Origin of the sequence: Paenarthrobacter sp. NPDC090522, from assembly GCF_044769225.1 — a bacterium.
GTDB lineage: Bacteria > Actinomycetota > Actinomycetes > Actinomycetales > Micrococcaceae > Arthrobacter.
This window is the reverse complement of the sequence record NZ_JBIVXL010000011.1, coordinates 110,508-151,984: the sequence shown is the minus strand read 5'-3', so window position 1 is coordinate 151,984 and position 41,477 is coordinate 110,508. Positions and strand designations below refer to the sequence as shown.

General features: G+C 64.5%; 36 protein-coding genes and 1 pseudogene. 16 read left to right on the top strand and 21 right to left on the bottom strand.

The window, feature by feature from the left end:
- From ACIQT2_RS15770 to ACIQT2_RS15760, 3 genes are all read right to left on the bottom strand, one after another.
- The coding region (locus ACIQT2_RS15770) for a DUF222 domain-containing protein (protein ID WP_402948185.1) at nt 1-1,751 on the bottom strand (1,751 nt) is incomplete at its 3' end.
- Nucleotides 1,752-1,814: 63 nt separating this feature from the next.
- Complete coding sequence (locus tag ACIQT2_RS15765) at nt 1,815-2,681, bottom strand: class II glutamine amidotransferase (protein WP_402948183.1); 867 nt, start codon at nt 2,679-2,681, stop codon at nt 1,815-1,817.
- 42 nt (nt 2,682-2,723) lie between these two features.
- Nucleotides 2,724-4,124, bottom strand: a complete 1,401-nt coding sequence (locus tag ACIQT2_RS15760; protein ID WP_402948180.1) for a glutamate decarboxylase — start codon at nt 4,122-4,124, stop codon at nt 2,724-2,726.
- A 144-nt stretch (nt 4,125-4,268) separates the two neighbouring features.
- Between ACIQT2_RS15760 and ACIQT2_RS15755 the strand changes: the two genes are divergently transcribed.
- Complete coding sequence (locus ACIQT2_RS15755; protein WP_402948177.1) at nt 4,269-4,475, top strand: hypothetical protein; 207 nt, start codon at nt 4,269-4,271, stop codon at nt 4,473-4,475.
- Between the two features lie 267 nt (nt 4,476-4,742).
- Here the strand turns inward: ACIQT2_RS15755 and ACIQT2_RS15750 are convergent, their stop codons facing one another.
- Nucleotides 4,743-6,617 carry a glycoside hydrolase family 15 protein gene (locus ACIQT2_RS15750; RefSeq protein ID WP_402948175.1) on the bottom strand — a complete coding sequence of 625 codons (1,875 nt, stop codon included), beginning with the start codon at nt 6,615-6,617 and terminating at the stop codon, nt 4,743-4,745.
- A 132-nt stretch (nt 6,618-6,749) separates the two neighbouring features.
- On the opposite strand from ACIQT2_RS15750, the gene ACIQT2_RS15745 reads away from it, so the two are divergent.
- The 3 genes from ACIQT2_RS15745 (at nt 6,750) to ACIQT2_RS15735 (ending at nt 8,745) form a co-directional block, all read left to right on the top strand.
- Nucleotides 6,750-7,703, top strand: a complete 954-nt coding sequence (locus ACIQT2_RS15745; RefSeq protein WP_402948172.1) for an SDR family oxidoreductase — start codon at nt 6,750-6,752, stop codon at nt 7,701-7,703.
- Between the two features lie 358 nt (nt 7,704-8,061).
- On the top strand, nt 8,062-8,292 hold the full coding sequence (locus ACIQT2_RS15740) for a DUF6458 family protein (protein ID WP_400333138.1): 231 nt from the start codon (nt 8,062-8,064) through the stop codon (nt 8,290-8,292).
- Nucleotides 8,293-8,460: 168 nt separating this feature from the next.
- Nucleotides 8,461-8,745 (top strand): hypothetical protein, encoded by a 285-nt coding sequence (locus ACIQT2_RS15735; protein ID WP_402948169.1) that lies wholly within the window; start codon nt 8,461-8,463, stop codon nt 8,743-8,745.
- 18 nt (nt 8,746-8,763) lie between these two features.
- Here ACIQT2_RS15735 and ACIQT2_RS15730 read toward each other — a convergent pair whose 3' ends face one another.
- Entirely contained in the window at nt 8,764-9,357 is a 594-nt protein-coding gene (locus ACIQT2_RS15730) for a histidine phosphatase family protein (protein ID WP_400333143.1), read from the bottom strand.
- Nucleotides 9,358-9,523: 166 nt separating this feature from the next.
- Between ACIQT2_RS15730 and ACIQT2_RS15725 the strand changes: the two genes are divergently transcribed.
- Nucleotides 9,524-10,258, top strand: coding sequence for a GAF and ANTAR domain-containing protein (locus ACIQT2_RS15725; protein WP_402948166.1), 735 nt, complete (start codon nt 9,524-9,526; stop codon nt 10,256-10,258).
- A gap of 427 nt (nt 10,259-10,685) precedes the next feature.
- Complete coding sequence (locus ACIQT2_RS15720; RefSeq protein WP_402948164.1) at nt 10,686-12,023, top strand: protein kinase; 1,338 nt, start codon at nt 10,686-10,688, stop codon at nt 12,021-12,023.
- Nucleotides 12,024-12,308: 285 nt separating this feature from the next.
- Here ACIQT2_RS15720 and ACIQT2_RS15715 read toward each other — a convergent pair whose 3' ends face one another.
- Entirely contained in the window at nt 12,309-13,538 is a 1,230-nt protein-coding gene (locus ACIQT2_RS15715; protein WP_402948161.1) for an ATP-binding protein, read from the bottom strand.
- Between the two features lie 173 nt (nt 13,539-13,711).
- Here ACIQT2_RS15715 and ACIQT2_RS15710 point away from each other — a divergent pair, with 173 nt between their 5' ends.
- From ACIQT2_RS15710 to ACIQT2_RS15700, 3 genes are all read left to right on the top strand, one after another.
- Nucleotides 13,712-14,173: a phage tail protein gene (locus ACIQT2_RS15710; protein WP_400333155.1), complete on the top strand. Its 462-nt coding sequence runs from the start codon at nt 13,712-13,714 to the stop codon at nt 14,171-14,173.
- A gap of 60 nt (nt 14,174-14,233) precedes the next feature.
- A complete protein-coding gene (locus tag ACIQT2_RS15705; protein WP_402948158.1) occupies nt 14,234-15,298 on the top strand; it encodes a substrate-binding domain-containing protein in 1,065 nt (354 codons plus the stop codon).
- Nucleotides 15,299-15,366: 68 nt separating this feature from the next.
- Complete coding sequence (locus tag ACIQT2_RS15700; RefSeq protein WP_402948155.1) at nt 15,367-17,202, top strand: acyltransferase; 1,836 nt, start codon at nt 15,367-15,369, stop codon at nt 17,200-17,202.
- On the opposite strand, the gene ACIQT2_RS15695 is transcribed toward ACIQT2_RS15700, so the two are convergent.
- From ACIQT2_RS15695 to ACIQT2_RS15665, 7 genes are all read right to left on the bottom strand, one after another.
- The gene (locus ACIQT2_RS15695) at nt 17,185-18,591 is read right to left on the bottom strand and encodes a right-handed parallel beta-helix repeat-containing protein (protein ID WP_402948152.1); all 1,407 of its coding nucleotides are present in this window, start codon (nt 18,589-18,591) and stop codon (nt 17,185-17,187) included. The two genes, ACIQT2_RS15700 and ACIQT2_RS15695, sit on opposite strands and share 18 nt — an antisense overlap.
- Before the next feature lie 40 nt (nt 18,592-18,631).
- Complete coding sequence (locus ACIQT2_RS15690) at nt 18,632-19,561, bottom strand: carbohydrate kinase (RefSeq protein ID WP_402948149.1); 930 nt, start codon at nt 19,559-19,561, stop codon at nt 18,632-18,634.
- Nucleotides 19,562-19,574: 13 nt separating this feature from the next.
- Nucleotides 19,575-21,140, bottom strand: coding sequence for a glycoside hydrolase family 32 protein (locus tag ACIQT2_RS15685; RefSeq protein WP_402948146.1), 1,566 nt, complete (start codon nt 21,138-21,140; stop codon nt 19,575-19,577).
- Nucleotides 21,141-21,182: 42 nt separating this feature from the next.
- Complete coding sequence (locus ACIQT2_RS15680) at nt 21,183-22,223, bottom strand: LacI family DNA-binding transcriptional regulator (RefSeq protein WP_402948143.1); 1,041 nt, start codon at nt 22,221-22,223, stop codon at nt 21,183-21,185.
- Nucleotides 22,224-22,307: 84 nt separating this feature from the next.
- Nucleotides 22,308-23,342 carry a carbohydrate ABC transporter permease gene (locus tag ACIQT2_RS15675; RefSeq protein ID WP_402948140.1) on the bottom strand — a complete coding sequence of 345 codons (1,035 nt, stop codon included), beginning with the start codon at nt 23,340-23,342 and terminating at the stop codon, nt 22,308-22,310.
- Nucleotides 23,342-24,229: a carbohydrate ABC transporter permease gene (locus ACIQT2_RS15670; RefSeq protein ID WP_400333163.1), complete on the bottom strand. Its 888-nt coding sequence runs from the start codon at nt 24,227-24,229 to the stop codon at nt 23,342-23,344. Before ACIQT2_RS15670 ends, ACIQT2_RS15675 begins: the two co-directional genes overlap by 1 nt.
- Nucleotides 24,230-24,317: 88 nt before the next feature.
- On the bottom strand, nt 24,318-25,604 hold the full coding sequence (locus ACIQT2_RS15665; RefSeq protein WP_402948137.1) for an ABC transporter substrate-binding protein: 1,287 nt from the start codon (nt 25,602-25,604) through the stop codon (nt 24,318-24,320).
- A 911-nt stretch (nt 25,605-26,515) separates the two neighbouring features.
- On the opposite strand from ACIQT2_RS15665, the gene ACIQT2_RS15660 reads away from it, so the two are divergent.
- The 4 genes and pseudogenes from ACIQT2_RS15660 to ACIQT2_RS15645 all read left to right on the top strand — a co-directional run bounded on the left by ACIQT2_RS15660 (nt 26,516) and on the right by ACIQT2_RS15645 (nt 30,618).
- Entirely contained in the window at nt 26,516-26,710 is a 195-nt protein-coding gene (locus tag ACIQT2_RS15660; protein WP_400333166.1) for a hypothetical protein, read from the top strand.
- A gap of 81 nt (nt 26,711-26,791) precedes the next feature.
- Complete coding sequence (locus ACIQT2_RS15655; RefSeq protein ID WP_402948134.1) at nt 26,792-27,997, top strand: NosD domain-containing protein; 1,206 nt, start codon at nt 26,792-26,794, stop codon at nt 27,995-27,997.
- A 27-nt stretch (nt 27,998-28,024) separates the two neighbouring features.
- Nucleotides 28,025-28,369: pseudogene (locus ACIQT2_RS15650) on the top strand (glycosyl hydrolase family 32); the annotation flags it as partial.
- 92 nt (nt 28,370-28,461) lie between these two features.
- The gene (locus tag ACIQT2_RS15645; protein ID WP_402948194.1) at nt 28,462-30,618 is read left to right on the top strand and encodes a GH32 C-terminal domain-containing protein; all 2,157 of its coding nucleotides are present in this window, start codon (nt 28,462-28,464) and stop codon (nt 30,616-30,618) included.
- 80 nt (nt 30,619-30,698) lie between these two features.
- Here ACIQT2_RS15645 and ACIQT2_RS15640 read toward each other — a convergent pair whose 3' ends face one another.
- The 5 genes from ACIQT2_RS15640 to ACIQT2_RS15620 all read right to left on the bottom strand — a co-directional run bounded on the left by ACIQT2_RS15640 (nt 30,699) and on the right by ACIQT2_RS15620 (nt 36,211).
- Nucleotides 30,699-31,703 carry a hydroxyacid dehydrogenase gene (locus ACIQT2_RS15640; protein ID WP_402948131.1) on the bottom strand — a complete coding sequence of 335 codons (1,005 nt, stop codon included), beginning with the start codon at nt 31,701-31,703 and terminating at the stop codon, nt 30,699-30,701.
- Nucleotides 31,700-32,614 carry a carbohydrate ABC transporter permease gene (locus ACIQT2_RS15635; RefSeq protein WP_402948128.1) on the bottom strand — a complete coding sequence of 305 codons (915 nt, stop codon included), beginning with the start codon at nt 32,612-32,614 and terminating at the stop codon, nt 31,700-31,702. Before ACIQT2_RS15635 ends, ACIQT2_RS15640 begins: the two co-directional genes overlap by 4 nt.
- Nucleotides 32,611-33,543 (bottom strand): carbohydrate ABC transporter permease, encoded by a 933-nt coding sequence (locus tag ACIQT2_RS15630; RefSeq protein WP_402948125.1) that lies wholly within the window; start codon nt 33,541-33,543, stop codon nt 32,611-32,613. Before ACIQT2_RS15630 ends, ACIQT2_RS15635 begins: the two co-directional genes overlap by 4 nt.
- 63 nt (nt 33,544-33,606) lie before the next feature.
- Nucleotides 33,607-34,914 carry an ABC transporter substrate-binding protein gene (locus tag ACIQT2_RS15625; RefSeq protein ID WP_402948122.1) on the bottom strand — a complete coding sequence of 436 codons (1,308 nt, stop codon included), beginning with the start codon at nt 34,912-34,914 and terminating at the stop codon, nt 33,607-33,609.
- 190 nt (nt 34,915-35,104) lie between these two features.
- Nucleotides 35,105-36,211: a substrate-binding domain-containing protein gene (locus tag ACIQT2_RS15620; protein ID WP_402948119.1), complete on the bottom strand. Its 1,107-nt coding sequence runs from the start codon at nt 36,209-36,211 to the stop codon at nt 35,105-35,107.
- Between the two features lie 177 nt (nt 36,212-36,388).
- Between ACIQT2_RS15620 and ACIQT2_RS15615 the strand changes: the two genes are divergently transcribed.
- The 3 genes from ACIQT2_RS15615 (at nt 36,389) to ACIQT2_RS15605 (ending at nt 39,481) form a co-directional block, all read left to right on the top strand.
- The gene (locus tag ACIQT2_RS15615) at nt 36,389-38,287 is read left to right on the top strand and encodes a DUF2264 domain-containing protein (protein ID WP_402948116.1); all 1,899 of its coding nucleotides are present in this window, start codon (nt 36,389-36,391) and stop codon (nt 38,285-38,287) included.
- A 100-nt stretch (nt 38,288-38,387) separates the two neighbouring features.
- On the top strand, nt 38,388-38,588 hold the full coding sequence (locus tag ACIQT2_RS15610; protein ID WP_402948114.1) for a hypothetical protein: 201 nt from the start codon (nt 38,388-38,390) through the stop codon (nt 38,586-38,588).
- A 59-nt stretch (nt 38,589-38,647) separates the two neighbouring features.
- On the top strand, nt 38,648-39,481 hold the full coding sequence (locus tag ACIQT2_RS15605) for a DUF1206 domain-containing protein (protein ID WP_402948111.1): 834 nt from the start codon (nt 38,648-38,650) through the stop codon (nt 39,479-39,481).
- 33 nt (nt 39,482-39,514) lie between these two features.
- Here the strand turns inward: ACIQT2_RS15605 and ACIQT2_RS15600 are convergent, their stop codons facing one another.
- From ACIQT2_RS15600 to ACIQT2_RS15590, 3 genes are all read right to left on the bottom strand, one after another.
- Nucleotides 39,515-40,483 (bottom strand): helix-turn-helix domain-containing protein, encoded by a 969-nt coding sequence (locus ACIQT2_RS15600; RefSeq protein WP_402948109.1) that lies wholly within the window; start codon nt 40,481-40,483, stop codon nt 39,515-39,517.
- A gap of 189 nt (nt 40,484-40,672) precedes the next feature.
- Nucleotides 40,673-40,930: a hypothetical protein gene (locus tag ACIQT2_RS15595; protein WP_402948106.1), complete on the bottom strand. Its 258-nt coding sequence runs from the start codon at nt 40,928-40,930 to the stop codon at nt 40,673-40,675.
- Entirely contained in the window at nt 40,923-41,192 is a 270-nt protein-coding gene (locus ACIQT2_RS15590; RefSeq protein ID WP_397324495.1) for a GlsB/YeaQ/YmgE family stress response membrane protein, read from the bottom strand. Before ACIQT2_RS15590 ends, ACIQT2_RS15595 begins: the two co-directional genes overlap by 8 nt.
- Nucleotides 41,193-41,477: the final 285 nt, after the last annotated feature.

Sequence of the window (41,477 nt, the reverse complement as noted above, 5' to 3'; positions counted from 1 at the left end):
TCGCTGCCGAGCAGGACGGGGAGGATGTCGGCGTCGCAGGCGATTTTGCGGAGGGTGCTGGGGTGGATCGGGCCGGCGAAGGTGGCTGATGCGCTACTGAGTGCCCTGCCGGTGGTGCCAGTGGTTCCGGGTGCGGTGACGGTGTTGCTGGTGGTGCCGGGTGCGGTGTGGTTGCTGGGGGCGCTGCCCGGGCCGGTGGTGCCTGGGTTGGTACGGGTGGTGCTGGTGGTGTCGGGTGCGGGGTTGGTGGGGTTGGTTTGGAGTTGGGGGAGGAGTTCGTGGGCGTTGATGTAGGCGGTGAGTTGGGGTTTGAGGCCGCCGTTGGCTGGGAGGCGGCCTGTTTTCAGGGCCAGTGCGCAGCCGCCGACGAGGCCGTCGAGGAGTTTCTGGGCTCGTGAGCGGCGGTCCAGTTCCAGGACCTGCCCGCCCTGCCCGCCCTGTCCGCCCTGCCCGGCCTGCCCGGCTTGGTGGGTGGTGTGGGTGGTTGTGGTGGTTGCGGGTGTTGTGGTGGTGGTTTCTTGGGGTGGGGCTGTGGTTGCTTGGGTGCTGTGATCCGTGGTGGTGGTGTTGGGGGTGAGGCGGGGGTTGGTGGCGGTGTTCATGAGGGTGGTGAGGGTTTCGTATTGTTCGGTGGTGGCGAAGATTTCGATGTGGTGGAGTCCGCGTCGGGGTTTGCGGATGAAGGCGCCTTGGAGGGTTCGGAGTTCTTCTTCGCTGGGTTCGGGGCCGTCTTGGTCGATCCGGTTGATCCAGCGGCGGGCGGTTTTGCTGACGAAGTCGGGGTCGGTTTCGATTCCGGTGCGGGTCAGGGCGTGTTCCATGGCGGTCAGGGTCTCGGGGTGGGCGATGAGTGCTGCCTGGTCCAGGGCGCCGGTGATGATGGTCGCGGTGCGGGAGGGGATGAGTGCCGTGGCCAGGGCTTGGGCGAGTTCGGTGTGTCGGGGTGGGAGGGGTTCGCCGGTGAGAGTGGTGGTGGGCAGGAGGGCCGCGGCTTGGGACAGGCGGCGTCGGGCTTCGCGGATCTCGATCCGCAACCTTGCGCGAAGGAACTCCGCGGCGTTCCGGTACCCGTCGTCAAGGATGGAGCCGCGGGCCGGAACCCCGGTCACGCTGGTACTGCCAACAGCACCAGCGCCAGAAACTGCACCAGTTACACCCGCGCCAGTTACAGCACCCGTGATGCTGGCACCACCAACAGCAGCACCAGCACCCGTGCCGCTGCTGTTGCTGTTGGTGGTGTGAGGTCCGTTGGTGTGGGGGCTTTGACCGGTGGGTGCGTCGTTCTCGGTCCAGCCGGTCCGCCAGCCGGTGCTGCCGTCGGTGGACGCGGATGCGGTGCGGGCGTGTTTGGCTTCTTCGCGGGTTCGTTCCACGGCTTGGGCGGCGACGATTTGCAGGTACTCGAGGGTGCGGGCGAGGTCCTCGACGCGGCCGGCGAAATCCGCTGCTTCGCCGACATCGAACATCCGTGCTGCCGGCAGGGCCGTATCCCGCAGGGTCTCGAGGGCCGCGGCCCCATCATCCAAAGCATCACTCAAAGGGTCATTCAGGGCACCACCCACGGCGTCCTGGACAGGCTCAGGGCAGGCCCGTGCGGAGGGTGCCGGTATTCCCGGCCGGTGCTGCTCCGGGTTACCCGGAATCTTTTCCGTCACACCCTTGGCATCAAGCAGCAGCCCGGTGACATCCGAGACGGCACCGGAACCCGGCTCCGCCACCTCTACCGCCTCAAACCCACCACCGATTCCCATAAACCAACCCTGACACCACCCCCACACCCACAGAACAACCCACAACGCCTATGTGGAAAACCCTCAGGGACGCTGCGACTCCGCGGCTGCAGGGTCGAGGTCTGCGAGCGTGAGCTGATGTGCCGGAGCATCCGGGAAGGGGAACGTGGATGCCACCGTGAGAGCGGGGCCAACATGCACCAGTTCGCCGGATTCCAGGGGCCGCCAGCCAGGGTTGTGATCCATGGGTTCTGTAGCGAAGATGACGTGCGGTGAGCCGGCGAGTTCCGTGCTCCTTGAGTGGATCCGTTTGCTTCGGGCGTCCAAGGGAGCGGCCGGAGCGGGCGCGACGGGATCCCTCCGAAGCATGTAAAGCCCGTGCGTCGCCGGGTATCGCAAAGCCCAGACGTCCGTCGCCGTGGTCAGGATGAAGTTGAGGCTGAACACCGGCAGTTCGGCCGCGATCCAGCTGACGGCCCGGGCTATCCCGGCCGTAACGTCGCCACCGTTGCACCGTACCTCAGCGGTGATGAGTGCGAAGAACCGTTCACTGTCCGTCTGGCCTTGCACCAGGTCCATGACCTCCAGCGAGCGCAGCCGACCGTCGAGCGCCGCCAAGCCGGAGAACGCGCCGTTGTGGGCAAACAGCCGCCCATCCTGTTCGAACGGGTGCGTGTTGGTCACCGTGAGCGCGCCGGTGCTGGCGTAGCGGACGTGGGCCAGGAAGGTGGTGCTCCGGAGGACCCGTGCATCCCGGGCAAACGCGTGGTCCTCCCACGCCGCGAGGGGTCGCTTGGTGACTTTTGGCGAACCATCAGGCGCAAACGTCCCAATTCCTGCTCCGTCGGGTTCACGCCGGCTCTGGACGGACAGGCTGTCCGGCGCGTCCAGGAGCCAAAAGGTGGCGCGCACGGGACGCGAACCTGCATGCAGGCCAAAGAGCCGGCACATCCTGTACCCCTCTCTCTGAAGACATCTGTGGTGAATTAGAGATCAGTGATGGAACGCCTGGGCAGCCCCGTCCGACGGCATCGGCGCGGTGAGCCGGTCAAGGTACTCCACTTCCTTGGTGAGGTCGGCGAGGAAGCTGGAGGCGAGGTCGCGGGTGAAGCCGTTACGGACAACGATCCTTTGGACGGTCACGTCACTGAGGCCGTCGGGCAGCGGATAGGCCGGAACCAGCCAGCCGTTCATCCGGAGGCGCTCGGACAGGTGGTGCAGGTTCCAGTTTTTGGTGTGGCCGTCAGCGAGTTGCCAGGCGAAAACAGGGATGTCGGACCCGTCGCTCCACAGCGTGAAAGCGTCCATGGCCCCGATTTCGCTGGAAAGGTACATAGCAACATCCCGCGATGTGGACTGGACCGACTTGTACCCCGCGAAACCCAAGCGGAGGAAGAGGTAGTACTGCAGCAACACCTGGGCGCCTGGGCGGGAGAAGTTCAGGGCGAAGGTGGGCATGTCGCCGCCAAGGTAACTGACGTGGAAGACCAGGTCCGCGGGCAGCGCCTCGGCGTCACGCCACACAACCCACCCCAGTCCGGGATAAACCAGCCCGTACTTGTGCCCGGAAGTGTTAATGGATGCCACCCTCGGCAGACGGAAATCCCAGACCGTCTCGGGTTGCAGGAACGGCGCCACCATGGCCCCCGATGCGCCGTCCACATGGATGGGCACGTCCAGCCCCCGCCGTTCCTGGATCTGGTCCAAGGCGGCCGAAATGGCATGCACGGGTTCGTACACGCCGGTATACGTGACACCCATAATGGCGACGACACCAATGGTGTTCTCGTCCACGTACTCGTCCAGGTCATGGCCGTCCAGCATCGGATGGTCCTTGGAGACGGGCACAAATCGCGGTTCCACATCCCAGTAGTTGCAGAACTTTTCCCAGCACACTTGGACGGCCGAGCTCAGCACCAGGTTCGGCTTGTCCACGGCCAGGCCGGCGGCCTTGCGCTGGTGCTGCCATCGCCGCTTCATGGCGAGGCCACCCAGCATGCACGCCTCAGACGATCCGATGGTGGACGTCCCCATGGCCTTCGCCGGATCGGGCGCGTTCCACAGCCCAGCGAGCATCCGCCAGCACCGCGTCTCGATTTGGGCTGTTTGCGGGTACTCGTCCTTGTCGATCATGTTCTTGTCCACGGTCTCCGCGTAGAGCCTGGACGCCTCGGGTTCCATCCACGTGCCCACGAACGTGGCAAGGTTCAGCCGGGAATTCCCGTCCAGCATCGCCTCGTCGTGGACCACCTGATAGGCCGTTCCGGGAAGGGATTCGCCGTCCGGCATGGCGAAACGGGGGAAGAGGGTGGACTCGCCCGGCCTGCTGAACAGGGGATTCAGCTCGACGGCGGCGTTTGACTCATCGCTGTACGTCCGGTGGGCTCTGCTCATTCGACTGCTCCTGGGGTTTCGCCGTGAAGCTGCAGGCAAGGTGGCTGGTGGAATCGCTCATCCAGGGCTCACGCTACCCGCCGATCCTGCGGCGCCCAAGAGCCGGGGGTGTTGCGTCGCCGCCATGAATGGGACGATTTTCCTATGGGCCAAGACCACATCGAGAAGCCCTCAGCCTCGGGGGACGACCGGCAATGGCAGGATGGCGACGCCGGCTCGCCCACCACCCAGCAAATGCGCACCGTCGGCCAGCGCCGGCGCGAGGCCGAGCGGAAACTGGACCAGCACCTGGAGGAGGCCAAGCAAAGAGCCGAGGCTCCGGATCCCGACGACCAGAAGACAGAAAGCTGACCGCGGCAAACGTACGACGGCGGGACCCGGCCCCGGGGGCAGCCGCACCACGGTGCCACTCGGGCCGGAGCGTAGACGCGCGACGGCGGGACCCGGCCCCGCGGGCAGCCGCACCACGGTGCCACTCGGCCTGGAGCGTAGACGCGCGACGGCGGGACCCGGCTCCGGGGCCAGCCGCACCACGGTGCCACTCGGCCCTGCGGGCAGGCGAACGACGCACGCGCTCACCTCACGCGTCCCGTATGCCGTACCCGACCCGGCGCCTGCTCAGCCCTGCGCCGTTTGCTTGCCCGGCGTCGGCGCTGCGTTCCTGGACATCTCCGCGTCGCCACCGTGGCCCCCGATAGGCGTGTCACTCCCGGGGGCCTGCCCGTGGTGGAGCTGCAACGCACAGTGGATCAGTGGGAAATGGCTGAAGGCCTGGGGCGTATTGCCGAGCTGCCGTTGCGTACGCGGGTCCCATTCCTCGCTGAGCAGTCCAACATCGTTCCGCAAAGACAAGAGCCGTTCGAACAAGGAAGTCGCCTCACTCCGTTTGCCGATGCCCAGCAACGCGTCCACCATCCAGAACGAGCACGCCAGGAACACCCCCTCGTCGCCGGGCAGGCCGTCGTGCCCGGACTCGGTCCGGTAGCGGAGGACCAGCCCGTCTTCCGTGAGCCGTTCCTGGACGGCTTCCACTGTGCCAACCACCCTGGAGTGGTGGTGCGGCAAGAAACCGACGCGGGGGATGAGGAGCAGGCTCGCATCCAGTTCCTTGCTTCCGTAGGACTGGACGAACGTGTTGAGGTCCTCGTTGAAACCCTTGGTCATGACCTCTGTATGGATGGTGGATCTCAGATCGGCCCAGCGGTCTCCAGGACCCGGCAGCCCGGACTTCCGTACGGCTTTGACCATCCGGTCCGCGGCCACCCAGGCCATGACCTTGGAATGCGTGAAATGCCTCCGTGGTCCGCGCATTTCCCAGAGCCCGTTATCGGGCTGGTCCCACGCACCTTCGAGGTATTCCATGAGGGCTACCTGGATGTCCCACGAACTGTCCACTGTCCCTGCCGGTGATGCCGCCCGTGTCAGGGAGAGGCCGTCCAGGACTTCGCCCCACACGTCCAACTGCAACTGCGGCGCGGCGGCGTTGCCAATACGTACCGGCGCTGAGCCTTCGTAACCACCCAACCAAGGCAGGTCCATTTCGGGAAGCCGCCTGGCGCCGTCGAGCCCGTACACAATCTGCAGGTCGGCAGGATCTCCGGCGATCGCTCGCAGCAGCCAGTCCCGCCACGCCGAGGCCTCTTCGGTGTATCCGGCGGCGAGCAACGACTGCAGTGTCAAGGTGGCATCCCGCAGCCAGCAGTAGCGGTAGTCCCAGTTCCTGGAGCCGCCGAGTTGCTCCGGCAAGGAGGTTGTTGCTGCCGCGACGATCCCTCCGGTGGGGGCGTAGGTCAGGGCCTTGAGCGTGATCAGTGACCGCTCCACCGGCTCCTTGTATGTTCCGGTGATTTCGCTGCGGTCGATCCACTCGCGCCAGAAGGTGGTGGTGTTGGCGAGCGCCCGCGCGGGGTCGATGCGCCGCGGTTCAGGCTCGGGGCTGGGCGCCCAGCGCAGCACGAACGGGACCCGCTGACCGGCCTTGACGGTGAATTCGCTGATGGTGCGGTTGTCGCGTCCTTCCAAGGGGGCGTGCGTGGTGATGTAAGCGGAGTCCGGCCCCGCCACGGCGCTGATCCCCTGCCCGTGTTTGCGTACCCAGGGCACCACCCGGCCGTAGTCGAACCGGAGCACCAGCTCCATCTTCATGTCTACTTCGCCGCTGATCCCTTCGACGATCCGGACCAGGTCCACGGCGTCGTCGCGCACGGGCATGAAGTCGATGACGCGGACGCTGCCGCCCTCCACGTCCCATTCCGTCTCCAGTACCAGAGTGTCCTCCCGGTACTGCCTTCGGGTGCAGTTGCCGCCGTTGGCGGGGTCGGGGTTGGCCGGGGCAACGAGCCACCGGCCCGCTTCCGGATCGGCGAGCAGCCCGGCAAAGCACGCGGGCGAATCGAACCGGGGGAGGCACATCCAGTCGATGGATCCGTTGCGGCCCACCAGGGCAGCGGTGTGGAGGTCGCCTATGAGTGCGTAGTCCTCGATTCTCGCCATTTCAGCTCCTTTGCGTTCGGACAGGCTGGACTAAGCCCGACGCTACCCGTAGTTTCTGTGCTTTGCGTACAAGGCGCCGCCGTACCTGTACACCACTCCCGTGTTCTGGAAGCATCGATTCCAGGAGGAGCCATGGCTGGAGAAAAACCCGTCCTCGTTGTTGGTGCCACAGGATACCTGGGTGGCCAGGTGGTGGATCAGTTGCTCACACACGGCAAGCCGGTCCGCGCGCTGGTGCGCGACGCGTCGGATCCGTCCAAGCTTCAGGCCAAGGGAGTCGAGATCGCCCGCGGCGACATGCTCGACGTCGGTTCGCTCATCCAGGCGATGACCGGCGTGGATGCCGTGATCTCGACGGCTGCCGGCTACACCCGGAATGACAAGAACGCCGAGGCGATCGACACTTTCGGCAACAACAACCTGGCCGTTGCAGCGAACCACGCCGGAGTCCGCCGGTTCGTCCTGATCAGCATCCTCACCAGCGATCAAACCCCGCAGGTTCCGCACTTCTGGCACAAGAAACTCGCCGAGGACAAGTTGGAGGAGCTGGGCGTCCCGTTTGTCGCGCTGCGGCCGGGGGCCTTCTTCGACCAGATCGTCGGAATGCGTGGCGATCCCTTCCAGAAGGGGCGCATCATGTGGTTCGGCCGGAAGGACGTTCCGCTGACCTTCGTCCTGACCAGCGACCTCGCGCAGTACCTCGCCGCGGCAGTCGACGCCGATACCGCCGACGGGGAGCGCATCAACATCGGGTGGACCAGGCCGGTAAGCATGCTTGAGGCAGCGAAGATGTTGTCCAGGCACACCGCAATGTCGCCGGACAATTCGGCGACGTCGCCGGACGGCACCGCCAAGGAGCCAGGCACCCGCGACATCAAAGTCGCGTCCATTCCGACGCCGATACTCCAGTTCGCGGGCAAGGTCACGTCCCGATTCGCGCCGCTGGTGGGAGATATGGCGAGCATGTCCGCATGGTTCGAGACCGGCCGCTACGTTGCCCAAACCGAACGCCAAGCCGAAGTCTTCGGAACCGTACCGACCCCCGAGGAAGCGATCGCCCGCTTCGCCGCGAAATACGGTCGCTGACGGATGCACCCGTTCCCGCCTCCCGCACCCGTCCGGGCTGGCGGCGCACCCGTTCCCGCCCTGCGCTCCTTGGGGTAGGTGTGCGATTGGCGTGAACCGGTGCGGTCCCGCCGGAGCGCAGGGCGCGTGCACCCGTTCCCGCCCGGCGCACCCGTTCCCGCTCAGCGCACCCTTCCCCGGCCTGCGACGCACCCGCTCCCGCCCTGCGCACCCTGGGGTAGGTGTGCGATTGGCGTGAACCGGTGCGGTCCCGCCGGAGCGCAAAGGCTGGCGTCATCACAAAGTGATAAGTAGGCTGATCATGTCCGGTCGGCCAGTGGTTCCCCCTTGGGCCGAACGCCACACAGAGGAGCACATCATGAGAATAGGTTCTTCCATAGCCCTGATAGCCATCGGAGCGATCCTGGCCTTTGCCCTGACGCCAGGGCTGATCCCCTTCATCGACCAAGTCCTGATCGGCTACATCCTGATGGCCGTTGGAGTCCTGGGCCTCATCATCTCCATCGTCATGTCCAGCAGGACCCGCCATACCGTGGTGGAGCGGCGCACCGCCCCGGACACCATCGTGGAACGGCGCCCCGAAGTCTGACGTCGTGCCAGCCGGTCAGCGGCGGCAGCCGCCGCGGAGATAGCGGTCATGCCGGGTGTTGCGGTCGGGGTGCGCCGTCACTTGGGGCCTGGCAGTGACTGACGAAAGCGATAAGCACGACGGCGGCAGCCCCGCCGTCGTGCTCTTTTGACCGCGTAGGCTGCTCCTATGGAGAAGTCTTTCGACATTGAACGTGTGAACCAGGACGAATACGCAGTGCGCTGGGCTGCCGAGGGGCAGTCGGGTGAATCCGTGGTGCGGGTCACCCCGGACTTCCTCGCCGAACTTGGCTTGGACGGCTTCGACCAGCAGGCCGTGGTGGAGGAAACCGCCAACTTCATGGCCGAGCACCAGCCCGTGATCGACTTCCCGCTGTCGGTGGATCTTGAGGAGATCGCTGCAGCCTACGAGGACTATGCCGATAAGCTCCGCAGCCGCCTGCAGGCAGGCTGAATCCCGGCCGAAGGACGCCTAGCCGGCAACCTCTGCGGTGAGGCGCTCGCCGTTGTAGAACTCAAGCTCCCAACCCTCCACAGGGTGGTGGTGTGCCAGGTTCAGCGCCGCGTTCTGGACGCTGTCCAGGGTGCGGCCGATGGCGCGGTTGAGGGTGAGCCGGATCAACGTCCCGTGGCTGACCACCAGCACGCGCTGGCCTGTGAACTCGCGGGCCAGCTCTTCGAGGGCCGCCGTACCGCGCGTTGCGGCGTCGTGGTCACTCTCGCCACCGCGGAAGCCTCCGGGGATGCGCAGTGCCTCCAGTTCAGGTCCGGCCTGGAGGCCTTCGGCGGGCCCGAAACTGCGCTCGATCAGCTCGGGAACGCGGCGTGCCACCGTCAAGCCGAGTCCTTCCGCGATCAGGTCGGCGGTCTCGGCTGCCCGGCTCAGCGGCGAGGAAACAATCGTGTCCCACTCGTAGCCGGACAGGACGTCGACGGCGTCGCGGGCCTGCTGCCGGCCGATCCCGTTGAGGGGAATGTCTGTGGCTCCCTGCAACCTGCGCTCGGCGTTCCAGTCGGTCTGGCCATGGCGGACGAGGGCAAAAGTTGTGAGGGTCATGCCTTCCATTTTGCCTTGCCTCCACGTCCGCCGCAGTTTCCTGCGCCACATGGAGCAAATTTCCCAGCGAACCCGTGCCGGGAAGTGGAGCACACGCTGAGCCAGGGTCCGTGTTTGGGGCTGCGGTGTGAGAAGACCCCTGCCGTTTCACGCGATTCCTCAATAGCATGAAGATGTGGAAACTGAAGAACAGAATGAAGATTTTCAGCGGCTCCACCAGCTCATCGCGGGGGCCGATGACATCAAGGGCTTCCTTGACGGCATGACCCGCTACGCAGCCGCCGCGCTGAGCAGAGCAAGCGGGGACCGTATTGAATGCGCCGTCACGCTCCGCCGCAAGAAGCGGGCCATCACCATCGCCGGAAGCAGTGACGATGCCATCATCCTTGACGGCGTTGAGCAGGCCTTGGGCGACGGCCCATGCGTAGAGGCCCTCAGTTCAAACCAGGTGATCCTCATAGAGGACGTCAAAAGCGACGGTCGCTGGCCGGAGTATGCCCAAAGCCTGACCGATGCCGGCGCCAAGGGCGTGCTGGGCGTCCCCTTGAATCTCGGCCCGGACGCCTCGGCGGCATTGAACTTCTTTGCCTCCAAAACCGGCCAATTGACGGACGACGTCATTGAGGAAGCCGGGATCTTCGGGGACATGGCCGGCCAGGCTTTGCGACTTACCTTGCGCATTGCCACCGCCGACCTCCTGGTCGCAGACCTGAGGGCCGCCATGGAACGGCGCACGGTGATCGACCTTGCGTGCGGGATCATCATGACCCAGAATTCGTGCAGCCAGACCGACGCCTTCGTCTTGCTCCTCAAGGCCTCCCAGCACCGCAACCAAAAGGTGCACGACGTCGCCGCGGGCATCGTCGAAGGCAGGACCGGTTCGGTGGCCACCACTTTTTTTGAGGACTGAGTCTCCCAACTACTGAGGCGACGAAACGCACGACGGCGGCCGCCCGCCGTCGTGCGGTGCCGGAACTCTGATGCGGGTCTCGACAGCGACGCCTTTACGCGGTTTGTTACGGATATTTCCGAATGGTCTCTGGGGGTATCCGATGGCAGCCTGCGCGCCGCGGTTGATCGCTGGCGAGTGGCCCTGTAGGTGCAGGAGCGTGTCCGGCAGGTTGCCCTCCTCCGGCATTAGTAAGTATCCTGATTACCAATCTGGAGAAACCGGATGATGCTGTTCTGACGCAGGATTTGCTCGAGCCGCACGGCGTTGACCACTGAAGGTTGGCCCGGACGGCTACCGTGAAAGTTTGATCGACGGCGTTGCCTGGTAGCGGTGGACAGTTGACAGGTCCAAGGCACCCAGGTGCGCCCGGAGAGCGTGGCAATTGGTGGGCACTAACGACGAAGCCGTGGTATCCGGCTCCGGTGAAGAATTACTGGGTGGGCGTTACCAGTTGGGCCAGGTCCTGGGCCGTGGTGCGATGTCCACCGTGTACCGGGCCCAGGACGTGCGGCTCGGGCGGGACGTCGCAGTCAAGCTGTTCCTGCCCGGTTCCGGTGACGAATCCTTCCGGACGCGCCAGCAGACGGAGATGAGGCTGCTCGCAGCCTTCGACCACCCGGGGCTGGTCCGCGCCGTCGACGCCGGAGTGGATGCCCGCAACAACGACGAGCGGGCCTACCTGGTCATGGAGCTCGCAGAAGGCCGGGACCTGCGCGCCACCTTGGCCGAAGGCGCCATGAAGGTCAGCGATGTGTGGGCCATTGGTTCGCGGCTGGCCGGTGCCTTGGCGCAGGTTCATCGGCAAGGCGTGATCCACCGCGACATCAAGCCGGCGAACATCCTGGTTTCGGAGGGCTCCGGCACCGCACGGTCCGTGAAACTGGCCGACTTCGGCGTAGCGCTGGTCATGTCGGAAAGCCGCCTGACCGGAACCGGATTCACCGTGGGAACAGCCCAATACCTCAGCCCCGAACAGGCCCAAGGCCTCCATCTGACTCCGGCGAGTGACATCTACTCGCTCGGATTGGTGTTGCTGGAATGCCTCACCGGCAAGGCGGAGTACCCCGGGACACCAGTGGAAAGCGCCGCCGCAAGGCTCCACCGTGCGCCGGAAGTTCCCCTGGGTGTTCCGGAGAAGCTCCGCACGCTCCTGCGCGCCATGACTGACATGGACCCCGGGCGGCGTCCCAAGGCAGCCGAGGTGGAGGCGGTCCTGACCAGTCCCCGGCGTAGGTTTGCAGCCGGCCGGACGGCCCTCCTTCCGCCGGTGCCCACCCATGCACCTCGTGCCCTTCCCGGGACAAAGACGCCCCGGAAGTCCAGGCGCAAACTCCTTGGCGGCGTGGCCGTAGCCGCCGCCGGGATCCCCGTAGCCCTGGCACTCTTCCTTCAGGGAGGTGCCGTCACCGGGACACCCGAGCCTTCACGGACAGCTGATCCGGGCATTTCCGTCACTGAGCGCCAGCCGAGCATTCCCGTGGGTCCGGTCAACACCGTCCCGGCAGAAGCGGTGCCTGCAGCCAACGTCGAGCCCGTGCAGGAACCCGTCCAGCTTGTCCACGCCAACCTGCCGGAGGAGCCAGCCCCGGCTCCGCGCACTACTTCCGGTCCGACGGGCGGAGCCAGCGGCAGGGACCTGGCAAGCGTCAAGAGTGACGGCAAGAGCGACAGCAAAGGCGACAAAAAGGCGCCCAAGGACAAGGGCAATGACAACCAGCGGTAAGCCCGCAGCAGCCCGGACCGCCAGTTTGTGAAGGCACGACGGCGGGAGGTCGCCGTCGTGGGTTGAGTCGCCGTGGTGCCGCCGCCCGCGGCGGAGTGTTGGCCCACCCTCGTGGGTTGAGTCGCCGCGGTGCCGCGCGCGGCGGAGTGTTGGCCCGGCGTCGTGGGTTGAGTCGCCGTGGTGCCGCGCGGCGGAGTGTTGGCCCGGCGTCGTGGATTGAGTCGCCGCGGTGCCGCGAGCTGGGGAGTTGACCCCGCCGTCGTGGGTTGACCCGCCGGTGTCCCGCTAGAGTCCAGCCGGGAAGCTGACCGCCACCGTGAGTCCGCCGCCGGGGGTTTCCGAGAGCGTGAGGTCCCCGCCATGGGCTTTGGCGATGCTGCTGCACGTGGCCAAGCCGAGTCCAGAGCCGGAACCGTCGCCCGGCCTCCGGAGCCGCACCAACGGTTCCAGGACTTTGGCGCGATCCTCGGGGGCAATGCCCTTGCCGTTGTCCGCCACGTAGACCGTGGCGCCGTGGTAATTGGCAACCCCGCCGATGCTGATGCTGAGATCGCGCTCCGGGCTGCGGTAGTTCATGGCGTTCGTCAGCAGGTTCTGGAGCAAGGTCCGGAGTTGTCCGCGATCGGCGTAAACGGCCAGGTCCTGGACGTCCAGAATGCCGTCGTCGTCGATTCCGAGGTCCCGCGAAACCTCACCGGCCACCTCCCTGAGCGAGGAGTATGACGGCTGGATGCCCCCGCCGACGCGGGAGTAGCTCAGCACGTCCTCCAGCATCGCGAGCATCCGGCGGCCGCTTGCGCCGATCTTGTCCAGGTACTTGGCCGTGCTGGTGCCGGTCTGGACATCGGGATCGTCCTCCACGAGTTCCACGTACCCCAGGATGGTGGTCAGCGGAATCCGGAGGTCGTGACTGACCCGGCCCGCGAAACCGGCGAGCTTGGCGTTGCTGTCGCGCAACTCGGCGTAGGTGCGGTCCAGTTGGGCGGTCCGGTGCTGGAGTTCGAGCAGTTCCACCACTTGGCGGGCCAGGACCTCGAGCATGCCCACTTGTTCAGGTCGAAGCTCCTGGGGCTTGTCGGAGAAGACACAGAGCGTGCCAGGGACGAAGCCTGAGTCGGTTTGGAGCGGAACGGACGCGTAGAAGCGGACGTTGCCGATCTCGCCTGTGACAAAGGGACTGTCCGCGAAGCGGGGGTCCAGGGTGGCATCCGGAACCACCGTTTTTTCGCGCGAGAGGAAGACCTTGGCGCACATGGAATCCTCGCGGGAGCAGACGCCCGGGTCCACGCCCCACGCACCCACCTGGTGCTGGTACTCGGCGCTGATGATGTTGACCACGCCGAATGGGGCGCCGCACAGTTCCGTGGCGAGCCGGACGAGGTTCTGCAGCGCGCTGAGTACGGCAGCGTTGGGAAGAAGGGGTGAATCCAAGGACGGGTCGAGGCCATATTCACGCAAGGTCAGGTCCCGGCTGACCTCGTCCGTGAATGCGAGCTGTCCCTGTCCATGCGCCATCTACGTCTGTCCCCCAAGCTTCTCTAGGATTCCTTGCTGATGATACCCGTCGGCGGGAGCGCCCTCCTGTCACGTCGTCGGGCGCAAAACCCGAGCAGGATTCAAGAAGCCCGCCCGTGGGCAGCGGACGTAGGGTGAAGCCAACACAGAAAATTCACAACCCAGGAGGACACATGCCGTACACCGTAGACTTCCAGGACGTTTCCACCGTCGGGCTGGAATCATCCCCCGTAGTAGACGCCTTGGCAGGACTGAGGGCAAACGAAGCACGGTACTTCAAGAACAAGTACGACCACGTCTTTACCGTGGTGCCTGCCGAGGAGTCGCCGGAGATCGTTGACTACGTGAACCGGGTGCTCAAGGAGCGGGACCTCGTGATCCAGTCTCGGCCGTTGGAAGTGACCTCGTTCGAGGTGGAGGGCACCCGCTGGACCTATGTGTTCTACGAATCCGGGCTGTCCATCAACGTACTCTACGGCCTCGAAGAAGGTTCCAAGCGGGCCGTCGGCTTCAAGCTCTCCCAGGGCATGGAGGTGCCGGAAGAACTGGCTGCCAACTTCAAGTTCGCACGGCAGAAGTCCAAGCTGGCCGGCGAAATCCGCGGCTCGTTCTTCGTGATCAAGGGCGAGTACTAGCCCCCCGCTTCCTAGCCCTCGCCATTCAAACGGTCAAATTCGATCAGTTATGATCGCCCCATGCTTGCTGCCGAACGCGACCAGCGCATCCTCACCCTCGCCCGGCGCGATGGCCGCGTGGTCACCACTGCCCTCGCCAGGGAGCTGGGCATCTCCGAGATCACGGCCAGGCGTGCCATCAACAACCTCGCCGCCGCCGGAGTGTTGGTCCGTGTCCACGGCGGGGCAACCTTGCCGGGCCGCTTGGCCACCCCGGCGGATGGTTCTATCACCGGGCTGGTGGTACCGACGTCGGACTATTACTACGCCAAGGTGATTGCCGGCGCGGAGAGCGTCGCAGCCCAACTGGGCACGCGGCTGGTGCTCGGCGTCACCCACTATGACCGGGAAACCGAGCACGAGCGGGTGCGGCGGCTGGTGGGCCTGGGCGTCCGCGGCGTCGTGGTGGCCACCAGCACCTACGAACCCACAGCCACGGACACCGGTGCGTGGCTGGACTCGCTGGAGGTTCCGGTGGTCCTCATGGAACGGTCCATCACCTACCCCCAGACGGCCCGTGAGTACGACACCGTCCGCACCGATCACGCCTACGGCGGCGTGGTGGCAGTCCGCCACCTCGCCGCCTTGGGTCACAGGTCCATCGGCCTCGCCCTCCGCAAGGAAACCCCGACGGCGGCCTTCCTCACGTCCGGATACCGGGACGCCGTGGTGGCGCTGGGGCTCGACGGCGATGCACCCTTCCGCGCGCTGCCGGACCTTGGCAGGGACCCGGCTGGTGCGGACGTGGTCCTCAACCTGTTCCTCGACGACTGCCTTGCCGCGGGAACCCGTGCCGCCATTGTGCACGTGGACGCCCACGCTTCCCGCCTTGTGGAACTGGCCACAGCCCGCGGACTCCGGGTCCCCGAAGACCTCTCCATCGTGGCGTACGACGACGAAGTGGCCGCGTTCTCCATGGTGCCGTTGACCGCCGTCGCACCTCCCAAGCAGGCGGTGGGCGCGGCGGCGATGCGCCTCCTCCAGTCGCGGGTGCAGAGCCTGGCCGACGGCAGTGAGTTGCCCGTCCAGCACTTGTCCCTGCTGCCGGGACTGGCCGTGCGGCATTCCACCACCAGATACATCTAGTTGACCGATAATGATCGATTGCGCACTGGTTCGTTGACCCTTCCTGGGCGTCCACCAACAATGAGGGAATGCATGCGCTCAGTTACGACTACTCACCCTGGACCTTCTGGAACAACGCCTCAGCGGAGGAACACCAAGCACAAATCGAGCACCAGAAGGCCTTGGCCCAACGCAACGGCGTGACCATCGGGGAGCGTGCATTCCTGTCCCCGCTTGCCAATGTAGACGCGGAGACGTTCGCCATCGGCCCGGATTCGTATGTTGCCGCCCACGCCTATGTCACGGGCGAGGTGTCCATGGGGGAGAACTGCACCATCAACGCCTTCACGGTGGTACGGGGTGCCGTGACCATGGGCGATGCCGTGCGGATCGGCGCGCATACCTCCATCCTTGGCTTCAACCACTCCATGGACCCGGCCCAGCCAGTCTTCAGGCAGCCGCTCAGCAGCAGGGGCATCGTGATCGGGGACGACGTCTGGATCGGTTCCAACGTGGTGGTGCTGGACGGCGTCACTGTGGGATCGCACGCAGTCCTCGCAGCAGGGGCCGTGGTGACCAAGGACGTGCCGGAGTGGTCCGTGGTGGGCGGGAATCCGGCCCGGCAGCTGCGGGACCGGCGGGATGGTGTGGCAGGTTCCTCTGCGAGCACGCGTCCGGAGGCTGGTTTGGTCCCTGCCGTTGCGGGTCCGGACGATGGTTTGGTACCGGTCATCGCGGGTCGGGACGCTGGTTTGGTCTCTGTCGTTGCGGGTCTGGCCACGGTCAGCGCCAACGACGGCGGCCTCCGGTCCAGGCTCACGGCGTTCGCTGACGCGGCATGCGCCCAGGCGACGGACGTGCTGTCCCGGTGCTGGGTAGGCGAGGACGACGGGTATTTCGTTGACCAGCCGGGTGCTCCACGCACGGTACGCGCCCAGTGCGATGCCGTGGAGATCGCGGACTTGCTGCTCGGCTCAGCGCCCCCACAACTGCCGGCTTCCGAACAGGCCCGTCGACTGGCCGGGCTGCAGGATCCGGTGACAGGCCTGGTTCCCGAATTCGGGACACAACCGGACGCCTCCCTTGAGTTCGGAAAGGGCCCGGCCACTTATCACGTGCTGTCCGTCGGCTACGCCTTGGATCTTCTGGGCAGTGGTTTCCCGCACCCCATCCGCGCCGTCGCGAACATGGGCGCCGCTGAGTTGGTGTCGGCACTGGAGGCCCTGCCGTGGCGCAAGGAAGCGTGGGAGTCCGGGGCATGGGTGGATGCGTGGGGAACAGCGGCTTACTGGAACCTTGCCCGGCAGCACCGCCTGGCTGCCGCGGCCACCGGATTCAGCCGACTGGACTCGCTCAGCAGGGTCAACCCCCACAGCGCCGGGTCCATGGAAGCCTTGTTCGGCTGGCTGCTGGCACGGGTGAATCCAGCCAGTGGAACCTGGGGAACGCCGGCACATGACACCCGCCTCAAAGTGGTGAACGGCTACTACCGGCTCACCAGAGGCACGTTCGCCCAGTTTGGCCTCCCTGTTCCGCACGTGGAGAACCTCGTGGACACGGTCCTGGAACACGGAGCCGATCCACGGTACTTCGCCGCAGGCAGCCAGAATGCCTGCAACGTGCTGGACGTGGTCCATCCGCTGTGGCTGGCCTCGAAGCAAACCACGTACCGTGCCGGCGACGGGAAAGCGTGGGCCACCCGCCAACTGGAGCAGGCGCTCACGTGGTGGCATCCCGGCGAGGGCATGGCCTTCAGCGCTTCGCCGGACAGCGGCGTGCAGCACTTGCCAACATTGCAGGGCACCGAGATGTGGCTGGCCATCATCTGGTACCTCGCAGACATCGCCGGCCATGCCGAAGTGCTGGGCTACCGGCCACGTGGCGTGCACAGGCCAGAGCCGGCGTTTTCACTGCCGCGGCTGTGACAGCCCATCCACCTGGGACGCAACGAGCTGGGAAGCAACCGGCCCGGCCAGGATGCCAATGCCGGGAGTTGCCCTGAGGGCATTGCTTGCCCTGTCCGCGACAACCTGCGCCTCGGTACCGGAATCCAAAATGGTGTTGCGTGTGGACGCGGGATCCACCATGACGGTGGTGACGTCCAGGCTGTTGGTGGCCCGGGCTGCCAACAAGGCGTCCACCTGGGCTTCGAAGCAGGATTCACTCGAGGTGGCATGGACATCCTTCGCCACCACGTGGTTGGTGGAGACGAAGTTGCCGCTTCCCTCCTTCAACCGGATGGCCACGGGCGTTGCGCCCTGCGGCTTGATGCTGTCCGACCCGATGACCAGCGAGAAGTGGTTTGAAACGAGTGTGTTGTCGCTGCCGTCCACGCTGAGAAGTCCGTGCATGTCGTCAAGGCCGTTGTCGATCCCGAAAAAGGGCGCCCACGGCTCGTGGTCGCGGAGGAAATGGTTGGTGGCAACAAGGTTTTCGGAACTGTTCGATCCCAGGACCACCATTCCCGGGTAGAACGAGTGCAGCCGGTTGTTGGAGATATTGGAGCGGGTGACGCCTTCCAAATGGATGCTGCTGGCACCGCGTGGAAAGACGTTGTTGGCAGTGACCAGGAGTCCGCCGTGGTTCTCGGCATAGATCGAATGGCCCTTGAAACCTGCTCCGATCAGATTATCGGTGATCTTCGAGGCCTGTCCCCAGCCACGCAGTTCGATGCAGCTGCCGCATTCTGCGATGAAGTTGTCGTGGATGGACAGGGCATCTGCGTTGTGGATGGTCAGGGCGTTCTCAAGGTAGATGAAACCCATTCCGTTGAAACGGAAGGAGTCATTGGCACTGGCCACGAAAACGCCGGTCTTGCCGTTGGAGTACGTGTTTTCGGCTGGCAGTTGGGAGCCGTCCGCCGAGAAGTGCAGGCCATCGATGCAGAAGTTGGTGAACTCCACGGAGCTGATGCGCGGGCTGCCCTCCCGCTTGATGAGGAAAGCCGCTCGCTCGGCCTGCCCGGCATCGGAGCCGAGGGAAAGGTCCACCAGGACCCGGCTCCCGCCGGGCCAGAGCTCGTGCAAGCCGGGCCATTCTTCCTGCGGCACGTTGTACCGGATGCTCGACGACGTGAAGCCATGCCCCGAGCCTTGGATTTTCAGGAAGCTGATGTCGATCAGCACTTGGGTCCGCAGGCAGTAGTCTCCCGGCGGCAAGTAGATAACGCCACCCGGCTTGCCGCCGTCGTTCGCGTCGCTGTCCGTTTGCCGTTCTTTGATGTCGGCGATGATGCTGTTGATGACTTCGCCAATGTCCTCGGCCGGGTTGCCGACGGGCCAGGTTGTGACGTCGTAGTAGTTGTTGCTGGTCATGGCTTGTTCCCTCTGTGTGGTGGTCTGGGAGTTTGTGGAGCTACTGGGCAGAGGGTTGGATTTCCGGGAGTCCTGCCTGCAACTCTGCCAGCGTGGGCGGGTTGGCACCCGCCCTGCGTACGGTGATTGCCGCCGCCTTGGTTGCCATATGGCCCAAGGATTCCAGGGCTTTGGGCGTCAAACCTGTACCGCCGTGCTGGAGGAGTCCGTAGATCAGCGCGGACATGTAGGAGTCTCCCGCACCGATGGTGTCTGCCACTGCCGACCTCACTGACGGAATATCGACTGTTGCGCCTCGCGTCGACAACACGGAGCCCTCCGATCCCCTGGTAACCGCCACAAGGCCTGCACCGCATTCAAGGATCCTCTGGCGGACATCTTCGAGTGAGAGGCCTGGATAGAGCCATAGTGCGTCTTCATCGCTGAGTTTGACCACATCCGTGAAGGGGATGAGGTCTTCAAAGCTGCTCTTGGCCTCCGCCTGGCTGCCCAACAGGGCAGGGCGAAGGTTTGGGTCGAAAGTGACGACGCAGCGCTCATTAGAGTGCTGGAGCAACTCTTTGACCTTCGTGGCGCCCGGCTGGAGGAAAGCCGCGATGGAGCCGGTATGCAGGATTTTGGGGATGCCGGACGGAGCCGTCCGGCGTAGGTCCCAAGCGATGTCGAAGTCATAGAGTGCCGAACCGTCGGGCGCCAGGGTGGCGGTCGCCGTCGCGGTCTTGCCCGGCCGCTTGGAACCGGGGAGGAGCTTCACGCCGGCGCCATGGAGGTGTTGCTCGATCGCGGCAGCGTAGTGGTCCTCGCCCAGGGAGGTGAGCAGGCCGGTCGGTACCCCCAAACGCGCCAACCCGTAGGCGACGTTGGCGGGCGAGCCGCCCGGGTGTTCCACGGAGCCCTGCGGCGAGACGACGATGTCCATGAGCGCCTCGCCAACAACAACCACGTCCGGTGTCTGCTGGATGGTGTGCATTGCGGGTTCTCCTTTAGGCGAGTGCCGAGACGGTGAGCTTCAGGACCGTTGCCGTGCCGCCCTCCACCACCAGCCGGTTCCCGGTTTGTCCGGGGTGGGGGAACACAAGGTCCGTCAGGACGGCGGTTCCGTCCTGGGCGAAGACTTCCACGGACGCGTGATCCACCACCACGAGGAGCTTCAGCACGCCATCCACGGGAGCCACCGGCACTGACTCCACAGAGGCGAATTTCGCGTGGAATCCGGTGTCGCCTGATTGCGTGCGGTCAAGCGTGAGCCGGGCAGTGGCCGTGTCGTAGCGCAGGACCGTGCCGAGGGAATGGTCGCTGCTTTCCAGGAGCGTGAATCCCAGGCGTTCGGCGGTACCAAGGAGGATCTCGGCCTCGATGACCTGGGCGCGGCCTGATACGGCGTCCGGCAGCTTGACTGATGAATCCGCCAGTTCCAAGGAACCCGCGGTCCAAGGGATCCCGCGGTCCTGGAATGCGGGCCGCACGGGCCGCTGGACCAGGCGCGGAACGCCGCTGTCATTCGAGAGGCGCAGTTCCCGGGCCAAGGTCATGGAGGAACGCCACGGGGAGGTTGGCAGGTGGTTGGCGTAATCCCAGTTGTTCATCCACCCGATGATGATCCGGCGGCCGTCCGGCGCGTTGCTGAAAGAGACAGACGCGTAGCAGTCACGTCCCCAGTCCAGCCACAGGCTTTGCTGCAGGGCCTCCGCCTGGGCGGAAGGGTCACGGAGGGACGCCAGTCCGGAAGGCGCCACCAGCGAATCGGCGTCCGCAACGAAGCTCACGCCGTCGAAAGCTCCCACGAAGTACTGCCCACCGGAGCCTCCCGCCACCGCGCCGGGATTGACGTTGACGATCAACACCCATTTGACGTTGTCCGGATCACCGTCAACTTCCAAGGGAAAGAGGTCGGGGCATTCCCACTCACCTTCGTCGGCGTTGGCCGGTCCGAAGTCACTGAGGAAGTCCCAGGACTTGAGGTCCTCCGAGCGGTAGAACACCACTTTCTGCTGCTGGGCCTCGACGGCGGCCATCACCCAATACGTGCCGGCGTCGCCTTCGTAGCGGAAGACTTTGGGGTCGCGGAAGTGCGCCGAGTGACGGGTCAGGACGGGATTGCCGCTGTACTTTCGCCAGGTCATTCCGCCGTCCGTGCTGTACGCGAGGGACTGCGCCTGGGTGCCGCTGTGCGCCGAGGTGTCCTTGAAGGCGCTCGTGTAGACCGCCACCAGGGCCGGCGCTGCAGCCGAGCCGAAACCCGAGGTGTTGCCGTGGTCCACTATTACGCTGCCGGAGAAGATATCCTCCGTGGAGTCGCAGGCAATGGCCACAGGGTGTTCGGTCCAGTGCAGCAGATCGGGCGAGGTGGCATGGCCCCAGGACATGTTGCCCCAGACATTTCCGTAGGGGTTGTTCTGGAAGAAGAGGTGGTAGAGGCCGTTGTGAAAAACCAGGCCATTGGGATCGTTGAGCCAGGTATCCGCCGCCGTGAAATGGATGGCGGGCCGGAACCAGGGAGTGGCCGCCGGGGCTGTTTCCGGGCGTACGGCATCAAGGCTACTGGACATGGTGTGCGTTCCTTTTAGGACGGTGAAGGGTTCGGGTGGGGCTTACCGTGGGGCCGCGATGGATTCGCGCCGGACCAGGGGGCAGCCCAGGACTGTGGGGTGGAGGGCCATCGGGGCAAGGTCTGTCTTTCCCTCGATGGCGTCAATCAGGTGCTCTGTGGCCCAGGCACCCATTTCGTAGTGCGGGAGGGCCACAGTGGTGAGGCCCGGGTACAGGTTGGCCGCGATAAGTTCCTGGTCATCGAAGCCCACTACGGAGAGGTCCGCAGGAATGTTCAGGCCCAACTCTGCCGCAGCGCGGTAGGCGCCCATCGCCATCCGGTCGTTGTAGCAGAACAAGCCAGTGGGCCGGTCCTCCCGGGACAGGATCCGCTTGGCGGCCTCATAGCCCCCCTGCACTTCGGAAACCTCCGACTCGACAGGCGCCGCGCCGCCGTCGAGCCCCGCCTCCGAAAGCGTCGACCTGAAAGCGTGGAGGCGCTCGCGGGTGGCGGGGACATCATCGGTGTTGTTGATGAAGCCCACATGGGTATGGCCCGCGGCAAGCAACGCTCCGACGGCAGCCCGTGCGCCGCCGTCCTCGTCCGGGATCACTGCCGTGATGTTTCCTCCGGTGGCCACAGAGTCCACCAGGACCGAGGGTACGCTGCCGAGGTTGGACGGCAGTTCCACGTTCCGGTGGTACATGGTGGCGTACAGGATGCCGTCCACGCGGCGCTCCAGGAGGGCCTGGACATCAGCTTGCCGTGACTCGAGGCTGGCCGACCCGGGAGTGTTGATGATCATGAGGTTGTACCCGCGGGCCTTCGCGGCCTCGTCCGCGCCGAGGATGATCCGCCCCGCGTGCGGAGTGGTGGCGATTTCCTCACTGACCAACCCCAGCATGCCTGTCCGCTGCGTGCGCAGCGCCTGGGCCAGCCGGTTGGGTCCATAGCCAAGCTCCTCGGCAACGGACCGCACCTTGTCCCTGGTTTCAGGGCTGACCCGGGCGTAGGAGACCTCGTTGAGCACATGGGAGACGGTAGTAACGGACACACCGGCGGCGACGGCCACATCCTTGATACCGATGTTCTTGTTGCTCATCTGTCTTCCACGTCCTTATGGTTTGCGATGCCCGGGAGGGGCTATCAGTAGGCTACTCGGTGATGCCGGAGCTGATGTTGCCGGCTAACCCTTGACCGCGCCGAGCGTCATGCCCGCCACGATCTTGCGTTGCAGGAGCAGGGTCAGCAGGATCACCGGGATGGAATAGACCGCCGCGAGGGCTGTCATGGAACCCCAGTCCAGGCCGAACTGCGTCTGGAAGTTCGCGATCACCACGGGCGTAGTTTGGGAACGGATGGCCGTCATGAGCAGTGCGAACAGGAACTCGTTCCAGGACGCCAGGAAGGCGAAGATGGCCGTCACTGCGATGCCGCCGGACACCACGGGGATCACCACCCGCCAGAGCGCGCCGAGCCTGCTGCAGCCATCAACGGTTGCCGCTTCCTCCAGGTCCCGCGGAACGGCCTCGAAGAAGCTGGACATGAGCCAGATAGAGAGCGGCAGCGAGATGGTGGTGTGGGCAATGGACAGTGCAATGGGCGTGTCCGCAAGGCCAATCGAAGCCATCATGGACGCCAACGGGATGCCGATGGCCACCGGCGGCACCATGCGCGTTACCAGTGCGGCCATGATGAACACCCTGCCGCTCGGGGTCTTGTAGCGGGTGATGCCGTACGCCGCGGGGACAGCCAGGACCAAGGAGAGCAACGTGCTGATCACCGCAGTCTGGATGGAGTTGATGAACGACGCCACCACTCCGCCTCTGCCCAGCGCGTTGATGTAGTTTTCCAGCGTCCATTCCTTCGGAAGGATGGTGGGCGGGACCGCGATGGTATCGATCGGCGTCTTGAAGGACGTGAACAGCAAGTACAGGAACGGGAAACCGTACAGTACCATCGCGGCTGCCAACAGGATCCAGAGGATGGTCCGGGTGCTCCGGCGTCCGGCTTCGAGCCCTTCGCGGTTGGCTCCGCGGCGCCTGCGGGGCGGCCGGGCATCGGAAGCGTTCGACGCCGGCACTCGCGGCCCGCTGTGTTCGGCGGGTACGTTGGGGTGCTTTGCCGCCGCGAGCCGGAGGGCGATGCCTGTTCCGCGCTCCGGTGAGGCGGAAGCGGTACCCGTCCTGCCGCCGTCGTACGTGGATTCTGCGGTGCTCATCAGCTGTCCTTTCCTGGCCGCCAAATGGTGGCCACCGCGAAGAAGGCGACGGCGAGCATCGCGATGAGGTAGATGGTGCCCATGGCGCTTGCGAGGCCCGGATCGCCGAAGCGGATCATGGTGCGGTAGATCAGCAGGCTCATGGTTTCGGAGGCAGACTGGGGGCCGCCGTTGGTCTGGATAAGGATGGTGTCGAAGGCCCGGGCTGCGTCGATCCCGCGGACCACCAGCGCTACGGCGATTACTGGCCGCAGCAGCGGGATGATGATGCGGAACAGGAGGTCCGGTGCCCGGGCGCCATCCAGGCGGGCTGCCTCGATGAGGTCGCCGGGGATGTTCTGGAGGCCCGCGAAGAGGACGAGGCACATGAAGGAGGTGGTGAGCCAGATGTCCGGGATGGCGACGGAGAACAACACGATGTTGGGGTCGGACAACCAGCCGATCTGGTTTGGATTCTCCAGGAGTCCGGCTTGGTGGAGGAGGGTTCCGATGAGGCCGAAGTTGTCGATCATCAGGAACTTCCAGAGCAGGCCGGCCACAATCGGGGCGATCATGAGCGGGTACAGGAAGACGGTTCGCCAGATCTGGGACTTCTTGCCCAGCGTGGTGAAGAGGAGGGCCATGCCCAGACCAAGGGCGAACTCCAGGGTCACCACCACCACGGTGTAGGCGATGGTCCGCCAGCCTGCGCTGGTGAAGGCCTCGGAAGTGAAGGCGGTGACGTAGTTCTGGAAACCCACGAAGTCGCGGGGTCCGCCGGCGATGGGAGAGATCTTGAAGAAGCTGTCTGCCACCAGGCGGAACAGCGGGTAGGCGACGAAGACTGCCAGGAACAGAGCCGCTGGCGTCATCAGGAAGAGGGCGAAGCGGCGATCGGAGATACGCACGGTTTTCTTTTCTGCTGGGTTTGTTCTGCTGGTTGGGGCCGCGGCCGGCACTGTCCTTTGCCTGCGGACGGTGCCGGCCGCGGAGTCGCTACTTCAGGAGGTCCTGGATCTGCTTCTTGGCGTCGGCAAGGAGGGCCGAGGTGTCGCCGCCGGCCACCGCCTTCTGGAGCAGCGGGATCAGGACGGTGTCAACAATCTGCTGCCACTTGGCCGTTGCCGGTCGGGTTGCCGTGGCTGGAGCGTTGAGGGTTTCGATAAGCGGCTTGAAGCTCTCGTAGCCCGGCTTGTCCTGGTACTTTTCGAACGCACTGATGCGGGACGCCAGGCCGAGCTTGGAGTCGATGCCCATGCTGTTGTAGTCGTAGGCGCACTTGACGAACTTCTTGGCTGCCTCGGTGTTCTTGGTGGCCTTGGGAACGGACAGGTACCACGGTCCTGGGACGCCCGCGACGCCGGCGCTGCCGCCAATCATTGCTGCCGCTCCCACTTTTCCTGCCACCGGAGAATCGGCGGGGATCTGGCGGTAGGCGTGGGCCCAGAAACGGGTCATGGCGGTCTTGCCCTGGTTGAACAGGTTCTGTGCTGCCGCCCAGTCCACCTGCGCCGCGCCGCTTGGGGCGTCCTTGGCCAGGCTCACGTAGAAGTCGAGCGCCTGCTTGTGCGCGGCGTTGTCGATCACCACGTTGTTGTCCTTGTCCAGGACCATGGGGGAGCCGGCCTGGAGCACATGGGCCAGCCACTCGGTTTCCACGGCACCCTTGACGTCCGTGCCGAACATTCCGTCCTTGGTGAAGAACTCGGAGACGTCCTGGTACTGCTTCCAGGTCTTGGGGGCAGCCAGTTCATAGCCGTACTTGGCCTGGAAGTCAGCCTTGTTCTTGGCGTCCTCGAACAGGTCCTTGCGGTACAGGATGATCTCGGCGTTGGTCCAGGCCGGCATGCCGATGAAGTGGCCGTCCACGTTGGCTTCCTTCACCAGGGCCGGGAAGATGTCCTTCTTTGCCTCATCGGTGAAGAGCTCGTCGATGGGCTGGACGGCGTCCTTGAAGCTGGGGAGCCACACTGAGTCGAGGGCTGCTACGTCGAAGGAGACGTTGCCGGAGGAGAACTCGCTGGACAGGCGGTTGAACATGCCGTCGTAGGGGAGTTCCACGAAATTGACGTCGACTCCGGCGTCCTTCTTGCACTGTTCGGCTACGCCCGTGAGCTCGGCATGGCCGCCGGCTTCCACCAGGACGTTGACGGTGCTCGAGCCGCCCGATCCGCCGGACGATGGTGCGGGTCCGCCGGCGCCACAACCGGTGGCTACGAGTGCGACGGCGGTGCACAGCCCGCCGAGGGAGACGAGCTTGGAGATGGTCTTTCGAGTGGACATCGCTGTCGACTCACTTTCTCTTGAACGGAAATTGCAGAGAGATGTGGGGATTGCTTTTGGCTTTGAAAAATCGTTTTGCCAAAACGACTTGGCAACGACATTAGGGCCGGGTGGGCGGATGTGTCAACGGTGTCCGCAGAAATTTTTCGGCCCCTTGACGCCGGAGATTTTGCGGCCATAAAGTGATCCCCGCCACACGGCAAATCGTTTTGGCATATTTTGGCTGATGTGGCACGTGTTTTGGCATAGCTCTTCCTGTTCAGGCCCGCACCCGTTTGCGCCGTTCGCACCCGTACCCCGGGGTGCGTGGGATTGGGTCGCACCCGTTTGCGCCGATCGCCCCCGTACCCCGGGGTGCGTGGGGCGGGACCGGGTGCGCCTGGGGTTGCTTCCTTGGGTCGCACCCGTTTGCGCCGATCGCACCCGTACCCCGGGGTGCATGGGGCGGGTATGGGTGCGCTGCGTTTCACGAAGGGGTGCGCTGGGCGGGACCGGGTGCGCCTGGGGTTGCTTCCTTGGGTCGCACCCGTTTGCGCCGATCGCCCCCGTACCCCGGGGTGCGTGGGGCGGGTATGGGTGCGCTGCGTTTCACGAAGGGGTGCGCCGGGCGGGAAAGGGCGCGCCTGGGGTTGCTTCCTTTGGTCGCACCCGTTTGCGCCGTTCGCACCCGTACCCCGGGGTGCATGGGCTTGGGTCGCACCCGTTCCCGCTGTTCGCACCCGTACCCCGGGGTGCGTGGGGCGGGTATGGGTGCGCTGCGTTTCACGAAGGGGTGCGCTGGGCGGGAAAGGGCGCGCTTACCCGGGAGGGCCGCCCGCGCTCGAGCACTCAAGAGTGTCCCTCCACCCACCAACCCAGCGCCCGCCCACGCCAACCACAATCCAAGATCGTCAACGAATCAAAGGAGAGTCATGAATCGACCCCCATCCCTCAGCCGAAGGAGTATCCTCCGGCTGTTTCCCGCAGCGGCAGTAGCGGGCGCCGCCGTCGTGCTTTCGGCCAGGGAGGCACTGGCGAAGGACAGCGCTCCGGCGCGAAACCAGGAGCACTCCGCCGAGGCTATCCAGGCACCCCGAGGGCATCGAAGCATCATCGGAGTGCTCTAGAAGCAAGCAGTCAGCAACACCATCAACGCAAGTACCAGGCCACTCAAAGCACTACCCCCAACGATGTGAGGAGAACACGCAGTGACCACTGTTTACGACGTCACCACCTGGTCCGTCCCCGGCAACCCGTCCGCCACGCCCTACAACGATATTGGGCTGATCATCAACAGCATCATCGCCGATGTGAAATCCCAGCAAACCAACCAGGCATCCAAACCCGGGGCGGTCATCTACATCCCGCCGGGCGACTATTCGTTGAAGACCCGCGTCAACGTTGACATCAGCTTCCTCACGATCAGGGGCTCCGGGCACGGCTTCACGTCCAGCAGCATCCGCTACAACGCGGGCAACACCTCAAGCTGGCACGAGATCAATCCAGGCGGCAGCCGCATCCGCGTGGAGAACACCGACGGCAACTCCGATGCCTTCAGGGTTTACCGCACGGGCGATCCACGGCTCAGCTCCATCGTGTTCCAAAACTTTTGCCTGGACGGGGTGTCCTTCAACTCCAACCAGAACTCCTATGTGAACGGTAAGACGGGCATCCGCTTCGATTCGGCAAACGACTCCTGCCGGATTGAAGGCATGGGCATGGTTTACCTGGAGCACGGCCTGGTGGTCCGGGACACTGACGCGCTCAGCGTGAGCGGGAACTTCCTGGCAGAGTGCGGAAGCTGCGTCGAACTCACGGGATCCGGGCAGGCCTCCAAGGTGACGGACAACTTGATCGGCGCGGGGTACGTGGGCTTCTCCATCTTCGCCGAGGGGCACATGGGCCTGCTGGTCAGCGCCAACAACGTGTTCCCCCGGGGCAAGAGCAGCGTCCATTTCAAGAACTGCACGCGGTCGTCCATCACGGCCAACCGGTTCCACGCGTTCTATCCGGGCATGGTGAACTTCGAAGGCAGCTGCACGGAGAACCTCGTGGGGGCCACCCATTTCCTCCGGCAGATGGAACCCTTCGATCCCCTCAAGCCGTACAACAACGGACTCGATGACCTCTTCGGACTGGTACACCTTGCCGGCAGCGGAAACACAGTGACCGGGAACCATTTCAGCTACGACGTCCCGTCCGGCTCCGTGAGTCCGTCCGGCCAGAAACCCACCATCGTCCTGGTGGCTTCGGGCGCCAACAACTACATCGCCGCGAACAACACGGTGTCATCCGTGGCGGCGAACACGGTAGTGCTGGATGGCTCCACCACTGGAACCAAAGTGCTGGACAGCGGCGGGACAGGCGAATTCGTGCATTACTCCAGTTCCTATTCGTTCCGGGCCACACCCTGACCCGACGCGAAGGAAGCAGGACTGTCAATGAGGACAAGACGCACCAAACCAAGCGTGCACGCCATGGTGGCGGCCGCCGTCGTTGTATCACTTGCCGCGGTCCTGGCCGCGGCCACCGTACCCACACCTGCGCACGCCAGCGATCCTGATCCGGCGACGCAGCAGTACCGGCCCTACCTGCATTACACGCCGGTGAAGAACTGGATGAACGATCCCAACGGGCTGGTCTACTACAACGGCACCTACCACATGTACTACCAGTACAACCCCTACGGAACCACGTGGGGGAACATGAGCTGGGGCCACGCGAGTTCCACGGATCTCCTGCACTGGACAGAGCAGCCACTGGCCATTGCCCAGACGTTCAACGGCAACGGCCAGGCCACGGAGGACATCTTTTCCGGATCGATCGTGGCGGACAGCAAAACACCAGTGGATTCGGGACAGTGCAGAATCCGCCCTTGGTGGCCGTGTACACCAGCAACTTCACTGGCAGCCACCCCACGCTCGCCGGCAAGCAAGCCCAGTCCCTGGCGTACAGCACGGACAGCGGCCAAACGTGGACCAAGTACGGGGGCAATCCTGTCCTCAACAGGAACACCAGTGACTTCCGTGATCCGAAGGTGTTCTGGTACCAAGCCGGTTCGTACTGGGTGATGGCGGCTGTCGAGGCCAATGAACACAGGGTCCTGTTCTACAAGAGCACCGACCTCAAGAACTGGACCTATCTGAACGACTTCAAGCCGGCCAACGCCACGGGCGGTCAGTGGGAGTGCCCCGATCTCTTCCCGTTGGCCGTGGACGGGAACCCTGACAACACCAAGTGGGTCCTGGTGGTCAACATCAACCCCGGTGCAGTGGCCGGTGGCAGCGGGGGCCAGTACTTCGTGGGCAGTTTCGATGGCACCACCTTCACTTCGGAAACCACCGATCCGGTTGATGTTCCACCGCCAGGCAACCTCCTCGCAGGGTTCAACGGCGGCAACTACAACGGATGGACTGTGTCCAACGACCCGGCCAACCCATCAGGTCCGTGGGGGAACTCGCCAGCCACGGGAACGCTGCCTGGACAACAAACAGTGTCAGGGTCCATCGGTGCCGGCCTCGTCAACGGTTTCAACGGAGGAGACAACCCCACCGGCACCATGGAGTCTGCACCGTTCACGGTCACCAAGGACTACATCAATTTCCTGGCCGGCGGCGGCAACCACCCGAGGCAAGCCGGAGAACAACCAGGAAATACGCCACCTCCGGGCTACCTGCTGTTCGAAGGCTTCGACTACCCCGGAACCCTGAGCTCAGCCGGCTGGCAGTTGACCGGAGACTTCGAGGCGGCCAGGAACCCCTCCACGGTGGGCGGTGAGTACGCCATCGGAAAACGCATCAACACTTTCGAGGGCGGCCCCAATGCGGACAACAACACGGGAACCATCACCTCCCCGGAGTTCTACCTCACCAACACCAACATCGGGTTCCTGCTGGGTGGCGGCCATCGCATCGACGGCTCGCTCCAGGTGGAACTGCTGGTGGGCGGCGTTCCGGTCCGGACCACCACGGGCAGCAACTCGGGTGACCTGAACTGGAAGAACTGGGATGTCTCGCAGTACTACGGCCAGATCGCCCGGATCCGGATCGTGGACAACGCCACCGGTCCGTGGGGCCACCTGACCTTGGACAACATGGTCCTCGGTTCGGAACCTGCCAAGCCGCGGAGCAGTGAAACCACGGTGAACCTTATGGTCAACGGCCAAGCGGTTCGTACTTCCACGGGGTCTGACTCGGAACACCTGGACTGGAAAACGTGGGATGTCAGCGAGTTCAAGGGCAGCCAGGCCACCATCCGGATCGTGGACAACAACCGCGGTGGTTGGGGGCACATCCTGGCAGATGAGTTTGTCGCCTCGGACATCACCCGGCTTGAGCAGCACGATTGGCTGGACTGGGGCAAGGACTATTACGCCGCCGTTTCCTTCAGCAATGCGCCGAACGGGAAACGGATCATGCTGGGCTGGATGAACAACTGGGACTACGGGCAGTCAACCCCAAGCAGCACATGGCGGGGAACCATGGCCCTTCCCCGTGAAGTGACCCTCACGCAAACCAGCCAAGGTCCACGGCTCAGCCAGAAAGCGGTACAGCAGGTGGACACTTTGAAGAACACGGCAGCGGCCTACACAGCGTCCGCGACGGACCTGGCTCCTGGGACCAACAACCTCCCCATCACAGGGGATGTTGTCCAGCTCGATGCGGAGTTCTCGCCCGGAACAGCCTCGGCCTTTGGCTTGAAGGTGCTTGGCAACGGGACCGAAGCAACCAGGATCGGATATACAACAGCCTCCGGCCGCCTCTCCATCGACCGGACCAACTCCGGGAACGAAGGCTTCCACCCCGCCTTCGCCTCGGTTGACGATGTGCCCGTCCAGCTCATCAACGGAAAGCTCAAGCTTCGGCTGTACGTGGACCGGGCCTCAGTGGAAGTTTTCGCCCAGGACGGCTTGGCAACCCTGACGGACCAGGTTTTCCCGGCGGCGGGCGCCAATGGACTGGCCCTCTTTTCGGAAGGAGGCACCGCACGGCTGGAAAGCCTGACGGTCACGCCACTCAATAAAGCGATGTGGTGACGTTCGGTTAACGCACGACGGCGGCTGGTTCCGCAGGGCGCGAAAGCCCACCAGCCGTCGTCGTGCGTCCCCCCAAGCCACTACGCCGTAAAGGCGAGATCTTCCGCCCGAACGGGGAACCGCAGCGGCTCCCCGCGGGAAACCCGCAGGGCTTCCTCCACCGCGCTCGCGGCCATGCGCTCCAGTTCTCTGCCCAGCGAGCCGGCCACGTGGGGTGTCAGCAGCACGTTTGGGTGGGTGTAGAACGCCGACCCTGAGGGCAGCACCCACGGGGTCGTCACATCGAGGACCGCGAAGAGGTCGCCGCGCTCCACCCGGGCCAGCAGCGCATCCTGGTCCACCAGTTCGCCCCGGGAGGTGTTGATAAACGTAGCCTGTGGACGAAGCAGGTTGATCAGCCGCGCATCGATGAGGTTCCTGGTGGACGGCAACGACGGCGCGTGGAGGCTCACGATGTCGCTGCTCGCCACCAGCTCGTCAAGGCCCACTGGTTCGACGCCGAGGGCGCTCGCCTCCGCGGCGCTGAGGTAGGGATCCGAAACCACGACGTCGAGCTGGTAGGCGGAGAGGAGCCGGATGACGTGCCGGCCGATCCTGGACGCACCGATGATGCCCACGCGCTTGCGGTAATTGCCCATGTCCGGGAAAAGCTGTTCGGGCAGGACTTCGGTGCGCGTGCTGTGGAGGGCCCGGGCGATCTGGAGGACGCGTTTGTTGGCCAGGACGATCATCGCCACGGTGTACTCTGCCACCGGAATGGCGTTGGCATCCGCGGCTGAGCTGACCTGGATGCCGCGTTCCCAGCAGGCTTCGCCGATGTGGTGCTTCACGCTGCCGGCGGCGTGCAGGACGTACTTGAGCCGCGGGGCGTGGTCCAGGACATGATCATCGATCATGGGGCAACCCCAGCCGGTGAGGAGGATGTCCGCGTCCCGCAGGAGCGCCTGGCCCTCAGGGGAATGGAAGTCCTGGATGGGGTCGCGGGCCAAGAGGTTGACTGCCGGCCGCAGGGGATCCAGGCTGCGGGGAGGGAACACAGCCCGGGCGGTTTGTTCCGGCATGGCCAAGGCAACGTTCAAAGTCACTTGACGCTCCCTGCTGTGAGTCCCGATTTCCAGAAACGCTGCAGCAGGATGAACGCCACCAGCAGCGGAATCACGGAGAGCAGTGAGCCCGTGATCACCATGGGCGTGAACTCCGGCTGGGGCAGGGAGTAGCCCTGCCAGATGGAGATGCCCACGCTGACGGGTAGCAGTTTCTGGTCCTGCAGCATCACGAGCGGGAGCATGAAATTGTTCCATACCCCCACGAACTGGAACAGGGCGATGGTGATGTAGCCCGGCATCATCATGGGAAGGCCCAATGAAAAGAAGCTCCGGACAGGACCCGCGCCGTCAACCCGTGCGGCCTCGAGCGTCTCCGCGGGGACGTACGCTGCCGAGTAGACCCTCGCCAGGTACACGCCGAACGGGTTGCAGAGCACGGGGATGAGGATGGCCCAGATGGTGTTGGTGATCCCGAAGACGGAGGCCAGCATGTACATGGGCAGCACCGTGGCCGTGTTCGGGATCAGCACGCCCACCAGGACGATCCCGAAGAAGGACTCCTTGCCGCGGAACTGGAACTTGTCGAAGGCGTATCCAGCCATCACGGAGATCAGTCCTCCGAAGACCGCGCCGAATGCCGCGTAGAACATGGAATTCGCCATCCAGCGGAGGAACACGCCGCCGTCCTGGTTGATGACAGCTGCCACATTGTCGAAGAACGCGGGCTGCCCGAAGCTGTACGCGCCGGTGGCGTAGAGGTCCGAGGCGTTCTTGGTGGAAGCGAAGAACAACCACAGCACGGGGAGGACCATGTACGCGCAGCCCAGGAGCAGCAGCGCGTTGACAGTGATCTTGCTGGCGAATCCGCCGGTGCGGGCTGACCGGTTGCGGTTTCCGCGGGGTGCGGGCCTGCTGGTTGCCTTGGGTCGGGTGAGTGTTTGGGCGCTCATGCTTTGTTCATCCTTGAGCTGAAGCGGGTCACGGCCCAGGACAGCACGGCTGCCAGCAGGGCGATCAGGATGGAAGCCGCGGCCGCCTGGTTCAGGTTGTGCCTGTTGAACGCGGCGTCGTAGGCCCACATGTTGGGGACCCAGGTGCTGGTAACAGAGGCCGTCGCCTTGCCAATGATGGACGGTTCGGTGAAGAGCTGCAGGGTGCCGATCACGGTGAACAGCATGATCACGCTCAAAGCAGGCAGGATCAGGGGCAATTTGATGCTGACCGCGGCGCGGATCTCCCCGGCGCCGTCAACGCGTGCCGCCTCCAGGACTTCGCGGGAAACGGCCTGCAACGCAGTGAACAGGATGATTACGTTGTATCCCGTCCACTCCCACACAGCGATATTCACAATGGATGGCAGGATCAGCTGGTTGTCCAGGAAGTTCAGCGAGATGCCCCCGCCTTGCAGGACCGAAACGATCGGGCTGACGCCCGGTGTGTAAAGGTACGCCCAGATCAGCGCAGCAATGACGCCGGGCACGGCATGCGGCAGGAAGACGAGGAGCTGGAAGAGCTTCTTGGCCTTGGCTACGGCCGCGTCCAACAGGAGTGCGAAAGCCAGGGCGCCACCCACCATGCACGGGATGTAGATCAGGCAGTACAACGCAAGCCTGCCGATGCCACCCACGAAGCTCTCGGACTGCAGGACCTGAAGGTAGTTCTCCAAGCCAACGAACGAGGTCTTCGCCTGGCCGAAACCCAGGCCCGACTTCTGCTGGGCGAAGAAGCTGAGGACGATCGAATAGATCACCGGTGCCACCATCGCCAGGGCGAAGACGGCGAAGAAGGGGGTAAGGAACAGGGCTGCGGTGCGGCCGCCGGTTCCGGACATTGAACGGCTTTTACGCCGCGCTTCGGGGGCTGTTTTGGTCAGGGCCATGATGTGCTCCTCGCCGGGCGGGCGGCTCTGCCTTGTGGTGCAGATCCGCCCGCCCACGCGGGCCTACTCCTTGACGGAGAGGCCGTTCTGCTTGAGTCCGGCCACGGTGGCGGTCTGGGCGGTCTCGACGGCGTCCCTCACCTTGCCGCCGGAAGTCAGCTTTCCGTACGCGTCCTTGAGGGCGGTATTGGTGATGTCCCAGTTGGGTCCCCACTGCCAGCCCGGGGTGATGGTGCCGTAGGCCTTGTCGAAGACCTGGTAGATGTCGTTGCCGAAGTAGCTGGCGTCGAAGGCCTTCTGCGCCACCGGCGTCAGGCCGGGGAAGGCGAGGAAGGCCGAGCCGGTGTTCCCGCGGGCCTTGATGGCGTCAGGGTTCGTGGCCAAGTACTCAATGAACTTCGCCGCTGCAGCGGGGTTCTTGCTGCTCTTGGTGATGTTGAAGCTGGATCCCCCATAGAACGCGTCCGCCGGCGTGCCCCAGTTGGGCACTTCGGCCGCGATCCACTGGCCCTTCTGGCCGCTGGCTTCAGTACGCTTCTGGATGCCGGTGGCACTCCAATTGGCGCCCAGGACACCCACGACGGCGCCGCTCGCCAGATCTGCCGACCATTCGTCACTGAAGGACTGCTGGACCTTCACGATCTTTTCGTCGATCAGCTTCTGCCAGTACGTGGCTACCTTCTGGGTGGCGGCGTCGTTGACGCCCACCTTCCAGTTGTCGCCCTCGGTGCCGAACCACTTGGCGCCTGCCTGCCAGGACAGGGCTGCGGTCAGTGCAGCCTCGTTCGGGTTGAAGCTCGCAAGGTGCGCTTCGGGCGCCACGGCCTTGATCTTCTTGCCTGCTTCCTCGAACTCGTCCCAGGTCTTGGGCACGCCCACGCCTGCCTTGTCCAGCATGTCCTTGCGGTACCACATGATCATCGGCGCGGCATCGTAGGGGAGGGCGTACGTCTGGTCTCCGAACTGGACCAAGCCCTTGGTTTCGTCGGAAAGCTTGTCCACAGTGGCAGCTTTGTCGATCAGCCCGTCCAGCGGCTGGAGTTGGCCGTTGCTGACGAACTGCGGCAGTTGGGGGTATTCAATGGTGGCGACGTCGGGGCCGTTGCCGGCGGTGATGGCCGTGGAGAGCTTGGCGTAGCCGCCGCTGGCACCGTTGGGGACCGTCTCGAACGTTACTTTGATGTTGTCCTGGCTGGCGTTGAAGGCCTCGGCCACCTTGTCCATGCCCGCCATCGAGGACCAGAAGGTGATGTTCCCGGTTGGATCCTGCGCTGGCGTGGGCGTAGCTGCCGGGGTGCTGCCACACCCGGCCACCAGGGCAGTGCTGGCCATGAGGCCTACTGCTCCGAGCAGAAGCTGGCGACGCTTCATTCTGTTCTCCTTTGAAGTTCACGATGCGAAGTCGTGAGTGCAGGAGGCCTGGAAGGCTCCGGCACGGTGACTACGATCCATAAAATCCACAAAAGTGAACATGCTCAACAAAATGAACAGAATTGAACAAGGCCTGCTTCCGCGAGTTGGCGTACTGCCAAACCTCGGCCTCGAGGCCGCTTCGGTGGCCCTACGGTTGGGTTGAGTCTCGCACCACGAGCGCCGGGGACAGGTTCACCCGCTGGAGCGCCGTGGTGCTCCCGAGCCTCGCTCCGATCCGGTTGAGGCACATCACCAAAGCCTGATGGCCGACGTCGTACTTTGGCGGTGCCACCGCCGTCAGCGGGACGGCACCCAAGGCGGCGATCTCGTCGTCATAGGAGATGATCGCCAAGTCTTCCGGAACGCGGATCCGGCGTTCCTGGCAGGCGCTCGCGAATTGGAGGGCGTCCTCGTCCGTGTGGACGATTGCGGCGGTCACGTGGTTCTCCGCGCACCAGTCCAGAATCCCGTCCACCACCAGCCGATGAGCCTGTGGATCATTCTGCGCGCGGGACATGGAGCGGACCATTGAGTCGCTGTCATCGTGCCCGGCGCGCCGCATGGCCAGGCGGTAGCCGTCGATCAGCTGCGGTGCCGTGGGGCTGTTTTCACGCAGGCACATCGCAATCTTCCGGTGTCCCAGTCCCAGCAGGTGGTTCACCGCGATTTCGGCGCCGTGGACGTGGTCGCTCCGGACAGATTCGAGCCGGCCGTGGTCCAGGGCGTTGTCGATGGACCGCTCCACCACAACCACGGGCACTTTCGCCTCGGCCAGCAACTCAAGGGTCTCCGTGCCCGCCAACGACTGCTCACTAGGAGTCACCAGGATGCCGTCCACGCCGTGTTCGAAGAGCCTGCGGAGCTGGCGCCGTTCTTCGACTCCTGAGTAGTTGGACACGCCCAGCACCAGCCGGACGCCCAACTCCTGGGCCGCCGCTTCGGCGCCGCGGATCACGCCGGGAAAGTAGTACGACGCCGATGGCACGATCATGCCGATCGTCGCCAAAGGACGCCTCCCGCCCGGCCGCCACGACGTGGATGGTTGCTGCGTTGGGTTCGGGGTGGCGGCGCGGCCACCGGCCAGGACCGCTCCGCCGTGGACCCTCTCGATCAAACCCTGTCCGGTGAGGAGGGCCAGGTCCCTCCGCACCGTCATCCCGGAGGTCCCCAGCTTTGCCGCGAATTCGGCGGCATTCACCGAACCGTGCAGGGCCAGTTCTTTCAAGATGAGCTGTTGACGATCCTCGGACAGCATACGGTTCCCGCCTATCGAAGTTCACTTGTGTTCAGTTTGTTCATTATGGACTACGGGACAACCCCGCCGAATGTCCGAAGACCCGGGACTCCTCTCGTTCACTTCTGTTCATCTCTCTCCGGAGGCTGAACAGCTGGCTTAGGGTGGGCACGCAACGCCGCACAACGCAGGAGACCCATGGCTACCGGCTTTACCATGCCCCATCCGGACTACCAGCTGAGCCCCATCACCGGGTGGACCAGGGAGCACTGGCTCGCTTTCGCCGACCAGCAGCTCCTGGCGGTGCGCCCGTACTTTTCCGAAGGCAAGGCCTTGATCCCTTTGGCGGGACGGCCGTCGTCGTCGGGCGTCCTGTCCGACGGCATGGAGGGCTTCGCGCGGACGTTCATGCTTGCCGCGTTCCGGGTGGCCGGGGAGCGGGGCGACGATCCCCACGGTCACCTCGCCCTGTACCGCGCCGGTCTCCTGGCGGGAACCCGGCCTGGCAGCCCCGAAGAGTGGCTGCCCATCAGCGACCGTTCGCAACCCATCGTGGAAGCGGCATCGATAGTGCTGGGCCTCCAATTGACCAAGCCCTGGCTGTGGGACACGTTGTCCACAGCTGAGCAAGTGCAGGTGGCGGGCTGGTTGCAGGGTTCATCGGACAGCACTTGTGTGGACAACAACTGGGTATTGTTCCAAGTGCTCATCGCCGAATTCCTGGCCGGTGCGGGATTTGAGTACAACGCGGGGCAGATCGAGCACGGACTGGAGCGCCTTGAAGACTGGTACGTGGGCGGCGGTTGGTACCGGGACGGCGACAACAACGGCACCGGGGACTTCTTCGACTATTACTGCGGTTGGGCCCTTCATTTGTACCCCGTGCTGTGGTCCGAGTTCGCGGCCGGACGCCATCCGGGGGCGGACGCCAAAGGTGAGCTGTACCGGACCCGCCTGGCCGCGTTCCTCGAGGACCACTTGGCTTTCTTTGGCGCCAACGGTGCCCCTGTCTTCCAAGGCCGGTCCCTGATTTACCGCTATGCCGCCGTCGCGCCTCTGTTCCTCGGCGAGGCCATCTGCGCCACGCCCCTGAACCCCGGGCAGACGCGGCGGATTGCCAGCGGTGCAGCGAAATACTTCCTGGACAACGGAGCGTACGACGGCGGCCTGCCGTCCCTTGGGTGGTTCGGCGCTTTTGAGCCGATGACCCAGGAGTACTCCGGTCCGGCGTCGCCGTATTGGACGTCGAAGGCGTTCGTCGGCTTGCTCCTGCCCGCCGATCATCCGGTGTGGACTGCTGTGGAGGAACCGTCGCCTGTGGAGAACGAAGACATGCTCAGACGGGTGGAAGGGCCCAACTACCTCCTGCATTCAACTGGCGCTGACGGTGTAGCCCGCGTGCTGAACCACGGGAGCGACAAGTACTATGCGCCCGGCCCGGACGATCCGCAGTACCGGCGCCTGGCCTACTCGAGCCACACGGCCCCGCTCTTCACGGATTGTCCCGTGGACAACCATGTCGCCGTCCTCGACGCGTCCGGGACGCCGAGCCGCCGCGCCCGGATCAACCGCCTCAAGGCCGGATCCGGACAGGCGGCGAGTTGGCACGCTCCTGTATGGAGCGACGCGGACGATCCCGCGCAGTCCGCCTGGCGGATTGCCACGGGGACGGCGGCCGCCCACGGTTATGAGCTGCGCGTCCACGTGGTGGAAGGTCCCGGATCACCAGGGTTGGGCGTGCGGGAGGGCGGATATGCGTTGGCATCCGAAGTACCGGTGCAATCATCCGGGGAAGTCCTCTCGGCGGGCAATCTGCACACCCGTATGTGGCCACTTCACGGCTACTCCTCAACAGGAGTCCTGACAGTCGAGGGAGTCTCGCCACTGGGCACGTTCGCAGGCTGCCCCTACCTCGAAGGACCGCTCACCGGAGACCGCTCCGGTTTCGCTTCCCTGGTGTACCTCGGTGGTGAGCCGCCCGCCGGGGAGCCTGCCGCCGTCGAACTTCACCTCGACGGCGCGCTGATCGAGGCGTGTGTTGAACTGCCAGGTGGCCAGGAGCTCAAGGTGACTTTCGAGGCGCCGGCCAAATCTTGAGCAAATCTTGAGATGACCCGGCGTCGTTCTTGAGGACCCCGTCCGATGGTTGAACTGTCAGCCAAGCGGGCTGACGGGAACCCTTGGAAGGACTGCCGACATGCCTGACCAGATCATCCTCCCGTCCTCGAACGCAGGTACGGCCCGCGCAGCGGCCGATTCCCGTCCTGGCGGAGCAGCGGAGGGATTCCACTCCGGTGGTGACGGCCAGAACCGCGCAGTGACGTCGGTCCGCGAGACGTTCAACCCCCTGGGTGTGGGCCTGCGGAGCATTTGGCCCCAATCCGTGTGCGGTTACTAGGTACTTCCGGAACGTGGCCTTGAGGGTGATCCGGTGGCACCATGGTGTGCACGCCATGATTGATCAGGAGGCTTGCCATCAAGGAAGAGATAAAGAAGGCCGCGGACGCGGCCGAGGAAGCTTCGAACTCGCGAGCCTTTGAAATAGCGGCCCGTTCGGGCTTCGCCGTCAGCGGCATCCTGCATGTGCTGATCGGCTTGATCGCGCTGCAACTGGCCTTTGGCAACGGGGGTGAAGCAGATGTCTCCGGTGCCATCGCGCAACTGGCCTCCCAGCCATTCGGGCCGCTCCTGCTGTGGGTCTGTTTCGCAGCCTGTGCGGCACTGGCCTTATGGCAACTGACCAACGCAATCTTTGGCCACCGCAGGCAAACGAATCCCAAGCTGACCAAGCGCCTCTCCGAAGCGGGCCAGGGCATCGTCTTCGCGGGCCTGGCACTGACCATCATGTCGTTCGCCGTGGGCCAGGCCAAGAACAGCCGTGAATCCACCAGCGACGGGACGGCCACGCTCATGCAGGCTCCCTCTGGGGTGGTGTTGCTGGTGGCCATTGGCGCCGGCATCATGATCGCCGGAGCTGTCTTTGCGGTCCGTGGTTTCACGCGGTCGTTCAAGAAAGACCTGGTCCTGTCCTCCCGTCGGGGCTTCCGGACCTTCCAGATAGTGGTTGGCACCGTGGGGTACATCGCAAAAGGCATCGCCCTGCTGTTGGTTGGCCTGTTGGTGGTCATAGCCACAGTGTCCGCCAGGCCCGAGCAATCAACCGGCCTGGACGGCAGCCTCAAAGCACTGAAGGAGCAGCCTTACGGGCCGTACCTGTTGGTGGCAGTGGCTGTTGGCCTGATCGCTTATGGCCTGTTCCTGATGGTGAAGGCCAAGACGATGCGCGCCTGACACGGTTTGCCGAAGGGCTGGAGGGGTACCGCCTCACTGAGAGGCACGTACCGCGCTGATCACGCGCCTGGTCCGCGAGTACCGGCAGCGGGTGCTGCCACTGGGCGACGTGCTCGCGCTGCTCCAGCCCCTAGGCTGACTGCCCCTCGGGCTCCACGGGAATCCAGAGTTGCCCGCTGCCGTGGGTTCCCCGGGCTCTGCCGTAACACTGAGCAATTCCGGCCCGGGTGCCCACCGGTAGGGGTTGGCCGGAAACCACTCCGTCGCTGCGTCCGCCCACAGCCGTTGCAATGCCTCGGGGAACTTTCCTTCCGTTTCGAACACCACCCACCATCCCTCCGGGACCTCGAGCACGTCGAAGCCATCCGGAGCGGGGGCGGTGTCGGTGGAGGCGACGGCGTGCCAATAGTCGAGCTCGCTGCCTTCGGCCCGGCCGTCGTCCAGGTTGTCCGTGACCGAGAGTGGCCCGCCGGGTTCGGTGTTGGACAGCCCGATGAGCCGTTTGGTGTCGGACGGATCAATGCTGCGCTGGAACTCGATGATGGCCGGATTGGGACCTTCGTGGACCAGCGGAACGCGGGTTTTGCGGCCGATCAACCGGAAGGCGGACTTGGTGACGATGCGGTGCTTCATGGCGGTATTCCCTTCGACGCGGAGGTGGAACCTCAACTGTGGTTGGGAATGGAGGACGGCTCCGGGCAGCCTGGCCTCTGACGGAGTCAATCCGTGAAAGGCCTTGAAGGCCCGGTTGAAGGCCTCCGCTGAGCTGTAGCCATACCGCACGGCAACGTCCAAGACAGTGGATCCCGCGATGACTTCCGCAGTGGCCGCCGTTAAGCGGCGCCTCCGGATGTACTCGGAGATCGGCAATCCAGCCAGGGAGGCGAACATGCGCCGGAAGTGGTACTCCGACGTCAACGCAGTCCTGGCCAGTGCTTTGGCATCGACCTCGGCGGTCAGGTCCTTCTCAATGAGCTCGATGGCCCTGTTCCACTCCTGCACGGGCACCTCCATTCCTGGCAATCACGCTACGGGGACGGCATGCGTCCCGCCCCGACTATCCTTGCCCGAAAGTATCAGGACACCTTGGACCACCGTACGGGCGTGGTGCGTAGAAGATGCTGGCAAGCAAGAACCCGGAGACAGGAACGGCTGCCTCCGGGTTCTCTTTGCGTGGTTTGGTTCCGCGGCCTACGGGTGTCCCGTGCCTGCGGCCTCATCATCCGGCTCGGACGAGAAAGGCCGATCCGCGGGGACGTCTTCGGTGTTCTTCTCGTCCAGCTCCGCATCGGCGGAAGGGACAGTCTTCTCGGCGTAGTCTCCTGCGGTGTAGTCGCCGCCGGCATCGTCCTTCAATGCCTCAGGAGAAGCACCTCCGGTTCCGTAATCGCCCTCGGGGTACTGGCCTTCCAGGACTTCGTTGGTGCCGCCCGTGTTTTCGTCAGCCATGGTGTGCCCTTCGGTTGGTGACCATGCCCCAGATCAGCAGCACGATGATGGAACCGCCGATGGCCAGGAGCCAGGTCCGGATGGCGAAGAATTGCGTGAGTCCCTCGCCGAAGATGAGGCCTCCGATCCAGCCACCCAGCAGGGCGCCCACGACGCCGAGCAGGAGGGTTACCAGCCAGCCGCCGCCTTGGCGTCCCGGCAGGATCAGTTTGGCGATGGCGCCTGCCAGGAGGCCGAGCAAAAGAAATCCAAAGAAACCCATTTTTGCTCCTACTTTCTTTATGGTGAAAATTTCAGGAACCCGATGAAAAGGTGTTGATCACCGGGTTTTTTATATGGGTTCCCGGGCGCTGTGATTTTGACTTCGTCGCGACCCGGTAAATAGGGGGATGAAGTGGTGTCTGCAATGTGCGATTCATTTGTTAAATGCAGCCAAGAGCACTCCTGTCGATCTGTTTCGACGTCGGCACTACACCAGTAACGCTAGCCGCTCGCAGGGGTAACAGCAAGTAACCTGATTATTTCGTGGTCCGCGTTGCCGGAGGCT

Coding starts and splice junctions, on each gene's coding strand:
- ACIQT2_RS15765 (WP_402948183.1), bottom strand. CDS start 2,681: ATGTGCCGGCTCTTTGGCCTGCATGCAGGTTCGCGTCCCGTGCGCGCC.
- ACIQT2_RS15635 (WP_402948128.1), bottom strand. CDS start 32,614: ATGAGCGCCCAAACACTCACCCGACCCAAGGCAACCAGCAGGCCCGCA.
- ACIQT2_RS15695 (WP_402948152.1), bottom strand. CDS start 18,591: ATGACCAGCAACAACTACTACGACGTCACAACCTGGCCCGTCGGCAAC.
- ACIQT2_RS15675 (WP_402948140.1), bottom strand. CDS start 23,342: ATGAGCACCGCAGAATCCACGTACGACGGCGGCAGGACGGGTACCGCT.
- ACIQT2_RS15740 (WP_400333138.1), top strand. CDS start 8,062: ATGAGAATAGGTTCTTCCATAGCCCTGATAGCCATCGGAGCGATCCTG.
- ACIQT2_RS15630 (WP_402948125.1), bottom strand. CDS start 33,543: ATGGCCCTGACCAAAACAGCCCCCGAAGCGCGGCGTAAAAGCCGTTCA.
- ACIQT2_RS15760 (WP_402948180.1), bottom strand. CDS start 4,124: ATGAGCAGAGCCCACCGGACGTACAGCGATGAGTCAAACGCCGCCGTC.
- ACIQT2_RS15610 (WP_402948114.1), top strand. CDS start 38,388: ATGCCTGACCAGATCATCCTCCCGTCCTCGAACGCAGGTACGGCCCGC.
- ACIQT2_RS15755 (WP_402948177.1), top strand. CDS start 4,269: ATGGGCCAAGACCACATCGAGAAGCCCTCAGCCTCGGGGGACGACCGG.
- ACIQT2_RS15615 (WP_402948116.1), top strand. CDS start 36,389: ATGGCTACCGGCTTTACCATGCCCCATCCGGACTACCAGCTGAGCCCC.
- ACIQT2_RS15590 (WP_397324495.1), bottom strand. CDS start 41,192: ATGGGTTTCTTTGGATTTCTTTTGCTCGGCCTCCTGGCAGGCGCCATC.
- ACIQT2_RS15730 (WP_400333143.1), bottom strand. CDS start 9,357: ATGGAAGGCATGACCCTCACAACTTTTGCCCTCGTCCGCCATGGCCAG.
- ACIQT2_RS15625 (WP_402948122.1), bottom strand. CDS start 34,914: ATGAAGCGTCGCCAGCTTCTGCTCGGAGCAGTAGGCCTCATGGCCAGC.
- ACIQT2_RS15710 (WP_400333155.1), top strand. CDS start 13,712: ATGCCGTACACCGTAGACTTCCAGGACGTTTCCACCGTCGGGCTGGAA.
- ACIQT2_RS15665 (WP_402948137.1), bottom strand. CDS start 25,604: ATGTCCACTCGAAAGACCATCTCCAAGCTCGTCTCCCTCGGCGGGCTG.
- ACIQT2_RS15690 (WP_402948149.1), bottom strand. CDS start 19,561: ATGCACACCATCCAGCAGACACCGGACGTGGTTGTTGTTGGCGAGGCG.
- ACIQT2_RS15700 (WP_402948155.1), top strand. CDS start 15,367: ATGCATGCGCTCAGTTACGACTACTCACCCTGGACCTTCTGGAACAAC.
- ACIQT2_RS15705 (WP_402948158.1), top strand. CDS start 14,234: ATGCTTGCTGCCGAACGCGACCAGCGCATCCTCACCCTCGCCCGGCGC.
- ACIQT2_RS15735 (WP_402948169.1), top strand. CDS start 8,461: ATGGAGAAGTCTTTCGACATTGAACGTGTGAACCAGGACGAATACGCA.
- ACIQT2_RS15660 (WP_400333166.1), top strand. CDS start 26,516: ATGAATCGACCCCCATCCCTCAGCCGAAGGAGTATCCTCCGGCTGTTT.
- ACIQT2_RS15595 (WP_402948106.1), bottom strand. CDS start 40,930: ATGGCTGACGAAAACACGGGCGGCACCAACGAAGTCCTGGAAGGCCAG.
- ACIQT2_RS15745 (WP_402948172.1), top strand. CDS start 6,750: ATGGCTGGAGAAAAACCCGTCCTCGTTGTTGGTGCCACAGGATACCTG.
- ACIQT2_RS15715 (WP_402948161.1), bottom strand. CDS start 13,538: ATGGCGCATGGACAGGGACAGCTCGCATTCACGGACGAGGTCAGCCGG.
- ACIQT2_RS15680 (WP_402948143.1), bottom strand. CDS start 22,223: ATGAGCAACAAGAACATCGGTATCAAGGATGTGGCCGTCGCCGCCGGT.
- ACIQT2_RS15685 (WP_402948146.1), bottom strand. CDS start 21,140: ATGTCCAGTAGCCTTGATGCCGTACGCCCGGAAACAGCCCCGGCGGCC.
- ACIQT2_RS15750 (WP_402948175.1), bottom strand. CDS start 6,617: ATGGCGAGAATCGAGGACTACGCACTCATAGGCGACCTCCACACCGCT.
- ACIQT2_RS15620 (WP_402948119.1), bottom strand. CDS start 36,211: ATGCTGTCCGAGGATCGTCAACAGCTCATCTTGAAAGAACTGGCCCTG.